Source organism: Marinagarivorans algicola, assembly GCF_001292705.1.
GTDB classification, from domain to species: Bacteria; Pseudomonadota; Gammaproteobacteria; order Pseudomonadales; family Cellvibrionaceae; genus Marinagarivorans; species Marinagarivorans algicola.
Map to the genome: position 1 here is coordinate 1 of NZ_LGAK01000004.1, position 57671 is coordinate 57671.

Consider the following 57671-nt stretch of genomic DNA (forward strand, 5'->3'; position numbering starts at 1 on the left):
CAGCCTATTATGAGCCCTTTGAAAGATCGTTCAATTAGCTTAAACGATCAGCATTAAGCCTATTGCTCGGCTTTTTTGACATCAACATAAAGCTAAATATTACACTTCAAACGGATGCCTCAATACAATAGTCTCTACGCGATCAGGGCCTGTTGATACGATATCAACAGGGGTGCCGGTTAACTCTTCTAAGCGCTTAATATAGTTGCGTGCGGTCTGCGGTAAGCTATTGATATCCTGTACACCAAAGGTGTTTTCGCTCCAGCCGGGCATGCTTTCGTAAACGGGCTGAATATCTTCCCAGCCGGCGGCATCACACGGAATACCCACATCTTGACCTTGGCTGTTTTTGTAACCTATACAAATTTTAACTTCTTTTAGGCCATCTAAAACATCAAGCTTGGTTAAGCACATACCGCTAATGCTATTAATGCGTACAGCATGGCGTACAGCAATGGCATCAAACCAACCGGTGCGGCGCTTACGGCCTGTTGTAGCGCCAAACTCATGACCTTTAACACCTAAGTGCTCACCGACGTTACAGTCTAGCTCTGTAGGGAAAGGGCCAGAACCTACACGTGTGGTGTACGCTTTGGTAATACCCAATACGTAATCAAGATATAACGGACCAAAACCACTACCGGTAGCAACACCACCAGCGGTTGTATTTGATGACGTGACATACGGGTAAGTCCCGTGATCAATATCTAATAAAGACCCTTGCGCGCCTTCGAATAAGATATGCTCGCCAGCTTCGCGCGCGGTATGCAGCACATCGGTCACGTCGACAATCATGGGACGCATCTCTTCGCCTAAACGATAAGCCTCGGCCAAGGTGTCTTCATAGCTGACGGCTTCAGCACCAAAGTAGCTCGTCAGTACATGGTTGTGATACTCCATCACCTCTTTAAGCTTAGTAGCAAAGTTTTCTTTATCGAGTAAGTCGCCTAAGCGTAAACCACGACGGGCCACTTTGTCTTCGTAAGCGGGGCCAATGCCTCGGCCTGTCGTGCCCAGTTTATCGGCACCACGCGCCACTTCACGCGCTTGGTCTAGGGCAACGTGATACGGCAAAATCAACGGGCATGCTGGCGATAAACGTAATCGCTCACGTACCGGCACGTTGTTTTCTTCGAGTTCGGCGATCTCTTTCATTAAGGCGTCGGGCGCTAATACCACACCATTGCCAATTAAACAGGTTACGCCGTCATGCAAAATACCTGATGGAATCAAGTGCAAGACGGTTTTTTTGCCTTCGATAACCAAAGTATGACCCGCATTGTGGCCTCCTTGAAAACGTGCAACGTATTTGACTTGCTCGGTAAGTAAGTCAACGATTTTGCCTTTTCCCTCGTCACCCCATTGGGTGCCGAGAACAACAACATTCTTGCCCATTTAATACTGCGCTCTGTTTGTCTGTGAAAATTATGTCGCCACCCACTTTAAAAACTAAAGCAGCCACGACCAGTCTTACGTAAACGAAACAAGCAGCCACTCTTTTATGCTGGAGTGGCCACCGTTCAAAATTTAAAGGTCTTCGAGTTCAAAGACACCATCGCGCTCGACCAAAATGCGGTCGCACACTTGATAATCTTTCGGCTTTGTTTGCCAACTTGCGCCGCAGACCACGCGCTCGCCCTGATTGCGCAATGCCTCTACGGCTTGCCATTGTGTAGGGTGCGCTGAATGCACCGCGAAAATACCTTGCGGTAAATCGCAAGATGGCTGTGCCAAACGCTTTAAAGCCACTAGGTTGGCATTAAAGCCTGTTGCCGAACGTGCACGACCAAAGACTTCGCCAATGTGGTCATAGCGGCCACCGGTCGCAATTGCTTCGCCAGCACCGGCAGAGAAGGCGGCAAATACGATGCCTGTATGATAGTGATAGCCACGCAACTCACTCAAGTCAAAATACAAATGCGCTTGCGGATAGCGCTCGGCTAGGGTTTCCGCCAATATAATCAGCTCATCTAAGGCTTTGCGTACACTCGAGGGCGCATTGGCAAAAACGTCTTTTGCTTCGCCTAATACACTGGCTGAGCCGGCTAACTTGGGTAATGCTTTGAGCCAAGGCGCTGCAGGACTCGCCGCCAAATTTGTATCAACCCAGCGGGTAATGTCAGCCATGGCTTTAGCTTGTAATAAGTCAAAGAATTCTTTTTCTTGGGCAGTACTTAACGCGGCCTCAGACGCTAGCGCACGGAAAATCCCCACATGGCCTAGGTCAATATGTAAATCAGCTAGATCAGCCTCTTTGAGGGTGCTTAGTAGTAAGGAGACAACTTCGATATCAGCCTCTAAACTATCATCACCAAAAAGCTCAACACCCACTTGCAGTGGGTTGCGACTGGCCAGCGCACTTTTAGGGCGCGTGTACAAAACATGGCCGGCGTAACACAAGCGATTGATTCCTTCACGGCGCAAACTATGGGCATCAATACGCGCCGCCTGCGGGGTAATGTCTGCACGAATCCCCAGCGAGCGACCACTAAGCTGATCCGTGACTTTAAAAGTTTGAAGGTCTAGGTCTTGCCCCAAACCAATTAATAGCGAATCTGTAAATTCAGCCATTGAGGGGATAATCAGATCATAACCCCAACGCTGAAACAAATCGAGAACGCGTCGGCGCAAGGCCTCTATATGATGCGCCTCTTCGGGGAGTATTTCTTCTATGCCGTCAGGCAACATCCAGCGATCGACTTGAGTCATGTTGTATGTTCTTGTGGTTAAAAGTTTTAAAGTTATAACGAGTTTGTCTCGCACGTATTCACTCAGCACTGTTGCTTTGAAAAGCACCGCGTCTTACGCGCCAAAAGGTGTTTAATTAATTAAAAATAAAGCACCTGCACCAATCAGCATACTCGCTAGCCCAATAATGCGTAGTTGCTTATCACTAATTGCAGCTAACTGCGCCACGAGTCTACGCCAGCGGCCGGGGTGTAAAAAAGGCACAATGCCTTCCAGTATTAATACTAGGCATACTGCCTGTAAAAAGGTATCAAGCATGAGCCTCTAATGCCTCTAATGTGCCACTTCAATGTCTGCGCTTGGCTTACCGCAAGGGTGTTAGTAGTTTTAACCTAGCTGCTTGTGCCTAGCCGCTTGCCTTAACCAGTTTTACTGAACCACTTTTTACTTAGCTAAAAGTAGCGCGGCCATATTTCTGGCACAAAAAAACCGAGCCTTGCGAGCTCGGTTGCGGCATTTTAGCACCCTTTGCAGCGGGTAAAAATGCTTTAGGCGAAAAAAACGGCAATTACGACCAATAACCTCAGGTTATTTACGTCGTCGTCATTTTTTGAGCACGCACCCCGATGTTACGATGTGTCACTAGGGCTGTACGGGTAACTCGCCAGTTGATGACTTAAAGTAGCGGAAGAAATCACTTTTCGGATCAATCAACATCATGTCTTGCTTGTGCGCAAAAGCACTGCGATACGCTTGCAGACTACGCACAAACGCATAAAACTCAGGGTCTTGACTGTACGCTTTCGCATAAATATCTGCCGCCAATGCATCCCCTTCACCACGCAATTTTTCAGCATCACGATAACCTTCAGCTAATTCAACGGTTGCGCTACGATCGGCAGCAGCGCGAATAATTTGTGCTTGCTTTTGACCCAATGCACGATGCTCATTGGCTTCGCGCTCACGCTCGGCTTGCATACGACGAAAAACCGGCTCGCTCACCTCTTTGGGTAAATCGATACGCTTTACGCGCACATCAACCACCTGAATACCCAACGATGTATCCGAGAACTTATTGAGCTCGTTTTTAATAGCATCCATCAACTCATCACGCTGCCCGCTCACCACCTCTTGTAAGCTACGCAAGGCAAATTGGTTACGCAGCTCCTCATTGATGCGCTGACTTAGCAAGCTACGAGCACGGTCAATTTCACCGTTGGTGGCGGTATAGAACTTCTTCACGTCAACAATGCGCCACTTGGCAAACGAGTCGACTTCCATACTCTTTTTCTCGAGCGTTAAAAAGCGCTCAGACGGGGCATCTAAGGTTAGAATACGCGCATCAAATTTTTTGACTGAGTCAATAAAGGGCACTTTTACGTGCAAACCATGCGCGACATCATCATTGTTAACACGACCTAAACGCAGCTCTACCGCGCGCTCAAATTCATTAACAATATATAACGAGTTAGCGCCAATAATGAGTGTGACGAGCGCGATGATTAGCGCAAACATAGACTTACCAGACATTAGCGACCACTCCTGCGGCTAGTTGAATCGGGAAGATCATTTAAAATTTCACTTTTAATATGATTAGTGAGCTGCTCGATTTCTTGGCGAGTAAAACCACGACGGCCCTCACTGGCAGCTACGTTGCTCGCCTCCATAAGTTTATCGAGCGGTACGTACATCATGTTGTTGCCGCCTTCTACATCGACCATGACTTTACTGCTCTTTTCCATAACCTCTTGCACGGCCTCTAAGTACAAGCGTTGACGCGTAACTTCAGGCGCTTTTTTATACTCCGTTAGCAATAGCTCAAAGCGGTTCGCTTCACCTTCGGCGCGAGCAATGACTTCATCTTTATAAGCGCGAGCGGCTTCGATCATGCGGGCAGATTCACCTTCGGCCTGCGGTACAACGCCATTAGCATACGATTGGGCTTCGTTCTGAAAGCGCTCTTCATCTTCGCGCGCTTTAATCACATCATCAAAAGCACCTTGGACTTGCTTGGGTGGATTAGAATCTTCGATATTGACTTTATCCACCAAAATACCAGTCGTGTAAGCATTGAGGTACTCTTGTAAGCGGCTTCTTACCTCGATCGCAATGGCCGCGCGACCTTCGGTTAATACATCGTGCATTAGCGCCGAACCAACAACATGGCGTAGCGCGCTGTTAGCCGCTTGTTGCAAGCTATCGATTGGGGACTTCACGCGTAAAATGAAGTCTTCTGCGCTATCAATGCTGTATTGCACTGATAATTTAATATCGACGATGTTTAAATCTTTGGTGAGCATCTCTTCTTGAGTACTCCACAAACGTACCCGCGTAACATTTTCGGTAAAAACTTTATCAATCAGCGGCGGGTTCCAACGCAAGCCTGGGCCTTTGGTTTCAACGTACGAGCCGAAACGCAACACCACCGCGCGCTCTTGTTCATTCACCACACCAAAGCCCTTGCCGATAAATGTCACAACAGCAATAACAGCCACTAAGATTATCATAGGGGCTAAAGGCAAGCTGCCGTTGCTGTTGGCATTACCGCCACCACCACGGTTACCACCACCTTTTTTACCTGTAAAGGCGCCAAAGAGGTTGCGCACTATCTCGTCAAAATCCGGTGGGCCGTCGCTATTATTGTTGTGATTGCGGTTACCCCAAGGATCTTTACTGCCCTCGTTGTCACCACCATTATTTTTGCCGTCATTACCAGAGCTTCCTCCGGAATTCCCCGGTTCATTCCAGGCCATAATGTTCTCCGTTATGAGATCAGATTAAATGAGTATTGGTTATGCATTATTGTTCGCTGGGTACCTTAACGTTAGCGCACTCACGCGCTAATGGGCAGCCAGCCAGTCAGTTCGGGCGTCGCCGATTCTGCAGCCAGAATACGGCTGAAATCAATCTCTGGCAATCGCAGTTCGAGTTCACAACGACCATCGTCTAAGTATTGTTCATTTAATACCGCATTCGCACGATGAAAGCGTGCGCGTAAGCTCCCCATTGTGGGGGCTAAATACACACGCCCGTGGCACATATTCGTGCCTACGAGCTCGCTGATCGCTTGCTCTAATAGTGCGAGCCCTTCCTTTTTTTGCGCGCTTAGCCACACCGCAACAGGTATACCTTGATCATTACGATCTAAGCGTGGCTCCATATCACTGAGTAAGTCTATTTTGTTATATACCAATAGCTGAGGGATTTCACTGGCACCAATTTCCTCGAGCACCTTTTGCACCTCATCAATGTTACGCAGGCGCTCGGCGTCGGCCGCATCGATAATATGCAGCAACAAATCAGCGCTAGCAGCCTCTTCAAGCGTCGCTCTAAAAGCCTCGACCAACTTGTGCGGTAAGCGACTAATAAAGCCGACGGTATCGGCCAAAATTACAGCACCCACATCATCCAGCTCAACACGACGCATAGTAGGGTCGAGCGTAGCAAACAGTTGGTTTTCGGCATAAACATCCGCATGTGTAATAGCGTTAAATAAGGTCGACTTGCCCGCGTTGGTATAGCCCACTAAGGACACCACCGGAATATCCGCACGCGTTCGCGAACGACGACCTTGGTCGCGCTGCTTACGCACCTTTTCGAGCCTCGCTTGAATGCTTTTAATACGCTCACGCAATAAACGGCGGTCTGTTTCTAGCTGGGTTTCACCTGGGCCTCGCATGCCAATACCGCCTTTTTGGCGCTCAAGGTGCGTCCAGCCACGAATTAAGCGGGTCGCCACATGCTGCAGTTGCGCTAATTCAACCTGCAACTTGCCTTCATGGGTACGTGCACGCTGGGCAAAAATATCCAAAATAAGCGAGGTGCGGTCAAGCACGCGACACTGCAATACGGCCTCCAAGTTGCGCTCTTGGCTAGGGCGTAAAGTGTGATTAAAAATAACCAGCTCAGCCTCGTGCTCTTGCACTAAAGCTTTTAATTCATCGAGTTTACCGGTACCCACAAAATAACGCGCAGTTGGCGTAGAGCGGGCGCCAGTCAACATCGCCACTGGATCGGCCCCAGCAGACAATGCTAACTCTTCAAATTCTCGTGGATCGCTGGTGCCTCTTTCTTCATAGATATCGATGTGGACCAGAATAGATAGCTCACCCGATTTAGGACGATCAAAGAACAATACAGACCTCGTTATTCAGCCTCAGAGTTCTCTTCAGGCGCATCAGGGTTAATCATAGGCACACGAACTGGACGCGAAGGCACCACGGTCGATATAGCATGTTTGTAAACCATTTGGCTTACGGTGTTTTTGAGTAGTACCACAAACTGATCAAAAGACTCAACTTGGCCTTGCAGCTTAATACCGTTAACCAAGTAAATGGAAACCGGCACACGCTCTTTGCGCAGAATATTGAGGTAAGGGTCTTGTAGACTATGCCCTTTTGACATAAGGCTCTCCTTGTAAGGATTTATAAAAATAATAAAAACAGATCGCTTTGGGCTTTTGGCCGCATAAACCTGTAATAAACTGCGTTTTCACCGCCAAGCGGGACGCATTAGGCACCATTTACATTATATGGTTCTAGCCGCCATAAGTTTCAAGGCTTTGGCTAAAATTTCATCACAACTTAACATTTTACCGGTGCTGTCCTGAGTATAGACCCAGCTTAAATCGTGCCAGCCCCTTAACCATGTCAATTGTCGTTTTGCTAATTGGCGTGTAGCTACGATGCCTTTTTCAAGAAAAGTTTCATAGTCATATTGACCGCTCAGGTGCTCCCAAGCCTGCCGATAACCTACAGCGCGCATCGATGGCGTGTCATAGGTTAGATCATCACGCGCCATTAAGCCCTTCATTTCTTCTAAAAAGCCTAAATCGGCCATTTTATTAAAACGCAATGCGATACGCTGATGCAAAATCGTACGCTCTTGCGGCGCAATAGCCATTTGAACCCAGTGATACTTATCTAACAAGCCGTTACCTTCTAGCACCAAACGATCTTCATTTTGCTCGGCTTGTAACTGGCTCATCGCTTTACCCGAGCACCGATAAACCTCTAGCGCTCGGCTTATACGCTGTGAATGGTTAGGATGGATGCGTGCGGCACACACAGGATCTGCTTTTGCTAACACCGCATGTACATACGGCCAACCATGCTCGAGCGCCAGAGCATTAATTTGGGCGCGCACTTTAGGGTCTGAAGCGGGCATATCCGATAACCCCTCAAGGAGCGCTTTAAAATACAACATTGAGCCACCCACTAACAAAGGTGTTTTGCCTGTGGCCAGAATATCTTCGATATGCCAAGTGGCATCGCGACAAAAATCGGCAGCATTATAAACCTCGCTGGGGTCGAGTATATCAATCAGCCTATGCGGTGCGCGCGCCAACTCTGCAGCATTGGGTTTTGCCGAACCGATATCCATGCCTCGATACACAAGGGCCGAGTCCACGCTAATAATTTCGGCATTGGCATGCTCAACCAAGGCAATCGCTAAATCGGTTTTACCGGCTGCTGTGGGACCCATTAACGTGAGTACACGGGGCTTTTGTGCTGCATCATTCTGTATTACATCACTCACAACCAATTCCTCATCAAAAACTGCCCCTTGACCACTACTGACCTCTCATAAATAAACCGTCAAGCTCATTGAGCGACAGCTGCGTCCAAGTTGGACGGCCATGATTACACTGGCCACTGCGCTCAGTGGCCTCCATATCACGCAGTAATGCATTCATCTCTGGAATAGTAAGCTTACGATTGGCGCGCACACTACCGTGACAAGCCATGGTACCCAGTATTTCATTCATTTTGTGCTGAATGCGTTCGCTCATACCAAACTCAATAAGATCCGACAGCACATCACGCAGTAGTACTTCCACATCGGCGCGGTTAAGCATGACAGGCACCTGCTTAATCACCAAAGATTCCGGGCCTGCGCGCTGCAATTCAAAACCCAAGCGTGTAAATAGTTCGATATTTTCATCGGCGTAGTTGGCCTCTTTTTCGCTTACGGCAATACTTTGCGGTACTAATAAAGGCTGGCTTTGAATACCGCTGGCTGCGCATTGTTTTTTCATGCTTTCGTAGGTAATGCGCTCATGCGCGGCATGGGTGTCCACAATAATCATTCCGTTAGCGTTTTCAGCCAGAATATAAATGCCCTTGAGCTGCGCAATGGCAAAACCTAAAGGTGGCACGGCGCTATCGCTCGCCGCTACCTGCGCTAAATTTTGAGCGCTGTGCGATGGCGCGCCACCTTGCGTTAAATGTGCATAGGCGGCAATTTGCTCGCTAACAGGCATCGCTGCATCAATATTGCCAGGCTTCGGCGCATAGCCTCGACGCTCACCACCGGCTGATGCACCGCTGTTATTCGCATCATTATTCGAGCCGTTATTATTGAAGTTGCTCGTGGGGCTTGCTGTAAAATCGGCAGAGCTAACACCATGCGCACCCATATTAACGCCAGCATTAGCGCTTAGGTCTAGCGCTGATTGTGTAGGAGCTTGCTGTAAAATATCCGCCGCATGTGGCGCACCGTTATTATTTGACGATGACGAGCCTGTACCCGATAAGCCTGTTGCTGCTGCGGTTGTGGGTGCGGTGCTGGCCTCTGGTCGTACATCGGCTAAAGCTTTGTGCAAACTGCTAAAAATAAAATCATGCACCAAGCGACCATCTCTAAAGCGTACTTCATGTTTGGTTGGGTGGACATTCACATCAACGCTTGAGGGGTCCACCTCTAAATACAGCACATAAGCAGGATGACGCCCGTGGTACAGCACATCTTGGTAGGCTTGTCGCACAGCATGAGTCACCAGTTTGTCTTTAATGGCGCGACCATTGACAAAAAAATGCTGCAAGTCGGCTTGGCTACGCGAAAAAGTAGGCAGCGCCACCCAGCCCCACAAGCGCAAACCGGCGCGCTCAATGTCAATATGAACAGTGCTCCCCATAAAAGCCGGACCACAAATTTGCGCAACACGCCGCTCTTGCTCAGCTTGCGTGGTTGCCGGCCGCCAACTATGAATAACACGGCCATTGTTTTTCAGGCTAAAACCTACACCAAAGCGCGATAAGGCTAAGCGCTTCAAAACATCTTCGACACGACCATATTCGGTGGCCTCTTTACGCAAAAATTTACGCCGTGCAGGCGTATTAAAAAATAAATCGCGTACCTCAACCGTAGTACCTACAGGATGTGCAGCAGGCACAACCTGTGCTTGCATATCACGGCCTTCGGCTTTCACCATCCATGCATGCTCAGCTTTATGATGGCAGCTCGTTAACTCTAACCGCGAAACCGAGCTAATACTGGCTAGTGCTTCGCCCCTAAAACCCAGTGTTGCCACCGCTTCTAAATCATCTAGGTCCTCAATTTTACTGGTGGCATGGCGGGCCAAAGCCAGCGATAAATCATCTTTACCAATCCCCAAACCATTATCACGCACCCGCATCAATTTAACACCACCGCCTTCAATTTCGACATCTAACTGATTGGCACCGGCATCAAGACTGTTTTCTAGGACTTCTTTAATCACCGATGCCGGGCGCTCCACCACTTCACCCGCAGCAATTTGGTTGGCCAAGCGTGGCGAGAGTAGATTGATTTCTGACATGAGAGGACACCGATAAAATTGAGGTAGCGATTTTAACGGGTATTGAAGGCGAGAGCGAATAAAGTCACCAACCATTAGTCCACATTCGCATAAAAGTGACTCCGCATCACATGCGCGCATGACGTTAATAAAGCCCATTAACGCCCTATAATACTTAAAGCCACCGCATCTTTTATTTGTTGCATATCACACCATTCAAAGACGACAACTCAGCCAGTGCTATAGCGCAAAAGTGGTAAGGCGCTGAGCACGATTTATGCTAGAATAATTTCCCATTTTTCTGAGTGCCGGAGCCACCCTCATGCATTGTCCATTTTGCCAAGCGGCCGACACCAAAGTTGTGGATTCTCGCCTTGTGGCTGAAGGCGGACAAGTGCGCCGTCGCCGTGAGTGCCAGCAATGCAAAGAGCGCTTTACAACCTTTGAAATGGCCGAGCTTTTATTGCCACGCGTCATCAAACAAGATGGCTCAAGACAACCCTTTGACGAGGCCAAATTGCGCGCCGGCTTACAACGCGCCCTCGAAAAACGCCCCGTCAGCGTAGAAGCCATAGAAACCGCGATCAACCAAATCAAATACTTTTTACAAAGCTTAGGCGAGCGCGAAGTGGACTCGCGCATTGTGGGCGAAAAAGTCATGGAAGTCTTGCGCGATCTCGACGGCGTGGCTTACGTACGCTTTGCTTCGGTTTATCGCAGCTTTAAAGACATCGATGAATTTCGTGCCGAATTAGACCGCCTAGAAAAGAGCCCCTCATCATGAGTGCCGCCCCTAACTGCCACGCTCATCTTGACGCTGAGTACATGACTCGCGCACTGACACTTGCCGAGCAAGGCTTGTACACCACCACGCCCAACCCACGCGTTGGCTGTGTCTTAGTCAAAGCCGGTGCCGTCGTGGCTGAAGGTTTTCATATACGTGCCGGTCAAGGCCATGCCGAGATTAATGCTTTAGCGGCCGCAGGCGCGCAGGCGCACGGCTCTAGCGCCTATGTCACACTGGAGCCTTGCAACCATCAAGGGCGCACAGGCCCCTGCAGCCAAGCGTTAATAGACGCCGGTGTTGTCGAAGTGGTTTATGGCATGCAAGACCCCAACCCCCAAGTCGCCGGTCAAGGCTTGCAGCGCTTACGCGATGCCGGTATACACGTACGCGGCCCCGTGCTCGAGTCGCAAGCTCTCGCACTCAACCCAGGCTTTATCAAGCGCATGCTCACCGGTTTACCTTATGTGCGCTGCAAATTAGCCATGAGCTTAGATGGCCGCACGGCCATGGCTAGCGGCGAAAGCCAATGGATTACCGGCAGCGCCGCCCGCGAAGACGTGCAAAAGCTGCGCGCACGCAGCTGCAGTATTATTACCGGCAGCGGCACAGTAGTGGCCGATAACCCCGCCCTGACCGTGCGCAGCCCCAATATTGTACACGCTGTTAGCCAGTTGGGTGCCGATAGCCACCCACGTCAACCTCTGCGCATTGTGGTCGATAGCACACTGCGCACCCCTCTTAATGCGAAAATTTTGCAACAGCCAAACAATACCGTATTTGCCAGTACCCAAAACACAAGTGCTCATGGCGGTGCCGCAGTATGGTCGCTAGTGAACTCCACAAAGAACCAGCATGTAGATTTAGCAGCACTGATTGACCAACTTGGCACACGCCAGCACAACGAAGTATTAATAGAAGCCGGCCCCACACTCGCCGGTGCATTTATGCAAGCAGGGTTGATTGATGAAGTCGTCATCTATATGGCAAGCAAGCTCATGGGCAGTGCCGGTAAACCCCTTTTTGAATTACCACTAAGCCAGATGAGCCAAAATATTGATTTAACCCTCAACAGCATGACCCAAGTCGGTAATGATTGGCGTATTGTTGCCTACCCGCATAATATCGCAGTGCCTTATGCGCATAACAATATCCCAACACAGGAGCCCGTATGTTCACCGGAATTGTAGAAGCCCTTGGTACTATTGCCGCCGCCGAGCCTAAAAACGGCGACCTACGCTTACATATTCAAGCCCCCTCGCTCGACTGGAGCGACGTGCAATTGGGCGACTCCATTGCCACAAATGGCGTTTGCCTCACAGTGGTAAAACTCAGTGGCCAAGGTTACTGGGCTGATGTATCTAACGAGACCATCAATTTCACAACCGTGGCCAATTGGCAAGTCGGTAAAGTGGTTAACCTCGAAAAAGCCCTTACTCCGCAAACACGCTTAGGCGGCCATATTGTGAGCGGCCATGTTGATGGTATTGGTGAAGTCATTAACCGCCAGCCCGACGCCCGCAGTGAGCGCTTCACATTACGCGCCCCGAAAACACTGGCCAAGTATATTGCCCATAAAGGCTCTATCACCATCGATGGCACCAGCCTGACTGTTAATGCAGTCAACGGCTGTGATTTTGAGCTAAATATTGTGCCTCACACGCTTGAAAAAACCGTGATTGGCCACTACCAAGCAGGCAGCCATGTTAATTTAGAAGTTGACGTACTGGCGCGCTACTTAGAGCGCTTAATGCTTGGCGAACAAGCCGCCGAACCTAAAGCAACGCTTACCGAAGGTTTTTTGACTGAGCATGGCTTTATGCGATAGACGCCACTTTTTCAGGGCTATTCATTTAAAAGACCCTGCATTAACAAGTACAAAATTTAAAAAAACATAACATCAACGCACCAAAACCCCAAGAGGCATGCTGTGGAACTGAATACACCCGCTGAGCTCATCGAAGATATCCGCCAAGGTAAAATGGTTGTTTTGATGGATGACGAAGACCGCGAAAATGAAGGCGACCTTATTATGGCCGCCGAAAAAGTACGACCCGAAGACATCAATTTTATGGCCAAGCATGCGCGCGGCTTGATTTGCCTGACCCTCAGCCAGCAACGGTGTCGCCAGTTAGAGCTGCCATTGATGGTACGCGATAACCACGCCGCTCACGCCACTAACTTTACCGTGAGTATTGAGGCTGCCGTAGGCGTGACGACCGGTATTAGCGCGGCCGATCGCGCGCAGACTGTACTGGCTGCCGTTAAGCAAGGCGCCAGCGCCAAAGACATCGTGCAACCGGGCCATATTTTTCCACTCATGGCCGAAGCCGGTGGCGTACTCAGCCGTGCAGGCCATACCGAAGCGGGCTGCGACTTAGCGCGCTTAGCGGGTTTTGAGCCTGCCGCCGTGATTGTCGAAATCATGAACGACGATGGCAGTATGGCCCGACGCAACGACTTAGAAGCCTTTGCAAAAGAGCACCAGCTTAAGATCGGCACCATTGCCGACCTTATCCAATACCGCACCGTCGAAGAAAAAACCGTACACTGCACCAACGAGCGCAAAGTACAAACCGAGCACGGCGAATTCACCCTCAAAACCTACATTGATAGCGCCCGCAGCGAACATCATTTTGCCTTTATCAAAGGCAACGTGGATGCGACCAACCCAACACTTGTACGTGTGCATGTAGGTTCAACCGCGCGCGACGTACTGGGGATTTTGCCCGATACCGATACCCGCAATAATTGGAGCTTTTATGCCGCCATGCAAAAAGTAGCCAGCGAGGGTGCAGGTGTGGTGGTTCTTATTTGCCATAGCGAAACCACCGAAGAAATCGAAGACAGCATAGACGGTTTAATTAGTGGTCGCAAAAATCATCCCAAAGCCGAAGTCGCCTATAAGCAAGTGGGTACCGGCTCGCAAATTCTTAAAGATTTAGGTGTAAGTAAAATGCGCCTCATGAGTGCACCGTTCAAGTTTAGCGCGCTATCGGGCTTTAATTTAGAAGTGACCGAGTACATTCAAAACCAATAATCCAACCCACCATACCACCCAAGGCTCCGACGCTTGAGCCTTGGGTTTACCCTATACACAATATTAAAAATTTTAGACAAGAGAACACACCATGAATATTATCGAAGGCGATTTCAAAAATTCCGAGGGCAAATATGCACTCTTGGTTAGCCGCTGGAACAGCTTTGTTGTTGAGCACTTAAAAGACGGCGCCCTTGATACTCTTAAGCGCCACGGTATTGATGAGGCGAATATCGACATCATTTATGCCCCCGGTGCTTTTGAATTTCCTATTGCCGCGCAAAAAATTGCACAAAGCAATAAATACGATGCCATCATTGCCTTAGGCGCAGTCATTCGCGGCGGCACACCGCATTTTGACTATGTGGCAGGCGAGTGCACCAAAGGGTTGGCGCAGGTTTCACTCAATACCGGTTTACCCATTACCTTTGGTGTATTAACCGTTGATAGCATTGAGCAAGCTATTGAGCGCAGTGGCACAAAAGCAGGCAATAAAGGCTGTGAAGCTGCGAGTACCGCCTTAGAAATGGTCTCTTTGTTAGGGAAATTATAATGTCTCAGAACCCAATGCCCGCCTTGCGTAGCAAAGCCCGTCACTATGCTATGCAAGCACTTTACCAGTGGCAAATGACCAAAGCGCACTTAAACATTATTGAAGCGGAATATCGCACCGATAATGACATGAGCAAAGTCGATGTCGACTACATGCACGAGCTCATTCATCAAGTACCGGCGAATATTCAAGTGTTAGAAACCGACTTCTTGCCCTATGTCACCGATCTAGCACTCGAAGAAATAGACCCTATTAGCCTGGCCATTTTGCGGTTATCGGTCTACGAATTACGCTTTCGCATTGATGTGCCTTATAAAGTGGTGATCAACGAGGCCGTCAACTTAGCCAAGCGCTTTGGCGCTACCGATAGCCATAAATTTGTGAATGGCGTACTCGATAAAGTGGCTCCGCGTTTACGTGAAGCCGAAGCCAAACATCGAGCCTAGGCATGGATGAGTTTGCGTTAATTCGCCAAAATTTTGCTAAGGCCATTATCAACGACTCAGTGGCGCTAGGCATTGGTGATGACTGCGCATTACTGATACCGCCGGCAGGCAAACAACTGGCGGTGTCAATGGACACCCTTGTTGAGGGTACCCACTTCCCCAAAGGCGCACCCGCCAAGCGCATTGCCACCCGCGCACTAGCCACCGCCTTAAGCGATCTAGCCGCTATGGGTGCCGAGCCGCTATGGTTTACCTTAGGGCTCACCTTGCCAAACGCTAATCAACAATGGGTAGGCGATTTTTGTGATGGGTTGTTAGAGTTTGCCGATACGCATCAGTGCACTCTGGTGGGTGGCGATATCACTCGCGGGCCGCTCACTATTACCGTGCAAGTACACGGCAGTATTACACCGGGCCAAGCGCTGTGTCGCAGTGGCGCCCAACCCGACGATATTATTTATGTTACCGGCAGTTTAGGTGACGGCGCTGCTGCACTTGCGGTGTTACAGCAAAATATCACCGTACGCAAAGCCGCACAAGACTATCTTGTCGATCGCTTTTACAAACCCACACCTCGCATCAAAGAAGGCCGCTTACTCAGCACCATTGCCCATGCGGGCATTGATATTTCTGATGGCCTGTATGCCGATCTCAGTCATATTTGCCAAGCCAGCGGTGTTGGTGCGCTCATTGATGTAAACCGTATTCCCTTAAGCCCCTATTGGGGCAACAAGGTCAGCCGCGATAAAGCGCTTGCTTGGGCGATTAGTGGCGGCGATGACTACGAGCTGTGTGTAACCGTGCCGCGCGCGCAGGTTGCCACACTCGAAACCTGGATTAAAAGCGACCGCATCAACGCGACCGCCATCGGAAAAATCACCCACAAGCCCGAAATTTATATGGTAAATAAAGGGAAAACGATGGCCTTTGACATAGAAGGATATAAACATTTTGAATAGCCCAACGCCATCGCACAACGCCTCTAGTAATACGACTATATTCGCTATAGACGCCAAGGGGCGGCCACAACCGAGCTTTAAGCAACTGCTTAAAAACCCCATCGCGTTTTTAGCGTTTGGCTTTGGTAGTGGACTCATGCCTAAAGCACCGGGCACGGCAGGTACGGTTGCGGCCATACCATTATTTTTGTTACTTCAGCCTTTATCGCTCTATACTTATCTAGCTGTTATAGCGATAACATTTATCATTGGCGTGTATTTATGTGCACAAGCCTCTAAATGGCTCAACGTCCATGATCACGGGGGTATCGTCTGGGATGAATTCGTGGGTTTATGGATCACCCTAATTGCCGTACCCACAGGCTGGCCTTGGCTAGTACTAGGCTTTGTGCTGTTTCGCTTTTTTGACATGCTAAAACCTTGGCCTATTAGCCTAGCCGACAAGTACATACACGGCGGTTTTGGCATTATGTTTGACGACGTACTGGCCGGCCTTGCGGCACTCGCGTGCTTGCAAGGTGTAGCCTATTGGCTAGCTTAGCGAATCCGCGCCCAGCTAGCATCACTTGAGGTAAACAATGCGCCAGCTGAAAGCTTTTTTGATTATGGCCTACTGGGGCCTTACCGGTATGGGGTACAGCCACAACGGATACAGCAGCACACCAAGCAATAACTCACAAAACAGCACTCATAGCTCACCGGTACTAAGCGCCAATCATATTATTGTGAAAGGCTTATTTGCAGGCCGCGCTGTACTTGAGGTTAACGGCCAAGCTCACTTATTAAAAGAAGGCAAAAGCACACCCGAAGGTATCACCTTATTGCGCGCGACAAGCCAGTACGCCCAAATAGAATACAATGGCGTCATCTCTAAACTCAACCTAACTCACCAAGTGGGTGCTAATTATGCCGCTTTACACACTGATGATAACCTCGCGAGTGTACAGCTGTATAGCCAGCAAGGAGGTCATTTTTTAACCTCTGGCCGCATTAATAATCGCTGGGTCGAACTGATGATTGATACTGGTGCAACACGGGTAACGCTCAACTCGTTTACTGCCACCCAGCTAGGGATTAATTTTCAAACAGCACCTATCGTTGACGTAGAAACCGCAAAAGGGAATACCCAAGCGCATCAAGTTGTATTAAGCTCTGTTGCTGTGGGCGATGTGCTATTAACTAACGTACAAGCATTGGTCATTATAGGCCGCTTTCCACAAATGATATTGCTAGGCAATAGTTACCTAAGCCGTGTCAATATGCGTATAGAAAACACCACAATGACACTACAAGCTAAATATTAAGCCCATGATCAAAAATATATTCATCCGCTGTATTAACCGATTTAAATGCTATAGCTTTTGAGTAATACTGCTTTCATTTTTCAGCAACCTATCGTTTTACCATTTTAAGGCTAAAGAGTGACCATTACCTACGTCGACACCTGTAAACTACCCACCCCTTATGGCACCTTTACTATGCACGGCTTTGCCGATAACGTTAGCAATAAAGAGCACGTAGTGCTCACGATTGGCGATGTAGCAACGCCAGAGCCCGTGCTAGCGCGCATCCATTCCGAGTGCCTCACTGGAGACTCGCTGTTTAGTTTACGCTGTGATTGCGGCGCACAATTGCAATCTGCCATGCAAAAAATTGCCGCACAAGGCCGTGGCGCCCTTTTCTATCTTCGCCAAGAAGGCCGAGGCATTGGCCTGCTCAATAAAGTCAAAGCCTATCATTTACAAGACCAAGGGATGGACACCGTGCAAGCGAACGAAAAACTCGGTTTTGCCGCTGATATGCGTGACTACAGTATTCTAAAACCGATGGTTGAGCACCTTGGAATTCAAGCCGTTAAGCTCATGACCAACAACCCGCGCAAAATAGCCGCCATGAAAGAAATAGGCCTCACTATCACCGAGCGACTAGAGCACGATCCAGGCCGCAACGTCCATAACGCCCACTACTTGGCCACCAAAAAAGGCAAGCTTGGGCACTTATTTGACGAATAAAATATCACTCAGAGCCGCCATTAAACCCTCGCAACATCGACCGATACATTTAAAATTGGGTTTTCACCACCACCAAAAATGACCCCTTTTAAAGGTGTAACATCAAAGTAATCACGCCCCCAAGCCGTTAAAATGTGTTGCTCAGCCGCAATACTATTGTTAGTAGGATCAAACTCTACCCAGCCTTGACCGGGGCAAAAGGCCGAAACCCAAGCGTGGCTAGCATCCGTACCCACGAGTTTTTCTTGCCCAGGCGGTGGCAGAGTCTCGATATACCCAGAAATATATTTAGCCGGTATACCCAGTGCCCTTAAGCACGCAATTTGTAAATGTGCAAAGTCTTGGCAAACTCCTTTTTTACTATTGAGCACAACATCGAGTGGAGTAGCAATGGTTGTGCTCGCCGGTGAGTATTCAAATTCTGTAAATATTTTTTGGGTGAGATCCATAACGGCTTGCAGCAAAGGCTTATTTGGCGTAAATAATGGCTCGGCATAGGCGCGTAACTCGGGTTGAATTTTAATCATAGGGGAATCTAATAAAAACTCGCGGGCCATTAAAAGTTCAGCGTCGTGGGTATACTGTAAAAGCTGCCACGCTTCGGCGCAGGTCACGCTTGCCTCTAATTTATCGTCATAAAATTGCTTGCGGGTCTCCACTTTACTTGTCGCCGTCAGCACAAGTTTTTTGTGGCTGCGCTGAATTTCAAAATGATAAGCACGATTACCAAAATAATCATCACGCATCGACTTAAAAGCTGCTGCTGGCTCTAGAGTAATATCACTACTGATGCACTTTTGCCGATGGCTTGTACGGGGAATAATATGCGCTAAATTATAACAGTGCGATACAGGAGCGTTATAAAGATACTCTGTGATATGGCAAATACGATAAAGCACCGCTATTCTCCTACGCCATGGCTAACTAACTGCTGCGAGCTGGCCTTGTGATCAAAATATTTATTACTCACGTAAGCGCTAACATCACCCATGAGTGCGGTTAATTGTTTTAATTGCTTTTTGAGTATCTTACGGTGGCCATTTTCACGCGTGCTCAAATCTTTAAGCAAGGTTAATTTAATCAGCGTTTTAGCCTCTAAGGCGGCACGCTCCTCTAACGCCAGCTCATGCCGGGTTTCAGGTATTTTAGGCAAACGTGCCAAGTGCTTGTTCAGCTCATCTAATTGAAACATTAAAGAGCGCGGATTACTGGTATCTAACATAACTAAGTCGAGGCTCGACTGCACCCCCATACGCGCACGATAGCGCCTGCGATAACTGATTAAGTTTTCGAGTGTTAATAATAACGCTTGAATTAACGTACTTTGATCGTGCTCACTCACCTCAACCACTAATAAGTTTTCGATGATCGCGGCGGTTTGCACTGTGCGCTCTAGCCGCCGACCTATCTGCATAAAGCGCCAGCCTACTCCACGCAGCATACTTTCCTGGGCTAACCCCGACAGCGCAATTAACGCTGTGACTAGCGGGTCCAGCGCTTCTTCGGGTGCAGCAGCCAGACCACCGGCTAAATCATCATCCAAGGCATGTAACGCATCGCGAATATCATTGGTTACACGTAGTGTGTCACTCGATAAAAGCTCTTTCGATTCATCGGCGCAATACAGTAATGCATTTAAATTAGAGCGTACGCTCCCCATGCGCTGGCCGTCGGCTACCGCTGCGATGAGCTCCTCGCCGGGATCATTTAATAGGCTGTCTTTTGCATCCTTAAAGCCCGGCAACATCGATGTCGTTTCGGTAATGCACAATAATAATTGCCTGCGGCACACCTCGCTAACTGGCTCTTCGCCATTTAATAATACAAAAACTGTACGCAATAAACGCAGCAACGCCTCGGCCCGCTCGGCATAGCGCCCCATCCAAAATAAATTCTCAACCACTCGACTCGGCAAGCTAATAAGCTCAGCCTCACGCATCGGTGTAGGTGACTCGCCCAATAAAGCCGTATTAACGCGCTCAGGCTCACTCGCAATCACCCACGTATCTTTACTATAAGCGCCTGCCTGATTAGAAATGGCAAATGTGTTTTCGGCCGTCCCTATACGCGTTAAGCCGCCGGGCATAGCGGTGTAAGACGTTCCACTGGCAACATTGAAGGTACGCAATATAGAGGGCCTAGGCACCAAAGTGCCATCGATATAACTGGGTAAATGCATCGCACAGATCGGAGGCTGCGCGACATACAGTTCGGGCTTGGCTTTGACTTTGGCCACAAACAATTCACGCGCTTTCTGGCTAAGCTCGCGTACCAACACACTGTTTTGTGAGTCGCCGCGATAAATAGGCTTAACAACCCAGTCATCAAAACTGTGTATCACTTTATTATAGTCATGATCATCTCCCAGCCAATAACTGGGCACGCTGGGCAACCGTAGCTTACGCCCCAATAACGCTTCGCTAATAACCGGTAAAAATTTAATAAAGATGGGGTTTTCTAATACGCCGCTCCCCAATGGGTTGGCAATCACCACTCGTCCGTTACGTACAACCTCTAGTAAGTTAGGCACACCTAATTGCGAATCTCCACGCAGCTCTACGGGGTCGCAAAAGCTATCGTCGACTCGACGTAGAATCACATCTACACGACTTAAGCCGTCGAGCGACTTCATCCATACATGGCCATTACGCACGACCAAGTCGCCACTTTGTACTAAATGGAAACCCAAATAGTTTGCCAAGTAAGCATGCTCAAAGTATGCCTCATTGTGCGTGCCGGGTGTGAGTACAACAATGCGCGGTTGATCTTGTGTGGTACATAAACCCGTTAGTTTTGTGCGTAATTTTTGAAAAAACTGCGCCAAACGATGCACATGGCTATCCCTAAAGAGGCTCGGTAAAACACGTGACATCACCGTGCGGTTTTCGAGTGCATAACCGGCTCCGCTAGGTGATTGTGTACGATCAGTTAAAACCTGTAATTCCCCAGTGTGACTACGAATTAAATCCACCGAATGCAATAGCAACTGGTGCTCACCCGGTACGCTAATCCCTTGGCATGGCCGCAAAAAACCACGGTGCAAAAATAATGCTTCAGGCGGAATCACACCCGTGCGAATCAAATGGCGCGGACCATAAATATCTTTTAGAAATAAATTAAAAAGTTCAGAGCGCTCAAGTAAACCGGCTTCAATAGCACCCCAGCTTTGGCTGGTAATCAGCGAAGGGGTTAAATCCAATTTCCAGTCGTGATTGGGGGCATTTTGCTCGCTATAAATATTGTACGTTGCACCATCATCGCGCAAAATACGCTGTGCTTTTATTTGCCGATCAGCCAAGCCTTTAGCGCCGAGCGCCTGCAAACTTTCTAGTAGATATTGCCAATGTACCTTCGCCGTCCCTTGGGCATCAAAAGCCTCATCTTGCACGCCTGGGCGCGGAGCATACGTAAATTCAACCACAGTTCAACCTTATTGGTAAGCATCAGCCTAACGCGTGAGCCATTACACCCACTTGCTTACGGCATCTATTAAGTTGGATATTGCTGCGTATCTTAAAAGAATCATGATCGCCAGCTGTCATTTATCAGCATTTATTGTCGCACGTTTACACTAAAAGGCGACTAACGCTTAAGCGCTATTGTCATGGGTCATCCATTCTATCTTTAGACTCTAAAATGAATCTTTCGACACCTTTAAAATACACTAAAATAAAAAATCCGTGCTTACTAAGCTAAGCACGGATTCATCAAAGCATTCAATATTAACCACTAACCCAATGTTTTAGCTGCACGCCGTAAGTCCAGCGTATAAGGATACTCGCTAAGTGGTTCCTCGGGTGGTGGGCCCATCGGTCGCAATGGCACCTCGCGAGGGAAAAACTCACGCACAGCATTGGTTTCGGGAGGGACTGTAAACACACCTTGGCTATGACTAAGGTCATCATAGCGATTTACCCGACGCGACTCAGCCTCGAAGGCATTAATAGGATACGCATTATAACTTAGCCCGCCAGGGTGGCTAACATGATATGTACAACCACCGATTGAACGGCCCGTCCAAGTATCAATTAAATCGAAGGTTAAAGGCGTATGAACACCAATGGTCGGGTGCAACGCCGAAGGTGGTGCCCAGGCACGATAACGCACTCCAGCAATCGCCTCGCCATGCTTGCCTGTCGCATGTAAAGGTACCCGACGGCCGTTACATGCCAGTACATAGCGACTATCAGTTAAGCCCGACACCCGAACTTGCAAACGCTCTACCGATGAATCGACATAACGGGCAGTACCAAAACTACCCACCTCTTCACCAAGTACGTGCCAAGGCTCAATCGCCCAACGTAATTCAAGCTCAATATCATCCAGCTTCACACGGCCATAATGCGGAAAACGAAACTCTTCGAAAGGCAAAAGCCACTGCGCCTTAAAAGGATAACCGTGGCGTGTTAAGTCATCGCATACCTCTTGGATATCACGCCAAATAAAATGCGGCAACATAAATTTATCGTGTAATGCCGTACCCCAACGCACCAAAGGCTTTTTATAAGGCTCTTGCCAAAAGCGGGCCACCAACGCACGAATCAATAGAGCTTGCACTAAACTCATGCGGCTATGTGGCGGCATTTCAAAGCCTCGAAACTCTAAAATTCCCTGCCTACCGCTAGCACTGCCTGGCGCATATAGCTTATCAATACAAAATTCAGCACGGTGAGTATTGCCTGTAATATCAATTAATAAGTTACGCATTAAACGGTCAACTAACCACGGTTGATCCGCTAAGCCCTCTGGCATTTGCTCAAAGGCAATTTCCATTTCATACAACATTTCATCACGGCCCTCATCAGCGCGTGGCGCTTGGCTGGTTGGGCCAATAAATGTTCCTGAAAACAAGTACGATAAACTTGGGTGGTGCTGCCAAAATGTAACAAAGCTGCGCAATAAATCGGGGCGGCGTAGCATGGGGCTATCGGCCGGCGTTTTACCACCAAGTGTCATATGGTTACCGCCGCCAGTACCCGTATGACGGCCATCAAGCATAAACTTTTCAGCCGCAAGGCGTGACTCACGTGCTGCGGCATAAAGCTCTGTGGTATTACTGACAAGCTCTTGCCAATGACTGGCTGGATGAATATTTACCTCGATTACCCCAGGGTCTGGCGTAATCAAAAACTTTTGCATCCGCGCGTCTTTGGGTGGCTCATACCCTTCAATAATAATAGGTGTTTCTTGCTGCTCAGCCACGCGCTCTAATGCACTAACTATTTCAAGGTAATCCTCTAAAGCGTAAACAGGTGGTAAAAACACATGAACTTTGCCTGCGCGCGCTTCAATACACAAAGCCGTACGAATCACCTCAGCCCCCGAGCGACTTTGCTTTTTAGCTGCAGGCGAGCCAAGTGCAGGGCCAAAACCCGGCACATCATGATTGGCATAAGCTGACGGCACACTCTCATGCACCACTCGCTGCCCTTGATGGTCGATCGGCTCATCAAACGGGTCGCGCTCGGGCGTGTAGTCACTATCACTCGGTGCTGGCAAGTCGCCCAACGGTAAGCGCAAACCCATCGGCGAGTCTCCTGGGATCAACACTAAACGCTCACGCCTAAATTGCCAACGGCTAGAGCACCAGGCACTGTTAGTCATATCTCGCTCAATAGGTAAAACAAAACCTGTAGGCGTATCAAAGCCCTGCTCGAGTACACGCGCTAAACGTTTGCGCTCAAGGCTAGCTTTAGCATCAGCGATTAAAGCATCTACATTTTTGGGTAAGCGCTGCTCTTGCAATAAATAATGTAAGCCATCTTCATACGCTGGGTGCACAAAGCGTTTTTCGATTCCGAGTGTGGCGGCTAATTGATCACTGAACTTGCGTGCCGTATTGGCATTATGGCCATAATTTTTATCGACACGTGCTAATAGCTCAGGCTTATGCCAAACAGGTTCACCGTCTTTACGCCAAAACACACCCAACGCCCAACGCGGTACCTCTTCGCCGGGATACCACTTACCTTGGCCGTAATGCAACATCGCATTAGGCGCAAAAGTATCGCGCAAGCGTAGCAATAACGTTTTAGCTAACCGCAATTTATCGCTGCCTAGCGCCTCGGTATTCCACTGGGCACTCTCCATATCATCGATAGAAACAAAAGTCGGTTCACCACCCATGGTTAAACGAACATCCAAAGCCTCTAAATCTTTATCAACTGCATCCCCTAACGCTAAAATGTCTTGCCATTGATCGTCGGTATACGGTTTAGTCACACGCGGGTCTTCGTGAAAGCGCGTTACTTCATTACTGTAATCAAACACTACCTCACATTTGTCCATCGCCCCTTCAATAGGTGCCGCCGAGCTCGGATCGGGAGTGCACGCTAATGGAATATGACCCTCACCGGCAAACAAGCCCGATGTCGGATCGAGGCCCACCCAGCCTGCACCCGGTAAAAATACTTCACACCACGCATGTAAATCAGTAAAGTCTTTTTCAGCACCCGAAGGGCCGTCTAATGACTTTTCATCGGGGGCAAGCTGCACCAAATAACCAGAAGCAAAGCGTGCTGCCAGACCTAGGTGCCGTAATACCTGCACCATTAGCCAAGCCGAGTCACGACAAGAGCCTTTTGCCAGTGTTAGAGTCTCTTCTGGTGTTTGTACACCGGGCTCCATCCGAATGGCATATTCCACGGCATGTTGAATCACTTGATTGACATCCACCAAAAAATCGATGGTGCGGCGTTTTTCTAAAGATATGCCAGCTACTAAATCATTAAAGGCCGTGGCGCACTCTTTTTCTTCTAGCTTTTCAAGATAAGGCGTCAACTCTTTCATTAGCTGCTTAGAGTATTTAAAAGGAAACTCTTCGGCATAGTCATCTAAAAAGAAATCAAATGGATTGATCACCACCATATCGGCAAGCACTTCAACCTCAACCGATAGCTCTTTGGTTTTTTCGGGAAACACTATACTCGCCAAAAAATTCCCGAAGGCATCTTGCTGCCAATTAATAAAGTGATTTTCTGGTTTTATCTTTAAACTATAACTATGAATTGGCGTACGGCAATGCGGCCCAGGGCGCAAGCGTATAGTATGTTTCGATAAATTAACCAAGCGATCAAATTTATAATGAGTGTTATGATTCAGAGCAACACGGATAGTCATAAATACCCCAGCTTTTGCCTTATAGCATGCGCTTTTAAAAGAGTGTAAAAAACATTAATCCCATACTGGGAACCAAGTTTCACTGATTTTTTTATGTAAATCGATAATATGCAATTGCAGCTCATTAAGGTCATCACGCAGCGGTTGCCCTAATGATTCCGGCTCATAGTCATCAACAATATCCGCTTTGATAGCGTCTAAATACTCTGTTAAGTTCTCTGAATTCGGCAGCTGCTCGCAAGCACTAATCAGCGCATTCAAACAATATTCAATTGATTTAGGGAAATACTGATTGGTCACCAAATAACCGACTACATCATACCCTTTAATGGCTTGCCGTGTAGCGCGTCGGTAACTGTGGTCGGCATTTAGCGAACGCAGTAGATTGAGCCAAATAATTTGATGCGTATTCACAGCTTCATCAATATCTTGCGCCTCCATAATACCGGCCATGGCGGCATCAATATTGCGCGACGTCATATCGGCACGCTCTAAATTGCGCCCGATACGTAAAAACGTCCAAGCCGCATCATGAGGCATATCGCTATACAATGTTCCCAAAATTTGCTGGCAACCGCAGATAATATTACTCAAAAATTCATGTCGCTTTCCCCGATTAATACCTTGCTGAATATTGTCCTTAACATAGCGATTAAGCTCGTTAATGGCATACCATACATCGGATGGTATGACATCGCGTGTTGTTCGTATATTTTCACGCGTAGCTTTTAACGATGAGACAATAGAAGAATAATTACTCTCATCGCCAATTAAAAATTTAATCACGTTGCGCTCATCTTGCACCGCATAACGCTCACTAAAATCTTTTTGCAAACTATTAATGGTAATCAGGTTATACCAACTCAATTGCACCGTACGCGGCAAATCAAATAATAATTTATCGTAAATACTGATTAAGCGTGCGGTACTTTCAATACGCTCTAAATAACGCGCAGTCCAATAAACACGCTCTGCCACTTTAGATAACATAACTATGCGCCTCCTTGACTGCTTTGGCTTTGATTACTCGCCTTTGAGGGGCTGGCTTTAACTGTCTTTTTGGCGCTGATTTTTTTAGCAGTACTGGCTTTATCAGCATCGGTATCCACAATCCACGTATCTTTACTGCCCCCACCTTGTGAAGAATTCACCACGAGCGAGCCTTTTTTCATTGCGACACGAGTCAACCCACCGGTTGTGACATATGTGTCTTTACCTTGTAAAATAAACGGCCGTAAGTCGAGGTGACGCGGCTCAGGTGTGTGCTTGCCAATTAAGGTCGGTGCCGTTGATAAGTCGAGTGTAGGCTGAGCAATATAATTTCGCGGGTTAGCCTTGATTAAAGCGGCAAACGTTTCGCGTTCTTTTTTAGTTGAGTGCGGCCCCACCAGCATGCCATAACCACCCGATTCATTCGCAGGCTTAACCACTAACTTATCAAGGTTATTCAGTACATAATTGCGCTCGCTATCTTTGTAGCACAAAAAGGTTTCAACATTGGGGATAATTGGATCTTGATCTAAATAATACTTAATCACTTGCGGAACATAAGCATAGACCACCTTATCATCAGCCACTCCCGCACCTGGCGCGTTAGCCAGCGCAACTTTACCGGCGCGCCATGCGCGCATTAAACCTGGCACACCTAATATAGAGTCTTTATGAAATACCTCGGGATCTAAAAACAAATCATCAATACGGCGATAAATAACATCTACCTGCTCAAGGCCATCAATGTTTTTCATATATACACAATCATCATCACCCACCACCAAATCACTGCCTTCAACCAGCTCGGCACCCATTTGCTGCGCCAAAAAAGCGTGCTCGAAATAAGCGGAATTAAAAATACCTGGGGTTAATACAGCAATAATAGGTTGCTTTTCTTTACGCGGAGACAGCGCACTTAAGGTATCAAACAAGCGCGCAGGGTAATCACCAATAGGGGCAATATCCACTTGCTCAAAAACCTCGGGGAATACACGCTTCATGATAGAGCGATTCTCAAGCATGTAAGACACACCTGATGGGACACGCAAGTTATCTTCTAGTACATACAGTTCACCATCACCCGCACGCACCAAATCTGTGCCACAAACATGCGCCCACACACCATAAGCGGGCGAAACGCCTTCACACTCTTTGCGATAGTTAACCGATTGCTTTAAAACAAATTCGGGGATAATACCATCTTTGATAATCTTCTGATCATGGTACAAATCATCAATAAACATATTCAATGCTTGCAAACGTTGCGCTAAGCCTTGCTCAGCAATATCCCACTGCTTTTTAGCAATCACACGCGGGATAATATCCAATGGCCATGCACGGTCAATATTGCCTTCATCGGTATATACCGTAAAACTCACACCCATTGCCTGAATGGTGGCGTCAGCAGCCATACGGCGTGCAGCAATATCCTCAGGTGTTAAACTTTTTAAATATGACACTAATTTTTTTGCCGGTAGACGGGCATTACCCCGCGCGCTCATCAGCTCATCATAAAAGCCGCTTGAGTCATACTCTTTCCAATATTGCTGCATCGTTTCACGCTCGTTAAAAGCCCGCCTAAACAGAGTTACTCATACCCTATTGCTTAAGCTGTTTGCTTGTTTGAATCTTAAATTATTAAACCCGGCATACGCTCGGCACTTTTACAACTGATATGCTCTACATCACTTGATATACTATTCGATGTATTTAGCCACTGTTAAGGAATACTGTATGCCCTTGTGCTATACCCCACCCAAATTACCGCTATACAACAGTCAACAAAAAGTGATTGACTACCCTGTACGCCGAATTATCTGCATCGGCCGTAACTATGCTGACCATGCAAAAGAGATGGAGCAAAAATTCCCTGTCGATACTCAACCACAGAACAGCTTACTCAAGGAGGCACCGCCGTTCTTTTTTTATAAACCGCTAACAGCTTTGGTGCCACCTTGTGGCAATACACCCCCCGATTCTGGCACAACAAGCCCCATTGAATGGCGACTACCAACATACAGTCAAAACGTTCACTATGAAACAGAAATTTGCATAGCTATTGGAGGTAAATTAACACTCAATAATTTAGATCAAATAGAGGATTTAGACAACGCCATTATCGGTGCTGGAATAGCGTTAGATATGACATGTAGAGACATTCAACAAACCGCTAAAAAGGGTGGCCGACCTTGGGCGGCAGCTAAAGGGTTTGATTATTCAGCACCCTGCTCGGCACTGATGGCATGCGACTGGGAAAGCCTGCAAAAAACACCCGCTTTTTTATTGCACAAAAATAATGCACCCGTTCAACACGGCAACCTCAACAATATGATTTGGCCCATTCCAGCACTGCTGGCCGAACTCAGTCGCTTTACCCAGCTTGATGTAGGCGATCTGATACTCACCGGCACACCTGCTGGCGTAGGATCTGTCACAAAAGGCGACCACCTAAAAGCCCAGCTCATCAATACCGCTTGCCAGCTTGAGCTCAACATCGTATAAATTGAGTATCCTTTAGGCTTTTAATGCCACCTTACTAGATCAACATACGTAGTTTTACCCATATTAATCAGGGCTTTAGTACCTTAATATAGTCGCAAGATTTCACAAAAAATCGAGTCAGGGTTAAATAAAGCCGCAACAAACACGTGCTAGGGAAGCCGGGTCACACCAACTTATGCGCAAGGTTCAATCTCGGATGAACAGATAAAGACAAGGATGTTATTATCTTTTCGTGTTATCTACCAGCAACCTCTCAACTCTTCACCAGCAACATCCTATACTGTATTTACCCATTCTTTAACATCAAATACGGAGCCACCGATAATAAGGCAGCGCACCGATAAGAGAGTGCTCTATAATAATGACTTTTTTATGGCAGCCTCTATGTCTTTGAGTAAAACCCAAAAACGCACCGACAACAATATTCGTCTAGCCCTCACACACGTTTGCGAACAAAGCCTTAAAGATATTGCAGGCTTTGAATGGTTGACCCATCAAGTCGACTACACTCACTTTCCGGGTAGTTTATTTATCACCTGCGTATTTAGTTATCAACAAGCACAACAAAATGCTATCGTTCAAGGTAACGACAAAAAGCTGCAAAAATTAATTGTCGCTAAGTTATTTGCCATAGGCATTAAATTGTCTAGCATTAAGCAGCAAGTCATACTCGATAACGAAGAGGCCTGTATGCTCGAACACAACGGCGATTGGAAGCTACGCTTGGCAAGTCGCAAAGGCCGCACTGTAGCACGCAATCGACCGTAAATTGGTATGATTCACTATCGGTATTAAGCACTCAAGGCAGCTAGGCTTATCCACTGCGCCTACTATTCTACGCAAAGTATCCCATAGGAAGCTCCATGTACCTATCCATTGCACTCATTGCCGGCTGCACTTTACTTTATGGTTGTCTAGCTGGCCGCATTGAAAAATCTTGGCTCAGCGGACCATTACTCTTTTTAGTTGCTGGGTATTTGCTCGGTGAGCATGGCATCGGGCTTTTGGTGATTGATGCAAGCTTAGAGTCGATCAGAATGATTGCTGAACTCACTCTTGCTATTGTGCTATTTAATGATGCGACAGGTATTGGCTTACGGCTTTTAAAGCATCGCCCTCAAATACCCATTCGTACATTATTGTTAGGCCTTCCTTTAACCTTGCTATTCGGCAGCCTAATCGCCAAAGTTATATTCCCGCAGCTATCCCTTATAGAAGCGGCCCTTCTTGGTATTATTTTAGCGCCTACCGATGCAGCGCTAGGCTTGGCTGTCATTAAAAACCCCATAGTTCCACAAGATATCAGCCGTGGGCTCAATGCCGAAAGCGGTTTAAATGATGGTATCTGCGTGCCTTTTTTAGTGGTGTGCTTAGCGCTCGTCAACGGCCATACCAACGATGGCAATATCGGGCTTTTTGCGTTTAAGGCTTTTTTATCAGAAATCGGCATTGGCGCCATTGTCGGCGCGCTAAGCTCTGCACTCGGCTGGTTGCTTTGTCGCCATGCCATTAAACAGCAATGGATTCCCGAACGCTGGCTTACTGTGCCCACCATGTCTATTGCCTTAATGGCTTTTAGCCTTGCACAAGCGCTTGGTGGCAGTGGTTTTATTGCGGCGTTTTGTGGAGGCTTATTATTTGGCGAGCGCATACAAGGCGCTTATACCGCAGAAATGGAAGAATCAACTATCAACGGGGAAATGCTATCACTATTAACCTGGTTGATTTTTGGCGCCTTGACGATGAATATACTCACTGATACCACATGGCGACAAGTGGCCTATGGCATTCTGAGCTTAACGGTTATTCGGATGGTGCCGGTCATCATTAGCCTAGCGGGTACCTCGCTGAATTTTAAACAAAAAGTATTTATTGGCTGGTTTGGCCCGCGTGGTTTAGCCAGTGTTGTTTTTGCCATCATGGTATTCGAGCAACAATTGCCCAACAGCCAAGTCATTCTCAATATTGCCACTGTCACTATTTTGTTGAGTGTTTTACTGCATGGCATCAGCGCTTACCCCGCCAGCCAGTGGCTAGCAACCAACAAGGCAACCCGCTAAACAGTGGACTCGCAAGGCAAAGCATTACGTTCATGTCTCGATCTTCGCCAAACATGCTGCTTGATGCATCAGAATTTGAGCTGGGTCAGTTTCAGTCATGTGAGCTTGTAGCCTCGCTCAACGCTCACGCCACCTCGCACACTGAGCGCAACCATTTGGCCAAGCCTTGCGTATTAGTTAGAATGCCCCACGTTAATCAGCAATCCAATCATAGGCCACCAAAGCCCATCACCAAAAGCGACGCACACCATGAGCACTACGCTGTTTGATTTAACCCTTTTAAACCCCGCTAGCCCACAACGCCTAGGCGATAAGATTCAGTGGGGTAATGCAACAGGTACTGCCGGTGCCATGGCCATTGCTGAGCTGGCATGCGATCTCACACACAGCAGTGTCGTCATTGCGCCAACGATGAGCGAAGCCGACCGACTAGAACAAGATTTAGCCACGCTACTTAAGGGCGTTAAAAACGCACCTCAAATTGTGCATTTTTCGGACTGGGAAACACTCCCTTACGATACCTTTTCGCCGCATCAGGATATTATCTCGGCCCGCATGCGTACGCTTTACCAATTGGCACTCGATGAACGCTGCTTAATTGTGGTGACCGCTGCAACACTAATGCAACGCATTGCGCCATCCGATTACATTTTAGGTAACAGTCTTGTTGTCGGTAAAGGCGACACCCTCGATATAGAAAAGCTGCAAAATGCTCTACTTTGTGCCGGCTACAACAAAGTGGACTCCGTTTTTCAGCATGGTGAATTTGCTTTGCGCGGCGCTTTAATTGATATTTACCCTATGGGAGCCGATGATGCCTATCGCATAGAGCTTTTTGATAACGAAGTTGATACTTTGCGCACCTTTGATCCAGAAAGCCAGCGCACGATTCATCAAGTAGAACGAGTAGAATTTCTACCGGCCAAAGAGTGCCCACTAGACAGCAAAGCGATTAGCCTATTTAAAAGCCAATGGCATGATGCTTTTGATGTGGACCATCGCGCCTGCCCCATTTATCGCGATGTGTGTGATGGTTACCCGCCCGCAGGCGTAGAATATTACCTGCCGCTCTTTTTTGAAAAAACCGAAAGCTTGCTAGATTACCTCCCCAGAGAAGCCACCTTATTTGTGACTGGCGACTTAGAGCAGTCGGTCGAAAGCTTTTGGCGCGAAGCCAGCACTCGCTATAACAGCCGCAGTGGCGACCGCTTAAACCCTGTACTGCCACCGCATCACGTTTTCTTGCCGGTGAATGAGCTCTATCAACAACTAAAAGTATTTAGCCGCGTGACGCTGCTTAGCCACATGCTTGAAGCCAAAACCGGTAATAGCAACCTACCCGTTACACCACTGCCTTCATTAGCCATTGATGATCGCGCACAAGAACCTTTAAATGCACTCAATAATTTTTTAATGAGCTTCAAAGGCCGCTTATTATTTGCGGTAGAGTCTAACGGCCGCCGAGAAATATTATTGGAGCAATTTAAAAATATTAAACTAACACCCCCCGAAGTTATCAGTACCGCAGCATTTTTACATTCAACACACAAAAACGGTATTACCCTAGGTAACTGGGAGCAAGGCATTTTACTGGATAATGGGACTTTGGCCATTATTCCTGAGGCGGCTTTATTTGGTCAGCGTGTTAAGCAAGCACGTAGGCGCAAAAAAAATACCACCGATCAAGACTCTATTATTAAAAACCTAACCGAGTTAAAAGTCGGTGCGCCCGTCGTACACATTGATCACGGTGTAGGCCGCTATCGAGGGCTAGAAGCCATTGAAGTAGACGGCAGCTGCGATGAGTTTTTATTACTAGAGTATGCCCATGAAGCTAAGCTGTATGTGCCGGTCAGTAATTTACATGTAATTAGCCGCTACAGCGGTGGTGAAGAGCACGCACCACTGCACCGCCTAGGCACCGAACAATGGCGTGCAGCTAAGCGTAAAGCTGCTGAGCAAGTGCGCGATGTGGCCGCCGAATTATTAGTCGTTTACGCCAAGCGCCAAGCGCGACAAGGCTTTCAGTTTAGCAACCCCAAAGAGGCACTACGCCAATTTGCAGCCAGCTTCCCTTTTGAAGAAACACCCGATCAAGAGCAAGCGATTAACGCTGTACGGACTGATATGTTAGGCCCTCAGCCCATGGACCGGCTCGTCTGTGGCGATGTGGGTTTTGGTAAAACCGAAGTTGCTATGCGCGCGGCCTTTATTGCCGTACAAAATAGCAAGCAAGTGGCCATCTTAGTGCCCACAACATTACTGGCACAACAGCATTATGAAAATTTTAAAGACCGATTTGCTGACTGGCCTGTGAATGTCGATGTTTTATCGCGCTTCAAAAGCGGTAAACAAACTACCGAGACACAAAAGCGCATTGCCGCCGGTAACGTAGATATTATCATTGGTACACATAAATTACTCAGCCCCGACATGCAGCTCCCTAATCTCGGTTTATTGATTATTGATGAAGAGCATCGCTTTGGTGTCAGGCAAAAAGAAGCGATTAAAGCGCTGCGTGCCGAAGTAGATATTCTTACCATGACAGCCACTCCAATCCCTAGAACACTCAATATGGCCATGAACGGGATTCGTGATTTATCCATTATTGCCACGCCACCGGCTAAACGTTTATCAGTCAAAACCTTTGTACGTCAAACCGATCCCAATGTTATCAAAGAAGCCATTTTGCGCGAGGTATTACGCGGTGGCCAAGTATATTATTTGCATAATGAAGTCAGCACAATCGAAAAAACCGCACGCGATTTAGCCGAGTTAATCCCCGAGGCCAAAGTTGATATTGGCCATGGCCAAATGCGCGAACGCGAACTCGAAGGCGTAATGGGTGATTTTTATCACAAGCGCTTTAATGTCTTAGTGGCCACCACTATTATTGAGACGGGTATCGATGTACCCAATGCCAATACCATTATTATTGATCGCGCCGATAAATTTGGTTTAGCGCAATTGCATCAACTACGTGGCCGCGTGGGGCGCTCACACCACCAAGCCTATGCATACTTATTAACACCGCCACCAAAAACGCTAACCTCTGACGCACAAAAACGCTTAACGGCCATTGAAGAGGCGCAAGATTTAGGCGCCGGCTTTACACTGGCCTCACATGATTTAGAAATTCGTGGTGCTGGTGAATTGCTCGGCGACGATCAAAGCGGACAAATTCAAGCCATTGGTTTTTCGCTGTATATGGATATGCTAGAGCGCGCGGTTAAAGCCATTCAAAATGGAGAAGAAATAGACTTAGAAAAAGCCGAACAAACGGGCTGTGATATTAACTTGCGCATACCCGCTTTGATTCCTGATGATTATTTGCCCGATGTTAATAATCGGCTTATTTTGTATAAACGTATTGCCAGCGCACAAAACCAAGAGGATATTGATGCCTTGCAAATTGAAATGATCGACCGCTTTGGGTTACTACCTGAACCGGTTAAGCACTTATTTAGGATTAGTGAATTTAAGCTCGCCGCCAATAAACTGGGCATTGTCAAAATCGAAGCCTCTAGCGTGAGCGGTAAAGTAGAGTTTAATGAGAAGCCCAATGTCGACCCGCTGACTATTATTCAGCTAGTGCAAAAACAACCTCAAACTTACAAACTCGAGGGCGCGAATAAACTCAAATTTATCGATGACATGCCCAACGCGCAAGATCGGATAGCACGCGTTGCCAGTATGCTACAAACGTTAAGCCCATAAGGGTGACAGGCTGAGTCGCTTTGAATACCTACAGACAACTTTAAGTACCTACAGACAAGTGGCCCGCGCTTTAACCACTAGAAGCACAACCTTGATCGCTTATTTTACAGGCAGGAAATAATCATGACAGCCAGTTTTAAAAAAAGATTCTATAACATCGCCCACACAATGCTGCTAGCAGGTGGACTCATCGTCAGTGCATGGATGCAAAGTGCATGGGCCCAAAACCAGCAAGCACTTCAGCCTTATCACATTGAAGTTGTTATTTTTGAGCGCACCAATGCAGCTTACAATGCGCCTGAGCACTGGCCAGAAAATGTTGTGCTGACCTACCCACCCAACTACCGAGTAATACACACCCCCGCAGAAAGCACCGAGCTCACAACTCAGCCTTCTCAGCAGCTAGCGGGCAATGCACACCGGGAGCACTCGCGTCCCAATACCCAAAACCCCGAAACCATTGCCGAGCGTATTGTGCTAGAGCGCCCCAAAAGCACTTACCTACTGACCAATGCCGCGCGTGCGATCAACCGCAAAAGTTCAATGCGCGTTTTGTTTCATAAAGCTTGGCAGCAAACCCTTATAGCGCCTAAACAATCGCCCGCTATTATTATTAACGGCGGCGATAGTTTTGATGGGCGCACCGAGCTTGGCGGCAGTATTCGCTTTAGCCTCAATAAATTTATTCATGTGGACTCGCAGCTCTGGCTGGCGCGCTTTACGCCTAATTACGGCCAAGAACTTAACTGGCCCATTCCCCCGATTGCGCCCACAGCACTCAATACACAAGCTCGCGCCAACTACAATATGACCGTTAAACAAGACACACAAGATTACGGTATTAATACACAAGCGGTAACCTCGACCTTCAATAACACTGAGGCCATTAACAATAGCGATACTTTTAAAAATACCGATGCTTTAAATCGTTACGGCAGCAAAAGCTACACCGGTACCATTGGCTTACAACAACCTTTAAGCTTTAGCCAAGATACCCCGCAACTCAACAATCTTACTGACGAAGTCGTTACACTGATTCAGTCGCGTCGTATGCGCAGCCAAGAAATGCACTACATTGATCACCCTCGCCTTGGCATTTTAATTAAAGTAGTTGCCATCCCCTTTAGTGAAGCGCAATAACACTAAAAAGCCGATATAAAAAAACCGACAATGCCGAGTCGGTTTTTTTATATCGGCTAACAATAAAGTCACTCAATGGGGCATTGAGAGGCTAGACGTTCATGAGCTACACGCTATGCAAGCACAAACGACACATTCCAACACCCACTCTCACAATCAGTGCCCATAAGCTATGCTTATAAGCAGGCCACATCATCAGCTTGTAAACCTTTGTCACCTTCGAGCAACTCAAATTCTACCTCTTGGCCTTCAGCCAATGAGCGGTAGCCTTCGCCACGGATGTTGCGGTAGTGTACAAAAATATCATCCGTCGTTTCACCACGGGTGATAAAGCCATATCCACGGGCATTGTTAAACCATTTGACAGTGCCTAATTCGCGAGCTGACATAATAAGAACCTCTTTACTGTATTATTTAAATCCTAAAACTTCATTACAAAGAATGGACTCCAACCTCTAAAGCTCTCATACATTGCTCTAGAAGATGTATTGAAAGTAAGGTAATTTGTAATGAGTGTCTACTGTGCACAACTGCGCTTTGTAGGCTTAAATGCCAAAATGCAAAGAAATATCAATTTTTGTGAAACAGATTAAATGACCTGCGCTCAAGTGCTTACTTTTACAGCAAACAAACGTTTTAAAAGCAGACTCAAAACACTAAGAATGACGACCAATCAAGTCAAACGTAAGCGCACAAACTTCTCAACTACAATGATAGGCTAAAACAGGTGTTTGACTCTGTGGCAAAAGCCCCTAAGATGCACTCTTCAGTGATGCACCACCGTTGTTTAAAGGACAGTACCCGTGTCAATTCGCGTAATTATTGGTAGACTTTTACCATCGCTAGCTCTTCAAAAGCTCACCCTAAGCCATTGTGCTAACCCACCCACCAAGCTCTTTTTGTCTATTAAAAGGCGCGCACTTCAGGCGCTTCTTGCCTCTTTGGGTGCAGGCTCAGTCGATGCACTCGCAAGCCCATGGATAGACGCTGGCAATGCTCGCGCTCGACACCATATCCAGTTTTTAGTCGACTCAGGTGCGATGAATATCCCCACAAGTACCTGGCCACTAGCTTGGACTAGCGTCAAGCAAGGGCTTGATCGCATTCGCTCTTCTGGACTCACTAAAGCACAAGCTTGGTCTTTTAATTACTTGCAACATGAACTTCAGTTAGTTATGGACGGTGCCTACACGCAATCGCGTTCACGCCTTAGTGGCGGCCCTCAAGTGCTCGAGGGTTTCGAGTCCACATCACGCGAAGCTAAAGAATTCCAAACCGGCATTACCTATACCGGTAATACCTTTGCCATGAAAATCACTGGCACGTTTGTTGATGACCCTTCGGACGGCAAACGCGGACGTATTGATGGTAGCTATTTGGCACTCTTGCTAGGTAACTGGGCCACTGGTGTCGGTGCAATTGACCAATGGTGGGGCCCCGGCTGGCATAGCAGCATGATTTTATCGACCAATGCGCGCCCTGCACCAGGTTTTTTTGTTAAGCGCAACCGTACAGATGCCTTCGAAACCCCCTTGCTCAGCTGGCTTGGCGAGTGGCAATTCACGACCTTCGTCAACCAATTACAAGATAAAACAGGCCTTATCGAAAAACCTTTGTTATGGGGCGCAAGGCTCAGTGCTACCCCGCTGCAAGGACTAGAAATTGCCTTATCGCGCACTGCCATGTGGGCAGGTGATGACGACACCGAGAGCACCCAGGCCCTACAAGACGTATTGCTTGGTAATAACGAAACGTTTCGCAGCAACAGTAGCCACCTTAAGCAAAGCAACCAAATCGGCGGCTTTGATGTGCGCTACGGTTTTGCTGTAGGATCAACCTTGATGGCGTTTTACGGCCAAGTGACAGGCGAAAGTGGCGATAACGGCTTGCCTTCGAGTAATATTGCCATGGGCGGATTAGAGTTTTCACGCATGCTATTTAACAGCCACCACCGCATTGCCTTTGAAGGTAGCAATAGCATTGTCTCGTTTTACCAAGACAATGCACTCTATAATAGCGCCTATGAACACGGCACCTACGAAACCGGCTACCGCCACCTAGGCCGCCCAATAGGCGCCAGTAGTGATGGGGATAGCGAAGTGATTAGCCTCGCCGGTCAGCACTACTTTGAAAATGGCCATCAATTGACTTGGCGCTTGGCACATGCCGACCTTAACCGCGACGGCACCGAGCGCTCAGCGCCAGGCGGTGGCGCTTTTGGGCCCACGCGCACAAAAGTTGATAATACTCAGATACAATACCGCCTTCCGCTGAATAACCGGCTCATGCTTGAAGTTGGCGGCAGCCATCTGAGTAACAGCGTTATCCTCAATGGTAAAGATGTGAAAACCACTCTACATATTTCGCTCTTTCACCACTGGTAAGCAACACCGTTAAACGACAAGCTGAAACACACGGTTAATCAGTCACAGCGTGCCAGCCCATTGGACGCATAACAATTTTGCATCCAATAGGCTAACTGTCACTCAGCGCGATAGTTAGCCCACTCTGTATTTTAGGTAAGCCCTGTATTGAAAACTTAGCTTGTATTGAAAACTTAGCCTGTATTGAAAACTTAGCTGGTATTAAAAATTAGCTAGCCCAAACCCTAGACCCAGCCCCAAATAAGCGGCCTGACACCGCAAACGACTGCCCTATGAAATCACTAACACAAAAAATAACAACCGCTCTACACAAGCATTGGCTGCATCACAGCCGCACCCTAAAAGCCACCACCTGCACATTGGCTACGCTCACGGCATTGGGTAGCTTTGCCACTGTGCCCGCCCATGCACAAACGCCCTCCGCGGCGCAAATGGCTCAATTCAAAGCCATGCCACCGGCACAACAAAAAGCACTGGCAAAGTCGATGGGTATTGATATTGCCGACTTGACAGGAGGCACACAAGCACCTGCCGACGAGCCCAATCTCAGCGAAAAACCCACCGATGACACCAACGAAGACAACGAGCTCTTAGATGTCGATACCGACATAGAGATGGACGAAGACGAGCTCAAAGAAGAAGAGGAAAAACTGCCTGTTTTTGGTTTGAGTTTATTCAAAGAAGGTGCTGACCTCTTTAGGCCCCCTGCTAATATCCCGGTGCCCGCCAATTATGTGCTCGGACCAGAAGACACGATTGTTATCCAGCTTTACGGCAAAGAGAACGCCACACACCCTTTAACCGTTAATCGCGAAGGCCAAATCCAGCTACCTAATATTGGCCCGATTACTGTTGCCGGTATGACCTTTGCCAAAATGCAAGAGCTCATTAATGTGACCGTCGCCGAGCGCATGGTCGGCGTGAAAGCTTCGACGACTATCGGCTCACTGCGTACCATTCGCGTGTTTGTACTCGGTGAAGTTGAACACCCTGGCTCTTTTAGTGTGGGCTCGCTATCAACCATGACCAATGCCATTTTTGCCAGTGGCGGTATTACGGAGGTGGGGTCTTTGCGCAATATCCAGCTCAAGCGTGCCGGTCAATTACTTGGCACTATGGATTTATACGATCTTTTATTAGCCGGTGATACATCTGGCGACCAACGCTTATTACCGGGTGACGTTATTTTTATTCCACCGGCACACAATACCGTCGAGATTTCTGGCGGAGTTAACCGCCCAGCACGCTACGAGCTTAAAAACAATAAAACACTGGCGGCCTTGATCAAAATGGCTGGCGGCCTGAGCAATACCTCACATGCAGCAAAAGTCATGATTACCCGCGTGAATAAAACCGGCGAGCGCAGCCTCGTCAATACTGACTACACGCAAGCCGCTGGCAAAAGCTTTAAGTTACACGATGGCGACCAAGTGATCATAGGCGATGCCCTTGAGCACATCGACAACAAAATCATGATTCATGGTAGCGCCAAGCGCCCAGGGCAATATTCATGGCGCCCAGGTATTCGCTTTACCGATATTATTGCCAACCCCTACCAAGTCATACCCGGGACCGATATCGATATTGCATTACTGCAAAGCATGTCGCCCGAAACAGGTCGTATCGAAACGCGCGTTTTCTCACCGTCGGCTGCGTGGGTCAAGCCTTACACCGATCTCGATCCTGTACTTAACGGCTATGATGAAATTTATTTGTTTGATCTCACCTCTGACCGCCCAGCCATGCTCGAAAAAACCATTGAGCTATTACAGCAGCAGGCCCGCTTCAAAGAGCGTGAGCAGCTTGTGTATATTACCGGTAGCGTAAAGTTTCCCGGCACCTACCCGCTCACAACCAATATGAGCACACAAGAACTGATTGAACTAGCCGGCGGCTTAACCGAAAGCGCTTATGGCTCTAATGGTGAAATCACACGCTACGAGATCTCAGATGAGCTCCAGCGTATTGTTATGCATGTTAACGTCAACCTGCAAGACGAACCCCGTCAACTCGCCCCCGGCGATACACTCAATATTAAACAAGTCCCTCTATGGAAAAAACGCGAAACCATCACCGTTGACGGTGAAGTGATGTTTCCTGGGGTATACACTATTTTACCCGGCGAAACCCTCATGGACGTACTCACTCGTGCCGGCGGCCTTACACCTTACGCCTATCCTGTAGGCGCGGTGTTTTCGCGTGAAGAGCTACGTAATCTCGAACAACAGCGCCTCGACGAGCTGCGCAGCAAACTCGAGGCCGATATTGCCATTGGCAATACCGATGTGGGTGTCGGCAAAAAAGACCTTGAAAATGATGAAGCCGAAAAGCTACTCGAAAAGATCGAAGATACCCGCCCATTGGGCCGCATGGTTATCGATCTGCCCATTATTCTTGATGATCCAGCCTCGAATGACTTCCCATTAGAAGACGGCGATGAGCTCATCATTCCTCGCTATAAGCCTTCGGTGACCGTGATTGGTGAAGTGCAGTACCCAACCTCACACTTTTACAACAAAAAGCTTAACGCGGGTGAATACATTAAACGCTCCGGTGGTACCAAAAAGCACGCCGACACCGACCGTATTTACATTGTTAAAGCCAACGGCCGCGTCATTGAACCTTCGCGCTCTAAGTGGTTTAAAGTCAAAACCGAAGGCATTGAGCCTGGCGATACCATCGTCATACCACTTGATACCGACCGTGTTGATGGTTTAGAGATTTGGTCTAAAACCACTCAAATCCTTTACCAAGCCGCTCTGGGTGCAGCCGCGGTGGGCAGTCTATAGCGCCAAGCCACATCACAGCGCGTATACGCAAAAGGGCCAATGTTGATTCATTGGCCCTTTTTTTATTTTAGTGTGCAATTGGGGCTTGCGCACTTTTGCGCTTCGCATTAGAATGCGCACCCTCTGTAGGACCGTAGCTCAGCTGGTTAGAGCACCACCTTGACATGGTGGGGGTCGGCGGTTCGAGTCCGCCCGGTCCTACCACTTATTTAAACATAAACGTTGATAAGTGAACGTACCATTCCGCTTTAGCTCAGTTGGTAGAGCAAATGACTGTTAATCATTGGGTCGCTGGTTCGAGTCCAGCAAGCGGAGCCATATTCTAAAAAGGCCGTATCTTTTGATGCGGCCTTTTTTATTGCGCAAAAATACCTACCTAGCCCACCTAGCTATTGCATATGTCTAAAGGTCTAAAGGTCTAAAGGTCTAAGGCTACAGCTCTTCGCGGCCAATACTCTCGCCTTTGACTCGCCTCACTACGATGCTTATGAGCAAGCTTTTATCTGGGAGCTATAAAAAACACCATAATCATCTAGCGTCATCTAAGTTGACATTATTCCGAATCGATTTGAGAGCAAAGACATACTGCTTCAAGCGTAACTCAATCGCGTGGCGCATATTGAAGCAAATGGGGTATATCTGCTCATCCATTGCTGTCCTTTCTATTGCTGCATCTATTAAATGCAGCGCAGCATCACAAAAACCATTAGCATACTCAGCGTATGATGGGTCTCCATTTTTTCCTACACACGCATTGTACTCTGTCGGCTCACAACCCCGAAAAATATTATTAAATTGCATCATAGCGTCATCCGTTGGTGCTGCATGCGACGATCTGATTTTGGTGAGTTTCAATCAAATCACTTCAAAAAGTTTAAATAGCAGGCGCCTCTTAATTCAAAGAATACCGTGTTTTGATTAGCGCTTATACATTTAGCTCGGTGCTAGATTGTTTTCAATGCTCATAACACTTGATGGTGATTAACTTGATCAATTATCACGACCGTTCATTTTGCTAAACCGAGTGCTGCAGTTTTGGTTGATTTGCGTGCTAGCGGGGCATTTTGGGTGCAAAAAGCACCTTGAACAACTGAAAGGTAAAAGAAGCAGGTCCGCTAAAAATTGTTCCGAATATTGATCAATAGTACACTGTGGCTCGCGTCTAGCACTAAAACGCCACCCATAAATCAGTGTATCCTATGATGTCACGTTTTTTACTTGGAGCTCCTTTGCAGATGAACCTACTATGGGTCGTACTATTGCCGCTTATTGGCACACTAGTACCTTTATTCACTGAGCGTTTTGGGCGCAATATTTGCGCCTTTTGCGTAGCTCTATTACCGGCTTGGTCTTTGATTTTGGTGCTAATGTATGCGCCAGATATTTTTAACGGGCAAGCTATTCGGCAAACAATAGAGTGGATTCCAGCCATTGGATTGGAAGTCTCCTTCCGGCTGGATGGGCTATCGCTGCTGTTTTTATTGTTGATTCTTGGGATTGGGCTACTGGTGATTTTATATGCCCGCTATTACCTATCCCTTAAAGATTCCATGAGTCGCTTTTATGTGTATCTAATGCTTTTTATGGCGGCAATGGTGGGGATTGTTACATCCAACAATTTGATTCAACTCTGGATGTTTTGGGAGCTCACCAGCATTAGCTCGTTTTTGCTGATCAGTTTTTGGTCGCATAAATCAGAGGCGCGTAAAGGCGCGAGAATGGCCTTAACCGTCACAGGAGCCGGCGGACTAGCGCTGCTAGCGGGGCTCTTATTGATTGGCCGCATTGTGGGCAGCTATGATCTTGATACAGTTTTAGCAAGCAGCGATATCATTCACGCTCACGCAGCTTACCCGGTTGCTTTAATTTTGGTGCTTTTAGGAGCATTTACAAAATCGGCGCAATTCCCCTTTCATTTTTGGTTGCCGCATGCCATGGCAGCACCAACACCAGTCAGCGCTTATTTGCACTCGGCCACTATGGTAAAAGCGGGCATTTTTTTAATGGCGCGTTTTTATCCCGTACTAGCCGGTACTGACCTGTGGTTTATTATCGTGAGCTTAACGGGTTTAACCACTTTGTTATTGGGCGCCTATATCGCGCTATTTAAACACGACCTGAAAGGCCTGCTGGCGTACTCAACCATTAGTCACTTGGGCCTCATTACACTGCTACTGGGCTTAAACTCGCCACTGGCCGCGGTTGCGGCTATTTTTCATATTATTAATCATGCGACTTTTAAAGCCTCGTTATTTATGGCGGCCGGCATTATTGATCATGAATCTGGCTCGCGGGATATGCGCCAGCTCAATGGGCTATGGCAGTACATGCCTTATACCGCTACCTTGGCTATCGTAGCTGCACTTGCGATGGCTGGTGTGCCTTTATTGAATGGCTTTTTATCTAAAGAAATGTTTTTTGCCGAAACCCTTAACCAAAGCGTTTTAGGCTCGCTATCTTGGACCATTCCTTTATTAGCTGTGATAGGTGCGGCTTTCTCGGTGGCGTATTCGTTACGCTTTATTCATGATGTGTTTTTTAATGGGCAACCTGTCGATCTCCCTAAAACCCCCCAAGAGCCGCCACGCTATGTCAGAATACCCGTAGAGATTCTTGTGGCACTGTGCTTGTTAGTTGGCATATTCCCAGCCTTTGTGGTGGGTGATCTCTTACATATCGCTTCTTTTGCTGTGCTAGACCACACCGTGCCGGTGCATAATTTAGCAATATGGCATGGCCTTAATTTGCCGTTACTCATGAGCTTCATGGCGATGGTAGGTGGAGTCATTCTTTATTACAATCGCCGCCATCTTTTTGAGTTTCAGTCGCATTTTGATACTACTGACGCAAAGCATATTTTTGAACGCACCATTCAATCCCTTGTAAAAGCAGCCGAAAGCATTACAAACACCTTAGAAAATGGTTCGCTACAGCGATATGTCTTCACCTTGTTATTATGCACGTTAGTTATGGGGGGGTTACCGCTGATTGAGTTGACTCAAAATTCCGGTACACGCGCATCAATTCCACTCGATGGCGTAACAATTGTCTGCGCACTACTCATGATATTCAGCGCTGTTGCGACAGTCATTTGGCATCGCAGACGGTTTTTGGCGCTCATATTTTTGTCTGTAGTGGGATTAATTGTCTCGCTGACTTTTGCTAAATTTTCGGCGCCCGACTTAGCCCTAACGCAACTGTCCGTCGAAATCGTCACCATTATTTTATTGTTGTTGGCGCTATTTTTTTTACCGCAAAGCTCACTCAAAGAATCGAGTAATCGACGTTTGAGCGTTGATTTATTAGTGGCTGGGCTAATTGGTTGTGTGATTGGCACGCTGTGTTATGCCATGCTAACAACACCGTTAAATACTATGTCAGACTTTTTTATTGCCAATAGTAAAACCGGTGGTGGCGGCACCAACGTGGTTAACGTAATACTGGTTGATTTTAGAGGCTTTGATACACTGGGCGAAATCATCGTATTAGGTATCGCTGCATTAGGTATTTTTAAGCTCATTGCCAATATGCGTATCGCCATTCCGGCACGTGATGATAAGGGTCGCGCTTGGAGTAATGACCCGCATCCAATGATGCTAGAGGTAGTATCACAAAGTCTTTTACCCCTAGCATTATTAGTATCGGCTTATATCTTTTTACGGGGGCACAACATGCCCGGTGGCGGTTTTATTGCTGGCCTAATTACATCTGTTGCCATCATTCAGCAGTACATTGCTCATGGTGTGCAATGGATAAAACCGCGCGTCACTATCGATTACCAGTGGATTATTGCCAGTGGGATATTAATTGCAACAGCAACCGGTTTGGGTAGCTGGCTCTTTGGCCAAGCCTTTTTAAGTACGTGGTTTGATTACTTTTCGCTGCCTTGGATTGGTAAATTCGAATTGGCGAGTGCCATGCTATTTGATTTGGGCGTATACCTTACTGTTGTTGGCGCTGTCATGCTCATTTTGGCGAACCTGGGTAAACTAACCACCAGCGAGCGTCTTGATATTCAGGAGAATAATTAATGGAAGTCATATATGCATTTTGCGTAGGCCTATTGGCCGCTTGCGGATTTTTTTTAGTACTAAGAGGCCGAACTTTTATCGTGGTGATGGGATTAACGTTGCTCTCTTATGCTGTAAATTTGTTTCTTTTTGCTAGTGGCCGTTTAACGCTAAATGGTGCCGCCGTGCTTGGGCAGTCGGCGCAGTACAGCGACCCCTTGCCTCAAGCGCTAGTCCTAACGGCCATTGTTATTGGTTTTGCTATGACCGCATTTTTAGTTATTTTAGCCATGCGCTCACGAGCAGACCAAGGCAATGATCATGTCGACGGCCAAATTCCCGTTAGACCGGTATCACCTAGTCTTCTCGACAAAAGGAACGGTTAATGCTGCACCTACCTATTCTTCCTATTTTATTACCAATGCTAGCAGCAGCCCTTATGCTGCTGCCGCCGTTAAGTCAATCAATCACTCGGCAACGCTTGTTTGCCGTGACGATTATGATCACGCTCGTCATTGTATCGGTTTGGCTACTGCTCACATGCCATCAACAAGGCACTCAACTGTATGTACTCGGTGGTTGGCAGCCACCATTTGGCATCGCCTTAGTCGCCGACCGGTTATCGGCATTGATGGTATTATTAACCGCAATACTGGGCCTAGGTGCCCAACTGTATGCGTGTGCTGGTGATGATAAAGAAGGTATGTATTTTCACCCGCTCTTTATGTTTCAAATGCTGGGCGTGAATGGTGCATTTTTAACAGGCGACATCTTTAATCTCTTTGTTTTTTTTGAAGTGCTACTCATCGCATCTTACGCATTGTTAATACACGGTGGCGGTAAACAAAAAACTAAAGCCAATGTACATTATGTTATTTTGAACCTAGTAGGTTCGAGTATTTTTTTATTTGCATTGGGTATTTTATACGGCACTTTAGGCACGCTAAACATTCAAGATATGGCCATGAAAGTGGTTTCATTAAACGAGCAGCAACAGGCCCTGACCAAAGCAGGCGGCTTATTGTTGTTAGTTGTGTTTGGGCTTAAAGCGGCATTATTACCTTTACATTTTTGGCTACCCAAAACCTATGCGGCAACCAGTGCTCCGGTGGCGGCATTATTTGCCATTATGACAAAGATAGGGGTGTACAGTATTTTACGAGTGCATATGACAATTTTTGGCCAGGATGCAGGCGCCCTTGCTCATATGGCTATCCCTTGGTTATGGCCATTAGCACTACTCACGATCGTTATGGGAACGATTGGTGTGCTTGCCAGCCCAGGCTTGCGCTTGAGCATTGCCAACTTGGTTGTTGTTTCGGTGGGTACACTGCTACTGGCAGTTGCCATACAGCGCGAATCGGCCACCTCTGCTGCGTTGTATTACATGATACATTCGACATTTATAACCGGCGCATTATTTTTAATTGCTGACATGATTACTAAACAACGCGGCAAAGCCGAAGATCGTTACGTAATAGCACGCCCCCTACAAAACCCTAAAATACTGGGTATTGCCTTTTTTATTGCCGCTCTGACGGTTGTGGGCATGCCGCCATTTTCGGGCTTTGTGAGTAAAATACTCATCCTGCAAGCCGCCAATAGTATGCGTGAAACGCTATGGGTGTGGCCAATACTTTTATTAATAAGCTTAGTCTTTTTGGTAGCGCTATCACGCGCAGGGACAACTATTTTTTGGCGCGCTGCTGGCGATAATACTCAAGGTAAACCCTTAGCTCCACTTAAATGTATAGCCATTGCACTACTGCTTGGCGCATCACCTGTACTGGTTATATTTGGTGGTCCTATTACTCAATACACGCAACTTACAGCCGCTCAGCTGCATTCAAAAGCACCGCTGCCCAACTCAAAGCTACCCATTAAAAAAGCAAAAGAAATGCCTACAGGACAAAGCCATAATGCAAACTAAACCGCGCTTTCGCTTTTTACCCTCACCGCTACATTCGCTATTATTATTTACCGTTTGGCTTTTACTCAATAACACCTTAGCACCTGGGCATTTAGTGTTAGCGGCGTTTTTCGCCATCACTATTCCGTTACTTACCTCAGGCATGCAAGACCCACATCCTAGATTTCATAGGCCCTTGTTAGCGTTGCGCTATGTACTACGGGTATTGGGTGATATCGTTATTGCTAATTTTGAGGTGGCTATTTTGGTAATACGCCCATCTAAACATTTAAACCCTGCATTTGTTGCCATCCCTCTTAGTATTACCCATGACCTGCCGATTACGTTATTGGCTAGTACAGTTTCTTTAACACCGGGCACCGTCAGTGCAGAAATATCCGAAGATAATAAATGGCTGTACGTACACGTTTTAAATTTAATGGATAAAGACGCGTTAATTACATTAATTAAGCAACGCTACGAAAAGCCACTTATGGAGATTTTTGAATGCTCAATATAGCCATCACTATTGCTGCCGTATTAATGTGTCTATCACTCATGCTGAACTTATGGCGACTATTCAAAGGCCCAAGCCGACCAGACCGCATTCTGGCATTAGATACCATGTACATAAATAGTATTGCACTCATTATTTTATTTGGTATTTTTTCGCGCACCACGCTATATTTTGAAGCTGCATTATTAATTGCTATGCTAGGATTTGTGAGTACTGCGGCAATGTGTAAATATATTTTACGGGGTGATTTAATCGAATAATCTGCTAGCGAATCATTGACTGAGCCTAAGCTATTTTTAACTTTATGCTTTTGTACAGTTTATCCTTGCCTTCTCGCAAGCCCCAACACATGAAGGCTCAAAGCAGTACGCCAGCATATTATGTTGTCAGCTGAGCTGAATAATTACATATTTTTTAAATCGCATCATTTGGGAAACGCTCATGGAATTTTGGGTTGAATTAGTTGCATCAATATTGCTTGTTACTGGAGCCACATTTGCTTTTATTGGCTCTTTAGGTTTGGCAAAATTACCAGACTTTTACACTCGCCTGCATGGCCCCACCAAGGCAACAACTTTAGGCATGGGCTGTTTGCTTATTGCCTCGATGATACTGGTTACCTATTGGCAAGGCTATTTAAGTGTACATGAGTTACTGATTACACTATTTTTATTAATTACCGCTCCGGTGACTGCTTATATGCTTGCCAAAACAGCGATGCATCATAAATTGCAAATACTCGAAAAAACCACAGATAAAACTTTATCAAAACGTGCTGCCGAGCGCATGACCCCGTAGCGTATTAGCTTGTAGATGGCTCTAGTCATTCAACCCAACCTCGAGAGCGCTCATCAAGCGCTCTCATCCTGCATAAAGCATATAATAGATAGACTGTGTCGCAGCACCAAGGTACAGCAATTTACGCGACCCGGACAATGATATATTAGTGCCCAATTTCGGTAGCTCTTAATCGTTACCGCTAGACAAGCGCCCAAACTACAAGAGTGCTACATGGCATTGAATGTAAGTCCAATCACCTCAGCCTTCACCTAAAAAACCGCCGCTCTGACGCGACCAGAGCTGCGCATACAAACCGTTATTCGCCAATAGCTCTTGATGAGTGCCCTGCTCAACAATTTGACCTTTATCTAAAACAATTAAACGATCGAGTGCTGCGATCGTAGACAGTCGATGCGCGATGGCGATGACGCTTTTGCCTGCCATTAGCTCAATAAGGTTATTTTGAATATCGGCCTCAACTTCGCTATCGAGTGCAGAAGTTGCTTCATCTAAAATTAAAATGGGTGCATTTTTAAGGAGTACACGCGCAATCGCAATACGCTGGCGCTGACCACCACTGAGTTTAACGCCGCGCTCGCCGACATGGGCATCAAACCCTGTGCGGCCTTGACCATCACTTAAGCCTTGAATAAAGTCATACGCTTGCGCTTTTTTAGCAGCGGCAACTACCTGCTCCATTGTCGCATTAGGCTGCCCATAGGCAATGTTATCGTAAACTGAGCGGTGCATAAGAGAAGAGTCTTGCGTCACCATACCAATATTAGCGCGTAAGCTATCTTGGGTAACATCGCGAATATCTTGTTCATCAATTAAAATTTGACCGCCTTTTATATCGTAAAAGCGTAACAGTAAATTCACCAATGTTGACTTACCGGCACCCGAACGCCCAACTAAGCCAATTTTTTCGCCAGGCTGAATCGCTAAATTAAATTGACTAATCACACCACCTTTCTCGCCATAGTCAAAATTCATCGCATTAAACGTGATGGCACCACTGTTACACTGTAGTACTTTAGCATCGGCTTTATCTTCGATGGCCAAAGGCTGGCTGAGTGTATTTATACCATCTTGCACCGTGCCTATGTTTTCAAATAGGCCACTCACCTCCCACATAATCCACTGACTCATACCGTATAATCGCAAAATGACACCCACCGCCGCTGCAACAACACCCGCAGTAATAAAACTTAACGACCATAAGTAAAGACATAACGCCGAAACCGATACAATCAATAAGGCATTAAGCGTCCATACGCAGGTTTTAAGCAACACAGCTAAGCGCATTTGCGGGTACACTGTTTTCAAGAAATCATCCATGCTCTCACGGGCATACTCCGCTTCACGGCGGGCGTGACTGAATAATTTAACGGTATTAATATTGGTATAGGTATCGACTAAGCGACCTGTCATTTCGCTACGGGCATTAGCCTGTCGCATAGATACCGCCTTTAAGCGTGGTAAAAAAAACTTAAGCACGCCAATATAAGCCACCAACCAAACAAGAAAAGGTATCACCAAACGTACATCTAAGCTAGCAACCATTAATAAAATGCCGCCAAAGAATATAATAATATATAAAAATACATCCAATAGTTTCACGACGGTTTCACGTACCGCTAATGCAGTTTGCATTACCTTAGTCGCAATACGCCCTGCAAACTCATCCTGATAAAATTCCATACTTTGGCGCAATAAATAATTATGAGCCTTCCAGCGTATCGCCATAGGGTAATTGCCAAACACTCCTTGATGTAAAATAACACCATGTAAAAATACGCATAAAGGTAGCGCAAAAAGTACAATACCCGCCATAATGAATAAATCATGCGCATGGACTGCCCATAACTCTTGTGGCGTATAACTATTTAACCAATCGACAAGCAACCCCAGCATGCGAAACAGCGACACCTCCATCAAGGCCACACATACACTAAAAAAGGCCATAGCCCCTAAGAGCATGCCGTAACCGCGTGTAAAATACAGGCAAAAAGCGACAAACTGACTAGGTGGCTGCTTAGAGCTATTGCTACTAAAAGGCTGGGTGATACGCTCAACAAAAGAAAACATTTAAATAAATACAACCATTTTGAAATTACATTTCTAATAAAAAAGTCACAGGACCATCGTTAACAAGACTCACTTGCATGTCGGCTGCAAAAATACCCGACGCCACCTTGTTATGTTCAGCACGCAGCATTATGACAAAGCTATTAAATAAACTTTTGGCTACATGAGGTAAAGCGGCCACCGAAAAGCCAGGCCTTAAACCTTTATGAGTGTCTGCGGCTAAGGTAAATTGCGAGACTGCCAATACGCCACCTTCGATTTCTTTAACACTAAGGTTCATTTTTCCTTCGGCATCACTAAAAATACGATAATTAAGCACTTTTTGACACATACGCTCAAGCGTATGCTCAGTATCCCCTTTTTCTAAACCAATCAACAATAATAAACCTTGCCCTATTTTACCAACACACTCACCTGCTACATCAACCTCTGCCTGAGTGACACGCTGTATTAATACTTTCATAAAATGCCCTTTTTGATGATTTACGTGCTAGTTTTTATTCATAACACAATCAAGATCGAACTTGTTGAGCGGTCAGCCAATCTATAGCACCAGGTGAATTAATCCACAATAAACGGTTATGCATCACATACAACGCCGCTTCATTTTCATCTCCCAAACCATAATACTCTGGCGGCTTTTTAGGTAATGCCATTTTACCCACTAGCATAAGAGCGATAAATTCATTGGACTCAACGGCTTCCTTTAAACCTATAGCCGCTTTAGGGCTATCACCATATTTAATAAATAATGCCAACGCTTTTGTAAATAACATCATTGCACCAGCATCATCTTTAAATTGCTCAATGAGTTTTAAAGCATCATCGGCCCGGCGTAATTCCAGATACAGGTCGGCCAACAAATAGCGTGCGCCTAGATTATCTTCTTTACATAGGCTTAAACTTTTTTCATAACACTCAACGGCTTTTTCTCGCTGCATAGCGACTTTATATACTTCGGCCAAAGCCGTTAATGTACGCATATAAGTGCGCGTTTCTATCAACCCCCAAAAATACCCTTTATTGTCAACAAAAAAGTCTTCGCCAAGGGCTTTCTCGGCATATTTCAATAACGCCTCTACATTTTTAATTCGCTCAGATTTATTCCCCATCATGACACTAGGCAATAAATCATCAATGCAATCATTAATGTCGGCTTCATCGGTTAATGTAGCAAAATAACCGTGAATATTACCTATAGGTGCACTCGAATCAATACGATGATACTCTTCTTGATGATCATAATCCGAGGTTGTCTGCGTGAGCATTTGCGAAGATAGTGTAATATCGCGAATTAATTTAGGCAGGTCGCTACGCAAGCGTACCAACAAATCAATGCAGCCAGCTTCATTGATTTTGCATTCATTGAGCTCGCTAAAAAAATCAATGGCGAAATCTTTATCTAATAAAGGGTATACATTTTCACCAATACGAGCCAGTAAATAGGAAGAATTTTCATCTTCAACTAAATCTCCGTCTTCTATCATGACCTCAACAATACGACAAGCCATATGCACACCGCTTGCCCACTGAAATAACTTATTTGATTTTTTGTAATTTGCTGACAAGCTTGACTTATCGACACTACAACCTGCCGAAAACCTAAAGCGCTCCATCAGAATATCGTTACTTAGCTGCAGCGCATAAGCACCAAGCAATGCATTTTCATCTTTATTTAATGCGTTTTCGGGTAAGTCTAAAAAAGCTTCATAGCGGCTATGCTCGCGAAATAAATCAAGCCAAACCAAACCCAAGACAAAGCCTTTAAAGTATTCAATATCCCAACCGTGCTTTTTTAGTAAAACACCGACTTGTCGAACCAATGTTGGCTTAGCGGCCATGCTTAATCCTTAATAAAAAAATATATATGTATAAACAGATAATATTTATACTATTGTTATGAATATAGAAATTGTATGTACTGCTGTGCAGCATCACTCCACAAAAAGCGCTGCTGACTCGCTTTTTTAACCATTGTAGCGTGCTTAGTGGGATGCTTTTTGTAGTTTGTCAACGCTAACGCAAAAGTGGAAATTAAATTTTCTGATTGCTCTTGAATGGTGTCACCTTTAAAGCTGTAGCCTGTAACACCATTAATCACTGTATCTCTTAAGCCACCCACCGAATGGACCAAACAAGGCTGCCCGGCACGCATTGCAAGCATTTGACTAATACCGCAAGGCTCAAAAGAGCTCGGCATTAAAAATAAGTCTCCAGAATTATAAAGCAGATCAGAGACCGCTGTGGAGTACCCCTGCAAATAAATAAAGTTTTGATGACTCCCTGCCATTGCGAGCAATTGCTGTTGTTGCACTTCATTACCAGAGCCTAGAAATACAAACATACCTTTATCGCCAAGTTCATCGAGTAGGTGCTGCAAAACTGTGCGCCCATCAGTATGTCGCTCAAATAATAGACGTACTTTTTGGCTCGTAATACGGCCTACAGAGGTCACTAAAATACCTCTATCTTTTTTAGCGCTCCATCGCTGTAAGCGCTGCTGGGCAATCCAATGGCAGCTTTGCATGAGTGTCGCGCTTGAGGCCCAAACCATTAATGCATCCTCGAGCGCTGGTATCAAGCGTGTTTTAGGTACTTTAGTGTAGGTTGCGTTTTGTGGATACTCACAACCATTAAGCACTCCGACTAAGCGACCTTGCTCACGCGCCATAATAAGATCATTTTCTAGCCCTTCACCACCGTACACTCCTTGGGGTACATTGCTTCTACGAGTAATTTCTTGCGCGTAGGTTGGCGATACCGCATGAACTTTATTCGCTAGATTAATCCCTGCGCGCATAGGGTTGATGCAGTGTACCGCGCGAGTATCACAAATTAAATGCGGGCTATAGTGCAAATGAGGAAACCACGCTTCGAAAGAAGAGTCATCACCTTTAAAAGGGCGCACACCCTGTAAAGATAAATTATGAATAGTGTAAGTCGTATGTATAGCTTTTAAGCTGATTAGGCTTGGGTCGTATTCACGTAATACTAATAATAACGCGGCATGCCAGTCATGCAAATGCACCACATCCAGCTCACCAAAACCACCACTAGCAATAATTTGCCCAACCGCTGCACAAAAAAAGGCATATTTAGAGGCATCAGTGGCAAAAGGGCGATCGCCTGCATCGTTGCAATACACACTACCATCGCCACGAGGGGCAAATCGCGGATTACCCAAAGCCCAATAAGTGACGTTATTATGTCGATGGTTAATAGGCTCCAGTTGATACAATGCTACGCGTTCGGTCTGATTAGCAAACTGCAACTGAAAATGGCCACGCAATTGCGCCGATGGCATCACAGCAAAATGACCATAATCCGGTAATACCACTTGTAGCTGGCAACCTTGCTCAGCAAGCGCTAAAGGAATATCTCGTACCACATCACCAATACCACCTACTTTTGCATGGGGTAAGGCGTCGTTTTCCGCCGCCACCATTAAAATACGCTTGCTCACAGACCTTGGCCCTCCGATTAACTGCATTGTAAATTTATTTATCGCGGCTGTGCCTAGCACTTAAACCCGTATTATTTTTTATGGCTAAAGCAGCGCCATACGCAGCCTAGAACCATAGCATAAATTCACCCTTCGCCAGAATAGCCAAGCCAGCTTAACTCATCGCAGGTATAGACATAAATTGTTGAAACAGGGACCAACTGTTATTATCTGCTTCTCGATTTCAATTATTTTGCCTTAGGTTTTTTATGTCTCTTGCCTCTCAAGTGCTGGCCGTCAATGACGACCTGCCCATCAAAACTTCCAGCCGCGTACATAGCGGTAAAGTGCGCTCAGTGTATTGGTTGGATACACAAGAAAGCCGTCGCTTAATTACCGAGAAAGGCTATGCGCTACACCCAGATACGCCGCTAGCAGTTATGGTAATTAGCGACCGTATTTCAGCCTTTGACTGCATTTGGCAAGGCGAAGAAGGTTTGGCGGGTGTGCCAGGCAAAGGCGCCGCACTCAACGCTATTGCTAATCATTGGTTTAAAACCTTCAAAGAGCAAGGCCTAGCCAATAGTCATATCGTTGATATTCCGCACCCTTTTGTGTGGATTGTACAAAAGGCAACCCCCGTCATGATCGAAGCCATTTGCCGACAATATATTACCGGAAGCATGTGGCGCGCCTACGCCCAAGGCGAACGAGATTTTTGCGGTATCACACTGCCAGAGGGCTTACAAAAAGATCAAAAATTACCCGAACTACTCATGACACCCTCAACAAAAGGGATTTTAAAAGGAATACCCGGTATCCCCGAGGCTGATGACGTTAACATTACACGCAAAAATATAGAAGATAACTTTCAAGCCTTTAATTTTAAGCGCTATAGCGATATTGCCAAATACGAGCACTTATTAAAACAAGGCTTTGATGTCATAGGACAACAACTGGCTAATCTTAATCAAATTTTTGTCGATACCAAATTTGAGTTTGGCTATGTCAAAAATCAAGACGGCGAAGATGAACTGATCTATATGGATGAGGTAGGCACGCCCGACTCCTCACGTATCTGGGAAGGCAGTGCTTATGCTAAAGGGAACATTGTAGAGCGTAGTAAAGAATCATTCCGTCAATTTTTATTAAACCACTTCCCCGATCCAGATATTTTACTGAATAAAAACCGAATGCCTGAACGTATCGCATTAGCCAAACATAATCTTTTACCGACTCAAACCATCATGGATATTTCTCGCACTTATTTAGACATCGCCGAGAAAATCATTGGTCAGACTATCGTGTTACCCAGCAATCCTAAGGCTGAGATTATTGATATTCTAAACAGCCAATATCAGCTAATACAATAACAAATAACTATTTAGCCAAACTGATGGATTATTTTCTGGGTATTTAAACGTCGGAGCGATTAAATACCCAGCATGGATGTATGGGGGTAAACTTTGCACCTTTAATAAGGATATGCAAGATCAGACTTTGCAAAAGCACAAAGTTGCAGATAGCTTGAGCGCTCCAGATAATGATTCATTAGTGCCAAATTTCGGCAGCTATGAGCAGTTACTAAAAAAGCTCACTTAGGCGAGCTTTTTTATCACGGATATTTTATTTAAGTAGCTGTCTAGCACCGCCACGCTGGCCTAACATTTCAGGTGTTACCAATACCACACCTTTAGCCGTAACACGAAAGCCATTGGCTTTATCTTGCTCATGATCATAGCCAATCACCATATTTTCTGGAATAACACATTGACGGTCAATAATTGCTTTTTTGATTTTTGCGCCGCGATGAATTTCTACTTCGGGCAAAATCACAGACTCTTCTATGTCAGCATATGAATGCACATGAACATCCGAAAACAATAAGGATTTCTTAAGCTTGCCACCCGATATAATGCAGCCACCGCTAACCATAGAATCTACAGCATAGCCACGACGATCTTCATCATCAAATACAAATTTAGCCGGTGGTAACTGTGTTTGATATGTCCAGATAGGCCATTGGTGATTGTACAGATTTAGCGCCGGCGTAGGCGAAATCAACTCCATGTTAGCGGCCCAAAACGAATCGAGCGTGCCCACATCACGCCAGTAAGCGCGGCCACCGTCATTACTCCTAAAGCGATATGCAAAAACATCAGCATGGTTGATAATTGACGGGATGATATCTTTACCAAAATCATGCTCTGAATTTTCTTCATTAGAATCTTTTTCGAGTAGATCCAACAAAAACTCAGTATCAAAAATATAATTCCCCATCGAGGCTAAACACTGCGTGGCATCTTCTGGAATTGGTGTTGGCTTTTCGGGTTTTTCTTCAAAACCTAATACGCGGTCTTTATCATCAACCGACATCACACCAAACGCTCCTGCAGCCTCCTCAATAGGAAATTCAATGCAAGACACTGTAAGCTGAGCTTCATTTTCGACATGGTACGCCAGCATGTTACCGTAATCCATTTGGTAAACATGATCGCCAGAAAGTACCATAACGTACTTACAACCGGAGGCTCGAATAATATCGGTATTTTGATAGAGTGCATCAGCTGTCCCTTGATACCAGTTTGGGGAGTTGCGCTGTGACGCAGGAAGCACATCAACATATTCACCTAATTCGCGCTTAAAATGACTCCAGCCTACCTGAATATGGCGAATTAGCGAATGAGCCTTATATTGTGTTAGCACACCAATTTTACGAATTCCTGAGTTCACACAATTTGACAATGGGAAATCAATAATTCTAAATTTACCGCCAAAATACAGTGCCGGTTTTGCTCGCCAATCGGTAAGCTCGTACAAGCGACTACCACGGCCACCAGCCAATACTAATGCCAAGGTGTCTTTCGTTAACCGGCTTACATAACGCGGGTTTGGGTGTTCCATGTTTACTCCAAATGAAATCGTTTTAATTAATTATTGTTGAATACTATTTTTATGAGCCGGCCTAGCCTAGATACTGGTATGCTTTATAAGCTCCCTTTAATTGACCGAGGAATCAATTATATTCAGCGTTGAGCTGGACCCTGTTAAACCTGAATTCACGCTTTCGTTTAAGGCTTTAACTTAAAGCTTCCAAATATCGTTTGCATACTCTGTAATGGTACGATCACTCGAAAAACGCCCGCTAGCAGCTGTATTGAAAATACTTTTTTTCACCCATAATTCGCGATTTTGATAACATTCGATCGCTCGCTGCTGCTCATCGATATAACCCCTAAAATCAGCCGCGACCATCCAAGGGTCATGAGGGTTGCGAATTGAATTCACAATAGGGTCAAATAAATTTGATTCGAACAAGCTAAAGTGCCCACACTCTAGTAGCTGCATAACACGAGATAAGTCAACATCGCTCTCAATAATTTGATTTGGCGTACAAGCAACTCGATGCGCAGAAATTTCTTCTACTTTCAAACCAAATAAAAAGAAATTGGAAGCTCCTACAGCCTCCAATATTTCAATATTTGCACCATCATAAGTACCAATAGTTAAAGCGCCGTTCATCATGAATTTCATATTGCCGGTGCCTGAAGCCTCTTTACCCGCTGTGGAAATCTGCTCAGATAAATCGGCAGCTGGTGCAATAACCTCCATTGCAGATACACAATAATTGGGCAAAAATACAACCTGTAATAACGATGCGACATTTGGGTCAGAGTTCACGACTGACGCCACATTATTGGCAAGCTTAATTATTAATTTGGCCAAGTAATAGCCCGGTGCAGCCTTTCCACCAATGAGCACACAGCGCGGCTGTAAGCCTTGCGTGTCGCCTCTTGCTATACGATCATACAAATGAATAACATGCATAATATTCAGCAATTGGCGTTTATATTCATGTATTCGCTTTACCTGCACATCAAACAGACTATCCGGATTAAAAGTAACACCTGTATTCGATTTAACAAGATCAGATAAACGCGCTTTATTTTGACGTTTTATGTTAGCCCATTGCTGCGTAAACGATTGATCATTTACACAAGCACGTAGCGCTTCTAACTGAGATAGATCTTTTTGCCATGCATCACCAATCGACTGAGTGATCAAATCTGCCAGACTTGGGTTACAATGAGAGAGCCATCTACGCGGTGTCACGCCATTCGTTTTATTATTAAACTTATGAGGCCAGAGTTCATAAAAATCTCTAAAAAGATCCTCCTTGAGAA

General features: G+C 46.5%; 46 protein-coding genes and 2 tRNA genes (1 of these 48 running past the window's edge). 26 read left to right on the top strand and 22 right to left on the bottom strand.

Translation table 11 applies throughout. From position 1 onward, the window contains the following. Positions 1 to 99: 99 nt before the first annotated feature. The 9 genes from AC438_RS01920 to mutL form a co-directional block, all read right to left on the bottom strand. The gene (locus AC438_RS01920; RefSeq protein WP_053979600.1) at positions 100 to 1395 is read right to left on the bottom strand and encodes an adenylosuccinate synthase; all 1296 of its coding nucleotides are present in this window, start codon (positions 1393 to 1395) and stop codon (positions 100 to 102) included. 132 nt (positions 1396 to 1527) lie between these two features. Continuing rightward, entirely contained in the window at positions 1528 to 2709 is a 1182-nt protein-coding gene (locus AC438_RS01925) for an ATP phosphoribosyltransferase regulatory subunit (protein WP_053979601.1), read from the bottom strand. Positions 2710 to 2820: 111 nt separating this feature from the next. Continuing rightward, positions 2821 to 3006: a DUF2065 domain-containing protein gene (locus AC438_RS01930; RefSeq protein ID WP_053979602.1), complete on the bottom strand. Its 186-nt coding sequence runs from the start codon at positions 3004 to 3006 to the stop codon at positions 2821 to 2823. Positions 3007 to 3330: 324 nt separating this feature from the next. Continuing rightward, positions 3331 to 4218, bottom strand: a complete 888-nt coding sequence (gene hflC, locus AC438_RS01935; RefSeq protein WP_053979603.1) for a protease modulator HflC — start codon at positions 4216 to 4218, stop codon at positions 3331 to 3333. Continuing rightward, entirely contained in the window at positions 4218 to 5441 is a 1224-nt protein-coding gene (gene hflK, locus AC438_RS01940; protein ID WP_053979604.1) for an FtsH protease activity modulator HflK, read from the bottom strand. The genes hflC and hflK overlap by 1 nt, the downstream gene beginning before the upstream one ends. An 80-nt stretch (positions 5442 to 5521) precedes the next feature. Continuing rightward, positions 5522 to 6823, bottom strand: a complete 1302-nt coding sequence (hflX, locus tag AC438_RS01945) for a ribosome rescue GTPase HflX (protein WP_053979605.1) — start codon at positions 6821 to 6823, stop codon at positions 5522 to 5524. A gap of 11 nt (positions 6824 to 6834) precedes the next feature. Further along, positions 6835 to 7092, bottom strand: a complete 258-nt coding sequence (hfq, locus tag AC438_RS01950; RefSeq protein WP_053979606.1) for an RNA chaperone Hfq — start codon at positions 7090 to 7092, stop codon at positions 6835 to 6837. A 123-nt stretch (positions 7093 to 7215) separates the two neighbouring features. Next, positions 7216 to 8172 carry a tRNA (adenosine(37)-N6)-dimethylallyltransferase MiaA gene (gene miaA, locus AC438_RS01955; RefSeq protein ID WP_053979687.1) on the bottom strand — a complete coding sequence of 319 codons (957 nt, stop codon included), beginning with the start codon at positions 8170 to 8172 and terminating at the stop codon, positions 7216 to 7218. 88 nt (positions 8173 to 8260) lie between these two features. After that, positions 8261 to 10267 carry a DNA mismatch repair endonuclease MutL gene (gene mutL, locus AC438_RS01960; RefSeq protein ID WP_053979688.1) on the bottom strand — a complete coding sequence of 669 codons (2007 nt, stop codon included), beginning with the start codon at positions 10265 to 10267 and terminating at the stop codon, positions 8261 to 8263. Between the two features lie 301 nt (positions 10268 to 10568). Between mutL and nrdR the strand changes: the two genes are divergently transcribed. From nrdR to ribA, 10 genes are all read left to right on the top strand, one after another. Continuing rightward, positions 10569 to 11030 (top strand): transcriptional regulator NrdR, encoded by a 462-nt coding sequence (gene nrdR / locus AC438_RS01965; protein ID WP_053979607.1) that lies wholly within the window; start codon positions 10569 to 10571, stop codon positions 11028 to 11030. Continuing rightward, complete coding sequence (gene ribD, locus AC438_RS01970) at positions 11027 to 12220, top strand: bifunctional diaminohydroxyphosphoribosylaminopyrimidine deaminase/5-amino-6-(5-phosphoribosylamino)uracil reductase RibD (RefSeq protein ID WP_053979608.1); 1194 nt, start codon at positions 11027 to 11029, stop codon at positions 12218 to 12220. Before nrdR ends, ribD begins: the two co-directional genes overlap by 4 nt. Further along, positions 12202 to 12858 carry a riboflavin synthase gene (locus AC438_RS01975; protein WP_053979609.1) on the top strand — a complete coding sequence of 219 codons (657 nt, stop codon included), beginning with the start codon at positions 12202 to 12204 and terminating at the stop codon, positions 12856 to 12858. The genes ribD and AC438_RS01975 overlap by 19 nt, the downstream gene beginning before the upstream one ends. Before the next feature lie 102 nt (positions 12859 to 12960). Next, entirely contained in the window at positions 12961 to 14070 is a 1110-nt protein-coding gene (gene ribBA / locus AC438_RS01980; protein WP_053979610.1) for a bifunctional 3,4-dihydroxy-2-butanone-4-phosphate synthase/GTP cyclohydrolase II, read from the top strand. Positions 14071 to 14161: 91 nt separating this feature from the next. Beyond that, positions 14162 to 14623, top strand: coding sequence for a 6,7-dimethyl-8-ribityllumazine synthase (gene ribH / locus AC438_RS01985; RefSeq protein WP_053979611.1), 462 nt, complete (start codon positions 14162 to 14164; stop codon positions 14621 to 14623). Continuing rightward, entirely contained in the window at positions 14623 to 15069 is a 447-nt protein-coding gene (gene nusB / locus AC438_RS01990; RefSeq protein WP_082353888.1) for a transcription antitermination factor NusB, read from the top strand. The genes ribH and nusB overlap by 1 nt, the downstream gene beginning before the upstream one ends. A 2-nt stretch (positions 15070 to 15071) precedes the next feature. Beyond that, a complete protein-coding gene (gene thiL / locus AC438_RS01995; protein ID WP_053979612.1) occupies positions 15072 to 16028 on the top strand; it encodes a thiamine-phosphate kinase in 957 nt (318 codons plus the stop codon). Further along, positions 16021 to 16569, top strand: a complete 549-nt coding sequence (locus tag AC438_RS02000) for a phosphatidylglycerophosphatase A (protein WP_082353889.1) — start codon at positions 16021 to 16023, stop codon at positions 16567 to 16569. The genes thiL and AC438_RS02000 overlap by 8 nt, the downstream gene beginning before the upstream one ends. 37 nt (positions 16570 to 16606) lie before the next feature. After that, on the top strand, positions 16607 to 17332 hold the full coding sequence (locus AC438_RS02005) for a retropepsin-like aspartic protease family protein (RefSeq protein WP_053979613.1): 726 nt from the start codon (positions 16607 to 16609) through the stop codon (positions 17330 to 17332). Positions 17333 to 17449: 117 nt separating this feature from the next. After that, a complete protein-coding gene (ribA, locus tag AC438_RS02010; protein ID WP_053979614.1) occupies positions 17450 to 18040 on the top strand; it encodes a GTP cyclohydrolase II in 591 nt (196 codons plus the stop codon). 20 nt (positions 18041 to 18060) lie between these two features. On the opposite strand, the gene AC438_RS02015 is transcribed toward ribA, so the two are convergent. The 5 genes from AC438_RS02015 to AC438_RS02035 form a co-directional block, all read right to left on the bottom strand. Next, the gene (locus AC438_RS02015) at positions 18061 to 18939 is read right to left on the bottom strand and encodes a transglutaminase family protein (protein ID WP_053979615.1); all 879 of its coding nucleotides are present in this window, start codon (positions 18937 to 18939) and stop codon (positions 18061 to 18063) included. Positions 18940 to 18941: 2 nt separating this feature from the next. Beyond that, on the bottom strand, positions 18942 to 21461 hold the full coding sequence (locus AC438_RS02020; protein ID WP_053979616.1) for a circularly permuted type 2 ATP-grasp protein: 2520 nt from the start codon (positions 21459 to 21461) through the stop codon (positions 18942 to 18944). 308 nt (positions 21462 to 21769) lie between these two features. Beyond that, positions 21770 to 25159 (bottom strand): transglutaminase family protein, encoded by a 3390-nt coding sequence (locus AC438_RS02025; protein WP_053979617.1) that lies wholly within the window; start codon positions 25157 to 25159, stop codon positions 21770 to 21772. Positions 25160 to 25213: 54 nt separating this feature from the next. After that, positions 25214 to 26149: an alpha-E domain-containing protein gene (locus tag AC438_RS02030; RefSeq protein ID WP_053979618.1), complete on the bottom strand. Its 936-nt coding sequence runs from the start codon at positions 26147 to 26149 to the stop codon at positions 25214 to 25216. A 2-nt stretch (positions 26150 to 26151) separates the two neighbouring features. Continuing rightward, the gene (locus AC438_RS02035) at positions 26152 to 27702 is read right to left on the bottom strand and encodes a circularly permuted type 2 ATP-grasp protein (RefSeq protein WP_082353890.1); all 1551 of its coding nucleotides are present in this window, start codon (positions 27700 to 27702) and stop codon (positions 26152 to 26154) included. A gap of 181 nt (positions 27703 to 27883) precedes the next feature. On the opposite strand from AC438_RS02035, the gene AC438_RS02040 reads away from it, so the two are divergent. The 5 genes from AC438_RS02040 (at position 27884) to AC438_RS02065 (ending at position 35568) form a co-directional block, all read left to right on the top strand. Then, positions 27884 to 28651, top strand: coding sequence for a fumarylacetoacetate hydrolase family protein (locus AC438_RS02040; RefSeq protein ID WP_053979619.1), 768 nt, complete (start codon positions 27884 to 27886; stop codon positions 28649 to 28651). 384 nt (positions 28652 to 29035) lie between these two features. Further along, complete coding sequence (locus AC438_RS02045; RefSeq protein WP_053979691.1) at positions 29036 to 29419, top strand: hypothetical protein; 384 nt, start codon at positions 29036 to 29038, stop codon at positions 29417 to 29419. A gap of 95 nt (positions 29420 to 29514) precedes the next feature. Then, the gene (locus tag AC438_RS02050) at positions 29515 to 30711 is read left to right on the top strand and encodes a cation:proton antiporter (protein ID WP_053979620.1); all 1197 of its coding nucleotides are present in this window, start codon (positions 29515 to 29517) and stop codon (positions 30709 to 30711) included. Positions 30712 to 30960: 249 nt separating this feature from the next. Beyond that, a complete protein-coding gene (mfd, locus tag AC438_RS02060; protein WP_053979622.1) occupies positions 30961 to 34428 on the top strand; it encodes a transcription-repair coupling factor in 3468 nt (1155 codons plus the stop codon). 123 nt (positions 34429 to 34551) lie between these two features. Then, positions 34552 to 35568, top strand: coding sequence for a CsiV family protein (locus tag AC438_RS02065; RefSeq protein ID WP_053979623.1), 1017 nt, complete (start codon positions 34552 to 34554; stop codon positions 35566 to 35568). Positions 35569 to 35744: 176 nt separating this feature from the next. Here the strand turns inward: AC438_RS02065 and AC438_RS02070 are convergent, their stop codons facing one another. Beyond that, positions 35745 to 35957 (bottom strand): cold-shock protein, encoded by a 213-nt coding sequence (locus AC438_RS02070; RefSeq protein WP_053979624.1) that lies wholly within the window; start codon positions 35955 to 35957, stop codon positions 35745 to 35747. 414 nt (positions 35958 to 36371) lie between these two features. Between AC438_RS02070 and AC438_RS02075 the strand changes: the two genes are divergently transcribed. The 4 genes from AC438_RS02075 (at position 36372) to AC438_RS02090 (ending at position 41059) form a co-directional block, all read left to right on the top strand. Further along, complete coding sequence (locus AC438_RS02075) at positions 36372 to 37952, top strand: capsule assembly Wzi family protein (RefSeq protein WP_053979625.1); 1581 nt, start codon at positions 36372 to 36374, stop codon at positions 37950 to 37952. A gap of 272 nt (positions 37953 to 38224) precedes the next feature. Continuing rightward, complete coding sequence (locus tag AC438_RS02080) at positions 38225 to 40741, top strand: SLBB domain-containing protein (RefSeq protein WP_082353891.1); 2517 nt, start codon at positions 38225 to 38227, stop codon at positions 40739 to 40741. Between the two features lie 127 nt (positions 40742 to 40868). Further along, a tRNA-Val gene (locus AC438_RS02085) sits at positions 40869 to 40945 on the top strand. Positions 40946 to 40983: 38 nt separating this feature from the next. Next, positions 40984 to 41059 (top strand) — tRNA-Asn (locus tag AC438_RS02090). 210 nt (positions 41060 to 41269) lie between these two features. On the opposite strand, the gene AC438_RS02095 is transcribed toward AC438_RS02090, so the two are convergent. After that, a complete protein-coding gene (locus AC438_RS02095; RefSeq protein ID WP_053979626.1) occupies positions 41270 to 41545 on the bottom strand; it encodes a hypothetical protein in 276 nt (91 codons plus the stop codon). Between the two features lie 395 nt (positions 41546 to 41940). Between AC438_RS02095 and AC438_RS02100 the strand changes: the two genes are divergently transcribed. The 6 genes from AC438_RS02100 (at position 41941) to AC438_RS02125 (ending at position 47975) form a co-directional block, all read left to right on the top strand. Then, positions 41941 to 44772 carry a monovalent cation/H+ antiporter subunit A gene (locus AC438_RS02100; RefSeq protein WP_238376299.1) on the top strand — a complete coding sequence of 944 codons (2832 nt, stop codon included), beginning with the start codon at positions 41941 to 41943 and terminating at the stop codon, positions 44770 to 44772. Further along, positions 44772 to 45137: a Na+/H+ antiporter subunit C gene (locus tag AC438_RS02105; RefSeq protein ID WP_053979628.1), complete on the top strand. Its 366-nt coding sequence runs from the start codon at positions 44772 to 44774 to the stop codon at positions 45135 to 45137. Before AC438_RS02100 ends, AC438_RS02105 begins: the two co-directional genes overlap by 1 nt. Next, positions 45137 to 46681 (top strand): monovalent cation/H+ antiporter subunit D, encoded by a 1545-nt coding sequence (locus AC438_RS02110; protein ID WP_053979629.1) that lies wholly within the window; start codon positions 45137 to 45139, stop codon positions 46679 to 46681. Before AC438_RS02105 ends, AC438_RS02110 begins: the two co-directional genes overlap by 1 nt. After that, positions 46671 to 47180, top strand: a complete 510-nt coding sequence (locus tag AC438_RS02115; RefSeq protein WP_053979630.1) for a Na+/H+ antiporter subunit E — start codon at positions 46671 to 46673, stop codon at positions 47178 to 47180. Before AC438_RS02110 ends, AC438_RS02115 begins: the two co-directional genes overlap by 11 nt. Next, positions 47168 to 47437: a K+/H+ antiporter subunit F gene (locus AC438_RS02120; protein WP_053979631.1), complete on the top strand. Its 270-nt coding sequence runs from the start codon at positions 47168 to 47170 to the stop codon at positions 47435 to 47437. The genes AC438_RS02115 and AC438_RS02120 overlap by 13 nt, the downstream gene beginning before the upstream one ends. A 181-nt stretch (positions 47438 to 47618) precedes the next feature. Continuing rightward, a complete protein-coding gene (locus AC438_RS02125) occupies positions 47619 to 47975 on the top strand; it encodes a Na+/H+ antiporter subunit G (protein ID WP_053979632.1) in 357 nt (118 codons plus the stop codon). 240 nt (positions 47976 to 48215) lie between these two features. Here AC438_RS02125 and AC438_RS02130 read toward each other — a convergent pair whose 3' ends face one another. Genes AC438_RS02130 through AC438_RS02145 form a run of 4 tightly spaced genes read right to left on the bottom strand, consistent with a single transcriptional unit; the run spans position 48216 to position 53508 of the window. After that, complete coding sequence (locus tag AC438_RS02130) at positions 48216 to 50045, bottom strand: ABC transporter ATP-binding protein (protein WP_053979633.1); 1830 nt, start codon at positions 50043 to 50045, stop codon at positions 48216 to 48218. 25 nt (positions 50046 to 50070) lie between these two features. Then, positions 50071 to 50508 (bottom strand): D-aminoacyl-tRNA deacylase, encoded by a 438-nt coding sequence (gene dtd, locus AC438_RS02135; RefSeq protein ID WP_053979634.1) that lies wholly within the window; start codon positions 50506 to 50508, stop codon positions 50071 to 50073. Between the two features lie 49 nt (positions 50509 to 50557). Next, complete coding sequence (locus AC438_RS02140; RefSeq protein WP_053979635.1) at positions 50558 to 51886, bottom strand: tetratricopeptide repeat protein; 1329 nt, start codon at positions 51884 to 51886, stop codon at positions 50558 to 50560. A 56-nt stretch (positions 51887 to 51942) separates the two neighbouring features. Further along, positions 51943 to 53508: a glycogen synthase gene (locus AC438_RS02145; protein WP_053979636.1), complete on the bottom strand. Its 1566-nt coding sequence runs from the start codon at positions 53506 to 53508 to the stop codon at positions 51943 to 51945. A gap of 248 nt (positions 53509 to 53756) precedes the next feature. Between AC438_RS02145 and AC438_RS02150 the strand changes: the two genes are divergently transcribed. Beyond that, complete coding sequence (locus AC438_RS02150; RefSeq protein WP_053979637.1) at positions 53757 to 54860, top strand: phosphoribosylaminoimidazolesuccinocarboxamide synthase; 1104 nt, start codon at positions 53757 to 53759, stop codon at positions 54858 to 54860. 253 nt (positions 54861 to 55113) lie between these two features. Here AC438_RS02150 and glgC read toward each other — a convergent pair whose 3' ends face one another. Next, positions 55114 to 56391, bottom strand: coding sequence for a glucose-1-phosphate adenylyltransferase (gene glgC, locus AC438_RS02155; RefSeq protein ID WP_053979638.1), 1278 nt, complete (start codon positions 56389 to 56391; stop codon positions 55114 to 55116). Positions 56392 to 56571: 180 nt separating this feature from the next. Continuing rightward, positions 56572 to 57671: the 3' portion of a glycogen/starch/alpha-glucan phosphorylase gene (locus AC438_RS02160; RefSeq protein WP_053979639.1), read on the bottom strand. It continues 1339 nt past the right edge of the window; the window shows 1100 of its 2439 coding nt (coding positions 1340-2439); the start codon falls outside the window, past its right edge; it ends in the stop codon at positions 56572 to 56574.

Excerpts from the sequence above, each read along its gene's own strand:
- AC438_RS02150 (WP_053979637.1), top strand. The coding sequence starts at position 53,757 with ATGTCTCTTGCCTCTCAAGTGCTGGCCGTCAATGACGACCTGCCCATC.
- AC438_RS02070 (WP_053979624.1), bottom strand. The coding sequence starts at position 35,957 with ATGTCAGCTCGCGAATTAGGCACTGTCAAATGGTTTAACAATGCCCGT.
- AC438_RS02005 (WP_053979613.1), top strand. The coding sequence starts at position 16,607 with ATGCGCCAGCTGAAAGCTTTTTTGATTATGGCCTACTGGGGCCTTACC.
- AC438_RS02105 (WP_053979628.1), top strand. The coding sequence starts at position 44,772 with ATGGAAGTCATATATGCATTTTGCGTAGGCCTATTGGCCGCTTGCGGA.
- AC438_RS02140 (WP_053979635.1), bottom strand. The coding sequence starts at position 51,886 with ATGGCCGCTAAGCCAACATTGGTTCGACAAGTCGGTGTTTTACTAAAA.
- AC438_RS01920 (WP_053979600.1), bottom strand. The coding sequence starts at position 1,395 with ATGGGCAAGAATGTTGTTGTTCTCGGCACCCAATGGGGTGACGAGGGA.
- AC438_RS02080 (WP_082353891.1), top strand. The coding sequence starts at position 38,225 with ATGAAATCACTAACACAAAAAATAACAACCGCTCTACACAAGCATTGG.
- AC438_RS01930 (WP_053979602.1), bottom strand. The coding sequence starts at position 3,006 with ATGCTTGATACCTTTTTACAGGCAGTATGCCTAGTATTAATACTGGAA.
- mfd (WP_053979622.1), top strand. The coding sequence starts at position 30,961 with ATGAGCACTACGCTGTTTGATTTAACCCTTTTAAACCCCGCTAGCCCA.
- AC438_RS02130 (WP_053979633.1), bottom strand. The coding sequence starts at position 50,045 with ATGTTTTCTTTTGTTGAGCGTATCACCCAGCCTTTTAGTAGCAATAGC.
- AC438_RS02045 (WP_053979691.1), top strand. The coding sequence starts at position 29,036 with ATGTCTTTGAGTAAAACCCAAAAACGCACCGACAACAATATTCGTCTA.
- AC438_RS02025 (WP_053979617.1), bottom strand. The coding sequence starts at position 25,159 with ATGACTATCCGTGTTGCTCTGAATCATAACACTCATTATAAATTTGAT.
- AC438_RS02120 (WP_053979631.1), top strand. The coding sequence starts at position 47,168 with ATGCTCAATATAGCCATCACTATTGCTGCCGTATTAATGTGTCTATCA.
- nusB (WP_082353888.1), top strand. The coding sequence starts at position 14,623 with ATGTCTCAGAACCCAATGCCCGCCTTGCGTAGCAAAGCCCGTCACTAT.
- ribH (WP_053979611.1), top strand. The coding sequence starts at position 14,162 with ATGAATATTATCGAAGGCGATTTCAAAAATTCCGAGGGCAAATATGCA.
- mutL (WP_053979688.1), bottom strand. The coding sequence starts at position 10,267 with ATGTCAGAAATCAATCTACTCTCGCCACGCTTGGCCAACCAAATTGCT.
- AC438_RS02095 (WP_053979626.1), bottom strand. The coding sequence starts at position 41,545 with ATGATGCAATTTAATAATATTTTTCGGGGTTGTGAGCCGACAGAGTAC.
- AC438_RS01975 (WP_053979609.1), top strand. The coding sequence starts at position 12,202 with ATGTTCACCGGAATTGTAGAAGCCCTTGGTACTATTGCCGCCGCCGAG.
- AC438_RS02030 (WP_053979618.1), bottom strand. The coding sequence starts at position 26,149 with ATGTTATCTAAAGTGGCAGAGCGTGTTTATTGGACTGCGCGTTATTTA.
- thiL (WP_053979612.1), top strand. The coding sequence starts at position 15,072 with ATGGATGAGTTTGCGTTAATTCGCCAAAATTTTGCTAAGGCCATTATC.
- miaA (WP_053979687.1), bottom strand. The coding sequence starts at position 8,172 with ATGGGTCCCACAGCAGCCGGTAAAACCGATTTAGCGATTGCCTTGGTT.
- AC438_RS02115 (WP_053979630.1), top strand. The coding sequence starts at position 46,671 with ATGCAAACTAAACCGCGCTTTCGCTTTTTACCCTCACCGCTACATTCG.
- AC438_RS02125 (WP_053979632.1), top strand. The coding sequence starts at position 47,619 with ATGGAATTTTGGGTTGAATTAGTTGCATCAATATTGCTTGTTACTGGA.
- dtd (WP_053979634.1), bottom strand. The coding sequence starts at position 50,508 with ATGAAAGTATTAATACAGCGTGTCACTCAGGCAGAGGTTGATGTAGCA.
- AC438_RS02050 (WP_053979620.1), top strand. The coding sequence starts at position 29,515 with ATGTACCTATCCATTGCACTCATTGCCGGCTGCACTTTACTTTATGGT.
- AC438_RS02065 (WP_053979623.1), top strand. The coding sequence starts at position 34,552 with ATGACAGCCAGTTTTAAAAAAAGATTCTATAACATCGCCCACACAATG.
- nrdR (WP_053979607.1), top strand. The coding sequence starts at position 10,569 with ATGCATTGTCCATTTTGCCAAGCGGCCGACACCAAAGTTGTGGATTCT.
- AC438_RS02100 (WP_238376299.1), top strand. The coding sequence starts at position 41,941 with ATGATGTCACGTTTTTTACTTGGAGCTCCTTTGCAGATGAACCTACTA.
- hfq (WP_053979606.1), bottom strand. The coding sequence starts at position 7,092 with ATGTCAAAAGGGCATAGTCTACAAGACCCTTACCTCAATATTCTGCGC.
- hflC (WP_053979603.1), bottom strand. The coding sequence starts at position 4,218 with ATGTCTGGTAAGTCTATGTTTGCGCTAATCATCGCGCTCGTCACACTC.
- glgC (WP_053979638.1), bottom strand. The coding sequence starts at position 56,391 with ATGGAACACCCAAACCCGCGTTATGTAAGCCGGTTAACGAAAGACACC.
- AC438_RS01925 (WP_053979601.1), bottom strand. The coding sequence starts at position 2,709 with ATGACTCAAGTCGATCGCTGGATGTTGCCTGACGGCATAGAAGAAATA.
- ribD (WP_053979608.1), top strand. The coding sequence starts at position 11,027 with ATGAGTGCCGCCCCTAACTGCCACGCTCATCTTGACGCTGAGTACATG.
- AC438_RS02110 (WP_053979629.1), top strand. The coding sequence starts at position 45,137 with ATGCTGCACCTACCTATTCTTCCTATTTTATTACCAATGCTAGCAGCA.
- hflK (WP_053979604.1), bottom strand. The coding sequence starts at position 5,441 with ATGGCCTGGAATGAACCGGGGAATTCCGGAGGAAGCTCTGGTAATGAC.
- AC438_RS02040 (WP_053979619.1), top strand. The coding sequence starts at position 27,884 with ATGCCCTTGTGCTATACCCCACCCAAATTACCGCTATACAACAGTCAA.
- AC438_RS02035 (WP_082353890.1), bottom strand. The coding sequence starts at position 27,702 with ATGCAGCAATATTGGAAAGAGTATGACTCAAGCGGCTTTTATGATGAG.